This is a genomic window from Modicisalibacter ilicicola DSM 19980, assembly GCF_900128925.1.
In the GTDB taxonomy this organism is placed as follows: domain Bacteria; phylum Pseudomonadota; class Gammaproteobacteria; order Pseudomonadales; family Halomonadaceae; genus Modicisalibacter; species Modicisalibacter ilicicola.
Window position 1 is genome coordinate 1 of sequence record NZ_FQUJ01000004.1, and the last position, 56091, is coordinate 56091.

Sequence of the window (56091 nt, forward strand, 5' to 3'; positions counted from 1 at the left end):
CGCCCGATGTCCTCTCAAGCGCTGGAGGCGGAATTGCTGGGCCAGGCGCCACCCGCGGTGCGCGAGAAATTCCGCGCCCTCAATCCGCATCTCGCTCAAGGGGCCAGGCCGGGCCAGATGGCCTTGCTCAGCGACCCCGATAATCTGATGTGCACCGCCGAAGACGCGCTGCTGGCCGATGCGGCAGCCCGGGTCGATGCCGCCCTAACGGCACTGGATGACGATGAAGCCCGGTTCATGGTCGAGCATTACGACACCCTCGCCCCGTTTCTCGACTACTCCTCGGCAGGCGTAGGCGCCAGCACCGCGATGGTCGGGCAGCACCTGAGCAACGTCGAGCGCACGCTCATCGAGATCGAACGGCTTCATCAGCGCAGCTTTGCCCAACACGGCCATCTCAACAGCCCCGACTTCTTCGCCCGGCGCCGCCGGCTTTTCCGGCGTCTGGACGATTCGCTGGGGTCGCTGGTGAAGCGAGGCATCGGTTTTCCCGATCACCCCTCGCTGCGGCATGCCTTGAACATTTCCACCCGCAGCCTGACGCACCACTGGCGCCAGGCAGGGGTCGGGGTCATCCCCGGCTACGCCAGCCATATCGAAGGCGTCGCCCGAGCCTCCAGGTACATCAAGGCCGGCGGCTGGATCGGCATCGGTCTGGGCGGCGTTGGCTCCTACGCCAAGGTGCAGGAAGCCTGTGCGACGGGACACGAGGAAGAGTGCAGTCGGGTGAAATATCAGGAAAGCGGGAAGTTTCTTGGCAGCGTGGGTGGTGGATTTGCATTGGGTACTGCGGCGACAAGTGCCGCTGCCACAGTCTGCGGTGCTATCGGATTGTCCACCTTTGGTGCAGGTGGTATTGCATGTGGTCTGGTCGTGGTGGGAGCCGGGGGGATAATCGGAGGGAGTTTTGGCGAAATGGGAGGTGGGATTTTTGGCGACCTGATTTATAAGAGTATCGCTCAATGAGTTTAGATTTATATGCTTATATCTGGGGCGCTTTGTTCGTCTTGATTTTTTCGAATATTGCGGTCTGTCTTTATGTGGCTTTTTTCAAGCTTTCGCTAATCGAAAGCCATCTTGCCAATTGCAAACTTGTCGAAAACAATCGCGATATCTGGAGAGGGGGTCTCTTTGGAAGAATGTATCGATTAGGACAAATTAGTGGAATGATTTTTTTTCCAAGCCCGATTGTCAAAAATGGTGAAGCCGACTTGGAAGAGATCCAACGGCTGCCTGCTGAATTGAAGCGCTGGGTTAAAATTCCTTATGCAACAATGGCGTTGCTTTCCATCGCCATGCTCGTCCTATGGGCCTGGGGCAAACAGGCTGGCTGGCTTAAGTAGCTAATTATTCCGGTTTTTTATTGCTGGGGAATAGTACACCACTGGCGCCAGGCAGGGGTCGGTGATATCCCCGGCTACGCCCGCCATATCGAAGGTGTCGCCCGGGCCTCCAGGTACATCAAGGCCGGCGACTGGATCGGCATCGGCCTGGGCGGCGTCGGCTCCTGCGCCAAGGTACAGGAAGCCTGTGCTGTCGGGTGCAATATCACGAAAGGGGCAGGTTCATTGGCGGCACCGCCTGCGACTTGATACCCCCTCTTCCACGCCTCATTCATCCACGCCTGGCCCGATCCCGGGTCTGCCCGCCGACCGCCATGGACAGCACCGCCATGCGCACGGCGATGCCGTTGGTGACCTGGTCGAGGATCACCGCCCGCGGCCCGTCGGCGACCGCGGACTCGATCTCGACCCCGCGGTTGATCGGCCCCGGATGCATGACGATGGCCTCGGGATGGGCCCAGGCCAGGCTCTCCTGGGTCAGGCCGTAATGGCGGTAGAACTCGCTTTCCGAGGGTAGCAAGGCACCGTCCATGCGCTCCTTCTGCAGGCGCAGGGCGATCACCACGTCGACGTCCTGCAGGCCTTCCTCCAGGCGGGGGAAGACCCGGCAGCGCCAGTCCTCGACGTCCACCGGCATCAGGGTGCGCGGGGCGATGACGCGCACTTCCGCCGCGCCCAGGGTGTTGAGCGCCAGCACCTGGGAACGGGCGACCCGGGAGTGCAGGATGTCACCGATGATCGCCACCTTGAGGTTCTCGAAGGCGCCCTTGGAGCGGCGGATGGTCAGCATGTCGAGCATCGCCTGGGTGGGGTGCGCGTGGCGGCCGTCGCCGGCATTGATGATCGCCACGTTGGGGGTCACCTGGCTGGCGATGAAGTGGGCGGCGCCGGAGTCCGAATGGCGTACCACGAAGGCGTCGGCCTGCATGGCCTCGAGGTTCTGCAGGGTGTCGAGCAGGGTCTCGCCCTTGGCGGTGGAGGACGTCTGGATGTCCAGGTTGAGCACGTCCGCCGAGAGACGCTTGGCGGCCAGCTCGAAGGTCGCCCGGGTTCGCGTGGAGTTCTCGAAGAACAGGTTGGCCACGGTACGCCCGCGCAGCAGCGGCACCTTCTTGACCTGGGCGTCCTGGACGCCGCGGAAACTGTCGGCGGTATCGAGGATTTCGGTCAGCAGTGCCTTGGGCAAGCCATCGATGTCGAGGAAATGGCGCAGGCGGCCGTCGGCGGTGAGTTGCACGCGAGAGGCGGCATTGGGCGCTGAGGTGACGTTCATCGAGACTCCTGAGAACGCGAGACCAGGGAAAGGGCGAGCGGGTCGGGCCCCGAAAGCTTGACCCGGTCGCCGGCGGCCAGTTCGAGCCGGGCACCGCAGATGTCTGGCTGTATCGGCAGCTCGCGACCGGGCAGCGAGATCAGCGCCGCCAGCAGCACCCGGCGGGGCCGTCCATAATCGAACAATTCGTTGAGGGCGGCGCGGATGGTGCGTCCGGACATCACCACGTCGTCGACCAGCACCAGGTCACGTTCCTCCACATCGAAGGGCAGATGGCTGGTGCGGATGCCCTCCGGCAGCCCCTGGTGGCCGAAGTCGTCGCGCCAGAAGCCGATGTCCAGCGTGCCCTGGGGCGTGGGCAGGGCCAGGCGCCGGTGCAGGGCGTCGGCGATCCACACGCCCCCAGTGTGAATTCCTACCAGGGCCAGGCGCTGACGATCCAGGCCACGCTGGTCGATCGCCGCCTCGAGATCGGCGACCATGCCATCGAGCAGCGCTGGAATCTTGGGAAGTGTCATCGGTACCCGTTACCCTTCTTTCCAATAGGTTATCGATAGGACTCGCGGCCCGGCAGCCCTTCGCCTTGTGCGAACCAGCCTTCGAGAATCAGCTGCGCCGCCAGCCCGTCGACGCTCTCCTCACGGTAATTGCCGCGATGGCCGGCCGCCCGGGCGATCGCCTTGGCCTCGCGAGTGGACCCCCGCTCGTCGACCATCACGCAGGGCTTGCCGAAGCGACCGTAGAGGCGCTTGCCGAACTTGCGGGCCCGGATGCTCATCTCGGACTCGCTGCCATCCATGTTGAGGGGCAGCCCGACGACGAACAGGTCCGGCCCCCACTCCTCGACCAGCCGGACGACGACGCCCCAGTCGGGAATGCCGTCCCGGGCCGGCAACGGCGCCAGTGCCGTGGCTCTCGCGGCGAGTTCGTTGCCCACCGCCACGCCGATGCGCCGGGTACCGAAGTCGAAGGCCAGAATCTGGCGACTGCCTTCTGCAGCCATCAGCTATGTCCGGCCTGACTGGTCATCAGGTTGAGATCGACACCGAGAATCCCCGCAGCGGCACTCAATCGCTGCTCCGAGGGCAGATCGAAGAGCACCCCGGGCTGCGCCTCGACGGTCAGCCAGGTATTGTCCAGCAGTTCCTTCTCGAGCTGGCCCGCCTCCCAGCCGCAGCATCCCAGGCAGACCAGGAAATCGTTCGGCCCCTTGCCGGCGGCGATGGCCTGGAGCATGTCCATGGAGGTGGTCAGGGCGATGTCGTCGGCCACCTGCAGGCTGGAATCCCAAGGCTGGCTGCTGCCGCGATGCAGGATGAAACCGCGGTCCTTGTGAACGGGCCCACCGTAGTAAACCGGCATGTTTCTCGCCTGGCACTCCGTGGCATCCAGTTCGAGTTGCTCGAGGAGGGCGTCCAGGGTCAACTCCAGCGGGTGATTGACGATGACTCCCATGGTGCCATTGTCGTCATGGTCGCAGAGATAACTCAAGCTGCCGGCGAAATGCGGGTCCTCGAGGTGAGGCATCGCCAGTAGAAAGTGGTTGCGAAAGCTTTGCATGGGCCTCCCTGGCGTCAACGCACGCCAAAACTGTTGCCTTTCCCGAAGCGCCAGGTTCGCGTGATGGTCAGGCTGTCGCGTTCGCCCATGCCACTGTCGAAGGGGCGGTAGGGCGCTGCACCATGCACGGTCTTCAGTGCGGCCTGGTCGAGTTCGGGATGTCCCGAGGATTGTAACACCTCTGCCTGGCGTACCTGACCATCCCGGCCGATGACCACGCGGATGCGCAGCTGGCCGTCGAGCGCACCCGGTGCCGGATGGTGACGATTGCCGTAGGTTTCGACCCGCCGGGTCCAGGCGTCGATATAGCGCGTCTCGGCGGCCCGCCGAACGGCCTCACGGTCACGGTCGCCGCTCTCGTTGGCGGAAGCCGGAGCGGTGAACCCCTGCTGCCGCACGCTTTCACTGGCCTGGGCCAGTAGCGATCTGCCGCTGGGCGCCGTCTTTGCGCCGGATGGCGATGACGGTGTCCCGGGTGACGACGGTTCAGGCGCAGGCTCGGGTGTCGAAGGCGATTCAGGCGTTGGCGCTGCCTCCGCCGCGGGCTCGGGGCTTGGCTCCGGCTCCGGCGCCGGCTGGGCTTGCGGTTGGTTCGTCTCGGCTGCCGCAGGCACGGGAGGCGGCTCGACCTGCGGGGGTGGCTCGGCTGCTTCCTCCTGGCTCGCCGACCGATCGGCATCCACGACCTCCTGGGCGGCACCGGGTTTCACGGCGGCCTGGGTCACGATCGCCACGTCGAGGCCGACCGGCGTCTTCGGCGGCGGCGGAACCAGACGCCAGTGGGCCAGCCCGCCGATGATGGCCCCGTGCAGGAGTATCGCCAGCGCCCAGGCCGACAGCGTCCGATGACGCCGGCCGATCGGTGCCTTGAACGAGAAGTCGAGCGATGCTGCCATGGCCGCGTGCCGTGCCTTCCGGTATCAGCCCAGCCGGCGCAGGATGGCGTCCATCAGCAGGCCGGCGATATCGGTACCGCGCTGATCGTCGATCTCGCGAACGCAGGTCGGACTGGTGACGTTGATCTCGGTGATGTAGTCGCCGATCACGTCGAGACCGACGAATATCAGCCCCTTGTCGAGCAGCGTCGGGCGGACCTGCTCGATCAGCCAGTGATCGCGCTCGGTCAGCTCGCGACTGATGCCCTGGGCGCCGGCGGCCAGGTTGCCGCGGGTCTCCCCGGCCATGGGAACCCGGGCCAGGCCGTAGGGGACCGGTTCGCCATCGACCAGCAGGATGCGGGTATCGCCGTCCTTGATCTCGGGAATGTAGCGCTGGGCCATGATCTGGCGTCGGCCACGCTCGCTGAGCAACTCGAGGATGGCCCCGATGTTGCGCCCCTCCGGGCGCACATGGAAGACGCCGCTGCCGCCCATGCCATCCAGGGGCTTGAAGATCACATCGCCATGTTCGGCGTGGAAGCCGCGCAGCACCTCCTCGTTGCTGGAAACCACGCAGGGCACGCTGCACTGGGGAAACTGCTGGGCGAAGAGCTTCTCGTTGCATTCGAGCAAGGCCTGGGTGGGATTGACCACCAGCACCCCTTCCCGCTCGGCGAAGCCGAGCAGGTAGGTGGCATTGACGAAGTGGCTGTCCACCGGCGGGTCCTTGCGCATCAGGATCACATCGAGCTCGGCCAGCGGCGTCGTCTGGGGCTCACCGAGCCGATACCAGCGCTCGGCGTCGCGGAAGACCTCGAGATCGCGAAGGCGAGCCATGGCACGACCGTTCGCCAGGAAGAGATCGCTCTGCTCCATGTAGTGCAACGACCAGCCTCGATCCTGGGCGGCCCAGAGCATGGCCAGGGTCGTGTCTTTCTTGTAGGTGATGGCAGCGATGGGATCCATCACCACACCGATCTTGAGAGGGCGTTGACTCATGACTCACTCTTCCGACAGGGGAGATGGAGGCAGTATGACCCAGCCCCAGCGCTGGACCAAGACGTTGAGGAATCGCTGCCTAAATAGCCGAGCGGAATGAAGCGCAAGGCGCCCGGAACACAGAAGACGAGACATAACATGAGGTTAGGCGAGTCTTCGAGTACCGCGCAACGCAGCGATTCGTCCGAGCAGGCATTTATGTAGTGATTCCTTCAGAGGTCGCCAAAATAATGCTGCAACAGGCTCAGCGCGACGACGGGGGCGGTCTCGGTGCGCAGGATGCGCGGGCCGAGGGTCAGCGCCATGAACCCCGCCTCCCGGGCGCGCTCGACTTCTCCCTCGGCAAGCCCGCCCTCGGGACCGACCAGCAGGGCAGCCGTGGCGACCTCCAGCACATCGCGCCAGACCGACGACGTGCCTGGATGCAGCATCAGGCGCAGCGCTTCGTCCCGCTCGACCAGCCAGCCGTCCAGGGGCCGGGGCGCGTGTATCGTCGGCAGCGAGGCACGCCCGCACTGCTCGCAGGCGCTGATGGCCACCGCTCGCCAGTGGGCGTGCTTTCTCGTCTCGCGCTCGCCCTTCAGCCTCACGTCGCCATGTTCGGTATAGAGCGGCGTGATTGCCGTCACCCCCAGTTCGACGGCCTTCTGGATGGCGTAGTCCATGCGATCGCCCTTGGAGATCGCCTGGCCGAGATGCACCGCCAGTGACGACTCACCGCGACCCGGCGCAAGCGTATCGATGCGCGCCACCACCCGCTTGCGCGTGGCCGCGACGAGTTCGGCCTCGGCCTCGTTGCCGTGGCCGTCGAACAACGTCAGCGGCGCGCCTTCCTTCAGACGCAGCACCGTGACCACGTGCCGCGCCGCCCCCTCGGGCAACACCAGTTCGGCGCCAGGCTCGAGCAGCGCATCGACGTATATCCGCGGCCCGCTCATCCCGACGCCGACCTATTGCGTGGTCTCGCTGCCTTCCGCCTGACGCTGCTTCTTCTGGGCATACATCGCCTCGAAGTTCACCGGCGCCAGCATCAGCGGAGGGAAGCTGCCACGGCTGACCAGGTTGTCGATGCACTCCCGGGCATAGGGAAACAGCACATTGGGGCAGAAGGCCCCCAGGGTGTGATCCAGCTGATCGCCCTGCAGGCCGGTGATGCGAAACAGGCCGCCCTGCTCGATCTCGGCCAGGAAGCAGGTGTTGCCGGTCTCGCTGTGGTTGATCTGGGCGGTCACCTTGACCACGACCTCGTAGAGGTCCTCTCCCACCTGGGTGCTGTGGGTGCCCAGGTCGACGTTGACCTTGGGCTTGAAGGCTTCCTGGAAGACCTTGGGAGAATTGGGCGACTCGAAGGAGATGTCCTTGACGTAGATGCGCTGCAGCGCGAACTGCAACTGCTGCTGGTCCTGGCCCTGTGCAGCCTGATTGTTCTCTTCCGCCATGTTGATGCTTCCTTTAGAACACTGGAACGATTGTTTACTTTCTGACCACGGGCAGGTTGTCGGCCTGCCACTGCGCCATGCCCCCCTTGAGCTTGACCGCCCGGGTGAACCCGGCCTTGGCCAGCTTGGCCACGGCCATGCCCGACGCCTGGCCGTGCTTGCAGACGACGATGACCGGCTTTTCCTTGAACTTGTCGAGCTCGCTCATCCGATCGTCGAGCTTGCTCTGAGGAATGTTGCGGGCACCGGCGATGTGGCCGGCCTTGAAGTCGTTGGCATCGCGAATGTCGACGACGGCGGCGTCCTCGCGATTGATCAGCGCGGTGGCCTGGCCGGAATCGACCCCGTGATTACCGCGCTGGAACTCGTAGGCGAGCCAGGCGGCGAGTACGGCCACGAAGGCCCCCACCAGCAACGGATGATTCTGAATGAATTCGAACAACTGATCGATCATGGGTCCGGATAGCTCTTGTTGACGCTTGTTGAAGAGTGGCGCGTTGGAAATGGCGCGCCCCAGTATACACAAGCCATCGCCCTGCGTCCGTCACCAGGCAGTGCCCGAAAGGGGTCTGCGCGTGCCGACTTTTCAGGCAGTGCCTGGCGTGGCTGTGACGCTCGGCGCCCCCTGCGGTATGATGACGCCAGAAACCACGAGTCGCGAACGGATGCGCACCCCAGCCGTGCGGCGAGTCCCACCACGCCAAGCAGCGAGAGCCTCTCCATGTCAAACAGCCCTACATCTTCTCGTCCCCGTCCGGTGGCGCTGATCATTCTCGATGGCTATGGCCACAGCGACAATCCCGAGCACAACGCCATTGCCGCCGCCAGGACCCCGGTGATGGATGCTCTTACGCAGCGCTACCCCAGCGGCCTGGTGCACACCGATGGCAAATACGTCGGCTTGCCCCAGGGGCAGATGGGCAACTCCGAGGTCGGCCACATGAACCTGGGCGCCGGACGCATCGTCTACCAGGACTTCACCCGTATCACCAAGGCCATCGAAGACGACGGGCTGAACGACATCGCTGCCCTGACCGGCCCGGTCGACGCGGCGGTCGAGGCCGACCGCGCCGTGCATCTGCTGGGGCTGCTCTCCCCCGGCGGCGTGCACAGCCACGAGGAGCATATCCTGGCCATGGCCGAGATGGCCGCCCGTCGCGGGGCCAAGAGGATCTACGTGCACGCCTTCCTGGATGGCCGCGACACCCCGCCGCAAAGCGCCCGAGATTCTCTCGAGCGCACCAACGCCAAACTGGCCGAACTGGTGGGCCAGAACCAGGGGTTCGTTGCCTCGATCGTCGGGCGCTACTTCGCCATGGATCGCGACAACCGCTGGGAGCGGGTCGAGAAGGCCTATCGGGTGATCACCGAAGGAGAAGGCGAGTATGTCGCCGAATCCGCCGAGGCCGGCCTTGCCGCCGCCTACGAACGCGGCGAGACCGACGAGTTCGTCGCGGCCACCAGTATCCGGCCGCAGGACGACGCCGTCGTCATGGCGGACGGCGATGCCGCGATCTTCATGAACTTCCGCGCCGATCGCGCCCGGGAACTGACCCGCGCCTTCGTCGAGGACGATTTCACGGGCTTCAAGCGCCAAGCCCGGCCCAGGCTTGCCGGCCGGGGGCTGGTGATGCTGACCGAATACGCCGCGAACATCCCGGCCGATTGCGCGTTCCCTCCCTCCGATCTGCACAACACCCTGGGCGAAGTGATCGCCGATCGCGGCATGACCCAACTTCGCATCGCCGAGACCGAGAAATACGCCCACGTCACCTTCTTCTTCTCCGGCGGCCGCGAGGCCGAATTCCCGGGCGAGACGCGCGAGCTGATCCCCTCGCCCCAGGAAGTCAAGACCTATGACGAGAAGCCCGAGATGAGTGCGGTGGAGGTCACCGATCGGTTGGTCGCGGCGATCGATGCGGGAACCTTCGACCTGATCGTCTGCAACTACGCCAACGGCGACATGGTCGGTCACACCGGCAAGTTCGATGCCGCGGTCAAGGCAGTGGAAGTGCTGGACGAATGCGTCGACCGGGTGGTCGAGGCCATCGAGCGCGCCGGGGGCGAATGCCTGATCACCGCGGATCACGGCAATGCCGAACAGATGATCAACCCCGACACCGGCGCGCCCCAGACCGCGCATACCACCTTCGAGGTGCCGTTGATCTACGTCACGAAGCGCCAGGTCCGCCTGAAGGAAGGGGGGCGCCTGTGCGATATCGCCCCGACCCTGCTGACCATGATGGGCGAAGCGATTCCCGACGAGATGACCGGCGACGTGCTGGTCGAATACTCCTGATAGCGGCGATGCCCGGCAGAATTCGTCACGCTGTCGCCCTCGCCCTCCTGCCGCTGCTCGTCCAGGGCCCGCTGGCCCTGGCCCAGTCGAGCGAACGGGAAGCCGCGGCTCGGGTCGACGCCATCAGTGAGGACATCCAGGCGCTGACCGAACGCCTGAAAGGGACCCGCGAGGCACGCGGCGACGCCAGCCGGCAGCTCGAGGCGGTCGAGACGGCGCTTGGCGAAACGCATCGGCGACTCGACCGGCTTCAGGCCGAGCGCCGCCAGCTCGATGACGAGATACACGAGCTCGAGCAGCAGCGCGAGGCATTGCGCATCGAGCGGGGCGAACAGCGCCAGGCCCTGGCCGTCCAGATCCAGGCACTTTACCGGCTGGGACGCTCGCCGCAGCTCAAGCTGCTGCTCAATCAGGATGACCCGGCACGGCTCGATCGGCTGCAAACCTATCTCAACCGTCTCTCTCGGGCGCGCAACGAACGCATCGACACCCTCGCCCGCCTGGACGAGCAGTTGGCCGAGAACCGGGCCGCTCTCGCCCAGCGTCGTGAACGCCTCGATGACCTGATGGGAGAGCTGGAGACACAGCGGGCCACCCTGGTCCAGCGCACCCGCGAGCGCGAAGCCCTGCTCGCCAAGCTCGACGCCCGCTATGCCGACGAGAAATCCCGCCTGGCGCAGCTCGACAAGGAGCGCGCGGAAGCCGAGCAAATGCTCGAACGGATCCGCGACGAGCTCAAGCGCCTCGAGGAGCCACCCCCTTCCACGGCGATCGCCGATACCAAGGGCAAGTTGCCCTGGCCGGTCCAGGGCAAGGTGCTCTCGGCCTTCGGCAGCGGCGAAGGCATCAATCGCAACGGCCTGGTGATCGCCGCCGCCGAGGGCGCTGCCGTCAAGGCCATTCACCCCGGCCGGGTGGTCTTCGCCGACTGGATGCGCGGCTTCGGCAACCTGCTGATCCTCGACCACGGTGACGACATCATGTCGCTTTACGCCCATGTGCAGAGCTTCGATGTCGCGGTGGGCGAGCGCATCGAACGAAACGATGTCATCGCTGCCGTAGGTAACACCGGTGGTCGTCCGCGCCCGGCGCTCTATTTCGAGGTGCGCCGCGCCGGCAAGCCGATCGATCCGAACCAGTGGATCGGTCAGCGCTGACGCTCGGCCGGCGACGTGACAAGATGTAGCGCCGCCCCTCACCGTGGCGCTATGCTGATCCCCTGTTTCAACGATGTGAGAGAGAGAATGCGCCTTCCTCGCCTGACCTGGCTACTCCCCGCCCTCATGATCGGTCTGTCGCCGGTCGCCCTAGGTGCCCCCGAGCAGCAGGCCGATGACGACCTCCCGGTGGCCGACATCCAGACCTTCGCCGAGGTGTTCGAGCGCATCAAGCGAGCCTACGTCGACGAGGTGGACGATTCGACGCTGCTGCGCAATGCCATGCGCGGCATGCTCGGCGAACTCGACCCCCACTCGACCTACCTGTCCAGCAAGGATTTCGAGGCACTGCGCGAATCCACCGAAGGCGAGTTCGGCGGCATCGGCATCGAGGTGGGCATGCAGGATGGGCAGCTCACGGTCATCGCCCCCATCGACGACACCCCGGCGGCGGAAGCCGGCCTTCAGCCCCGGGACGCCATCCTGCGCATCGATGGCAAGGTCACCGACCGCCTCTCCCTCGAGGAGGCGGTGACACTGATGCGTGGTGAACCGGGCTCCGAGATCGAGCTCACCATCCTGCGCGAGGGCGAGAATTCGCCGCGCACCGTCACCCTGACCCGCGAGATCATCCGCAACGAAAGCGTGAAGAGCGAGATGCTCGAGCCGGGCTACGGCTACCTGCGCATCAGCCAGTTCCAGAACAGCACCGGCAAGCAGGTACGCGATGCGCTCGGGAACCTCTCCGAGAAGGCGCCCCTGGACGGCCTGATCCTCGACCTGCGCAACAACCCTGGTGGCGTGCTGAACAGCGCCATCGAGGTGGCCGATGCCTTCATCGACAGCGGTCTAGTGGTGTATACCGAAGGCCGGCTTCCCGACAGCGACATGCGTTTCAGCGCCACCCCCGACACCGCCGCCCCGGAGGTGCCGATGGTGGTGCTGATCAACGGCGGCAGCGCCTCGGCGGCGGAAATCGTCGCCGGCGCCCTGCAGGATCAGCGTCGCGCCGTGATCATGGGCACCACCAGTTTCGGCAAGGGCTCGGTGCAGCAGGTCATGCCGCTCGGCAACGGCGATGGCGTGAAACTGACCACCGCCCTCTACTTCACGCCGGACGGTCGCTCGATCCAGGCCAAGGGCATCGCCCCGGATGTGGAAGTGGTGCGCGGCCGCCTGGAAGTCGCCGAGGGCAACGACTTCGGCATCCGCGAGTCGGATCTCAGCGGACGCCTGGCCAACCCCAACGGCAACCAGGAGTCCCAGGCCTCCGGCAGCGCCCCGGTCAAGGACTACCAGCTCGGTGAGGCCCTCAACCTGCTCAAGGCGCTCAACGTGCTGGAACGACGGCCATCTCAATCCCGCCAGTGAGCCGAGACAGGCCTAGCGGCAGCTCGCCGGCAGACGCCCGCGCTCGCCGATGGCCTGGCGCATCAACAAGCGCTTGAGAGGCAGCAGGCGATCGACCCCGGACAGCCCGATGTTGCGGGCCAGGCGCAAGGCCGGGTTCTCGGCGCCGAACAGCAGGCGGAAACCGTCCATGAGCGCCAGCATTGCCGTGTTGTCGCCGCGCCGGCGTCGCGCATAGCGGGAAAGGATGCGCGGATCCCCCAGTTCGGCGCCGCGCCGGCGTGCCTCGACCAGCTCCTCGGCAAGCACGGCCGCATCCATGAAGCCCAGATTGACGCCCTGTCCCGCCAGGGGATGGATGCTGTGGGCGGCATCGCCCACCAAGGCCAGCCCCGGCTCGACATAATGGCTGGCATGGCGCTGGGTCAGGGGAATGGCAACGGCGGCGTCGATGACCTCGACCGCGCCCAGGCGATGCTCGAAGGCCGACGCCAGCGCGTTGCCCAGGACGTCTCGAGACAGGTCGACGAGTCGCCTGGCCTCGTCCGGGGTGGTTGACCAGACGATGGAGCAGTAGCGGGTGTCGCCGTCGACGCTCAGGGGCAGGAAGGCCAGCGGACCGGTGGGCAGGAAGATCTGCCGTGCCACGCCACCGTGCACGCGTTCGGTGCGTACCGTGGTGACCACGGCGGTCTGGCCGGTGTCCCGGGCGCTGACCTCGATACCCGCCAGTTCGCGCAGCCGGGAACGGGCGCCATCGGCCGCCACTACCAGGGGCGCCGCCAGGCGCCGTCCATCGGCGAGTATCAGTCGCCGCCCTATCGCGGTGGTCTGCAAGGCCTCGACCCGGGCGTCGAACAGCTGGTCGACGCAGGGTAGCGCCGCCAGGCGCGTTTCGAGGGCCGCCAGCATCACCTCGTTCTCGACGATATGCCCGAGCACCGGCGTACCCGCCTGCTCGGCATCGAAGGCGATTTCGCCGCTGCCTTCGGCCTCCCAGACCTGCATGCCGGTGTAGGGGGAAATCCGACGTAACCGCGACCAGATGCCGAGCCCCTCCATCAGGCGCTGGCTGACCGGGGTCACGGCGCTGACCCGCTGGGCAGGCTGTCCTCGACCGACAGCTTCCTCGTCGAGGGGCCCTGGCCGTGCGTCGAGCACGCTGACCGCGACACCCGCCTCGCCGAGCAGGGCGGCAAGCGCGGCGCCGACCAGGCCGCCGCCCACGACGATCACCTCTGCCTGAGAATCCGTTTCCTGCATCGCTCTTCACTCCTTAAGCATGAGTCACTTTCAACGATGTATTGCCGAGTTCGGTAGATCAGGAGCCGGTCCTCAGCGTTCGAGTCCCATGGCACGCCTGGCCAGCGTGCGACGCAGCGGGCCGGTCAGGTTGAGGCCGACCAGGCCCGCGGCCCGGGCGTGGGAAAGCAGCGGATGGGTGATGCCGAACAGGCGAATCAACCCGTCGCTGAAGCGAATCACGTTGCGACGATCATTGGCACGACGCCTCTCGAAGGCATTCATGATCGCCATGTCGCCCGGGGCTTGGCCTTCGACGACACCTTGTTCGAGCGCCGCCACCAGGTCCATCACGCCGCGCAGCGCCAGGTTGAAGCCCTGGCCCGCCACCGGGTGAAGGGCGTGGGCGGCATTGCCCAGGACCGCCAGACCGGGACGCACCACCTCATCCGCGGTGACCAGGGACAACGGGTAGGCGTGGCGGCGGCCGACGCGCCTGAAACGGCCGGCGCGTTCGCCGAACACCCGCTGCAGCCGGGTCAGGAAGTCGGCGTCACCGAGGGCCAGGGTCTCGCCTTCCGTGCCACTGGCATGGGTCCATACCAGCTCCATGCGATCACCGCCCAGGGGCAATAGTGCCAGCGGTCCTTCCCGGGTGAACCGCTCGAAGGCGACGCCATGGTGCGGCTCACTGACCTCGAGATTGGCGATCAGCGCCGTCTGTTCATAGGGGGTTTCGCGACTGGCGATGCCCAGCTGTTCCTTGAGTCCCGAGCGGCCGCCATCGGCCAGCACGGTCAGGCCCGCCTGCAGGCGGTCGCCATCCGAAAGATCCAGGCAATGGCCACCGGCCTGGGGCGTGATCTTCTCGACCTTGGCCGGGCAGTGCCAGTCGAGATCGAGTTCGGTGAGCCGAGCGTGCAGTACCCGACCCATCCAGGCATTGGGCAATACGTAGCCCAGGGCTTCGACGCCCAGTTCCTCGGCGGTGAGTCGCGTGGCCCCCAGCCGGCCCTGCTCGCTGACATGGATGAGCGAGATGGGCTGGGCCTCGCGGGCCATGTCCTGCCAGATGCCCAGGGTCTGGAAATGCTGACGCGAGCCCTGAGCGATGGCGCTGGCCCGGGCATCGAAGCTCGGCTGGTAACCCTCGAGATCGGCATTGGGCAGCGGCGCCGCCTCGATCACGGCCACCCGCAAGCCTCCCTGGCGAATCAACGGTGCCAGGGCGCACCCCAGGCTGGCGCCCACCAAGCCGCCGCCGACGATGGCAATATCTACATGGTGAGTGCGCGGCATGGGATACCTCGTGTAATAAATATTGCGTTTTACGTAATTTACGTATGAATGATGGCCGGCTACGGAAATTCCCTTAGCCCTGCGCCATCAGCGCCTCGATCTCGGCCACCTGCTTGGGCACACCGGCCGTCAACACCGCGTGGCCGGATTGCGTGACGGCCACGTCATCCTCGATGCGAATGCCGATGCCGCGCAGCTCTTCGGGAATGTCCTCCTCATCGGGCAGATACAACCCGGGCTCCACCGTCAGCACCATGCCCGCTCGCAAGGGGCGCGGCTCGCCGTCCTGGCGGTAGGCCCCGACATCATGCACGTCGAGGCCCAGCCAGTGTGAGGTCGAATGCGGATAGAAGCGCTTGTAGCTCTCGTCCTCGATCCGTGCCTCGAGCCCTCCCTCTAGCAGCCCCAGCTCGATCAACCCTCGGGTGAGGTCGCGCACGACCCCCTGATGGATCTCGCTCAGGGTGGCCCCCGGTCGGACCGCCTCGATGGCGTGCTGCTGAGCCGCCAGGACGATGCCATAGACCTGCCGCTGCACGGCGCTGAAACACCCGTTGACGGGGAAGGTACGGGTAATGTCGCCGGCATAGAGCGCGAACTCGGCGCCGGCGTCGATCAGCACCAGATCGCCATCCTCGAGCCTGGCGGCATTGTCGATATAGTGCAGCACGCAGGCATTGGCGCCACTCCCGACGATGGTGCCATAGGCGGGCGCGCTGGCGCCCTGCCAGCGGAACTCGTGCTCGAGCTCCGCCTGCAACTGATATTCGTGCAGTCCTGCGCGTGCGGTGCGCATGGCGCGCGCGTGACCCAGGGCGGAAATGGCGCCGGCGTGACGCATCAGCGCCAGCTCAGCCTCGCTCTTGATCAGGCGCTGCTCGTGAATCAGCCTGGTGACCTCCACGAAGCCGCTCGGCGGTCTTGCTCCCTGGCGCTGGCGATCGCGGAGTTCACCGCGCACCGCCTCGGCGCTCGCCAGGGCAGCGGCATCGTCCAGAGGCAGGTAGAGGAGCTCGCGTCCGTCGAGAAGAGTGGCGAGGTGGGCCTTGCGTTCGGCGTTTTCGAAGGCCTGATCCATGCCATGATGCTCGACCGCTCCCGCGGCACCGATGCGGCTGCCGGTCCAGGTCTCCAGCGCCGGGTCCTTGTCCTGGCAGAAGAGCACCACTTCGCCCGCTTCGCGATCCGGCAGCAACAGGAGCAGGGCGTCCGGCTCGGGGAAGCCGGTCAGGTAGTGGAAGTCGCTATCCTGACGAAAGGGGTATTCACTGTCGCGGTTGCGGATCGTCAGGGTGGCCGAGGGCAGCAGTACGGCGCTCCCGGGAGGCAGCGAGGCCATCAGCGTCTGGCGCCGTCGGCGGTACTCGTCGAGGCTGATCGCCTCCGGATGCGGCAAGGGCGGGTGTGACATCGTAGCGTCCTTATTGCACGGCGTCGTCGTCGGCTTGTTCCACCTGCGGGCTACCGGGATGCTGCTCGGTATAGAGCAGCATGGCGGCCATGCGCGCATGCTCGGCCAGGGCGAACAGGTCGTTCTCGTTGTCGGCGCTGTCCTCCAGGGCGAGCTCGTCGATGCTCGCCAGGGCTTCCAGGTCCTCCAGGGCTTCGCGCAGATTGGCGGACCAGGCGTCCCGGGTAGGGGCGCCGACTTCGCTGACCACCTCGAGAAAGCCCAGGGTCCACTCCTTGAGCCCCCGGGCGCGCTCGGCCAGGGAGAACAGATCATCCGGGAGCAGAGGCTCGTAGTTGAGCTCCGGGGCCGAGAGGGCATCCAGGGTCTGGCGGCGCCATCCCAGCAGCACCTCGGCGTCCTCGCGATCCCGGGGCTGCTCGACCCCCAGCGCGGCGCTCACCTCTTCCAGCCACTGCTGTGCCGGCAGGTCATGCAACGCCAGTTCGGCGCTCAGTCGTCCGTCGAGAAAGGCGGGCGATTGCAGGCTGCCGTGGGCGAGGAAGACATCGGCGACGGTGGAGAAATCGAGCTGATCGTTGATGATGGACATGCGTTCTCCAGTGGGGGTTGGCGAAAGGGAAACCGGCCAGGGAGCGTGATCCGGGCTGCGTTGACCGGTCGATGCCGCCTCTCTATAGTGGCTCCAGACTGGTTTCATCTTACCGTATCGTGGACTGAATTGGCCCACTCTCCCGGGAGCCTGACATGACGGACGCTACACGGCCAACCACCGAGATCACGCTGCTGGGACGCTCCTATGTCATCGCCTGCCCGCCGGAGGAGCAGGACGAGCTCAATCGCGCGGCACGCTATCTCGATCGTGCCATGCATGGCATCCATTCCCGAGGCAAGGTCCTGGGTGCCGAGAAGATCGCCATCATGGCCGCGCTGAACATCACCCACGAGCTGCTGCGCCATGTGGAAGAGCGGCGCGAGAACGAGGCCAGTCTGAGCCGGCTCAACGAACGTCTTGAGCAGGCGCTCAGCGCCGTCGATGCCGGCCGCTAGCGAGCCACGATCCAAAACAGCCCTTTGGCCCTGCCCTCGGCTCTGTTAGGATTGGGATGTTCCCTGGGATGTACGCCAGTCGTTTATAGTCCCTCGAGCCTATGCGCAGTACCCAGGGGGCCAATTGCTAGACAGACCCGTGTGCATGTCCGTGCGACGGAAAGCCTGACGGTCTGTCTGCGGCCACCCACCTTGAACCAGTGGGTTCAAGGGCCAGAACGGCAGCGGCATTCTGGGGAACTCCTTACTCTACGCTGCAGGAAGGATAGTCACCGTCTTGTCTGATCCCTCCGTGTCGCCTCAACAGCGCAAGACGTTACGCAAGGAACTACGCCGCCGACGTCGGTCCCTGACGGCGCGCGAGCAGCGACAGGCTGCCTTGGCGCTGTGCCGTCGCTTGCGCTGCCTGCCCGAGGTACAGCGTGCCCGCCGTGTGGCGCTCTACCTGCCCAACGATCACGAGATCGACCCGACGCCCCTGCTGGGGTGGCTGCATCGCCGAGGCGCGAAGGCCTATCTGCCGGTTCTGCATCCGCTTTCCCACAACCGTCTATGGTTCGTGCACTATCATGCCGGCACTCCCATGCTCACCAATCGCTTCGGCATCAGCGAGCCCCACACCCGCCATGGCGCGCACCGGGCGCGGCGGTTGCCGGCCTGGGCGCTGGACCTGGTGCTGCTGCCCCTGGTGGGCTTCGACGACGAGGGTAATCGGATGGGCATGGGGGGTGGTTTCTATGACCGCAGCTTCGCGTTCATCCGCCATCGCCATCCTCGGCCACGGCTGGTCGGAGTCGCTCATCACTGCCAGCAGGTCGAGCACTTGCCGGTCGCGCCCTGGGACGTGCCCCTGGACGCCATCGTCAGCGACCGGCATGTCATTCGTCCCCGAATGGGCCACAGAAACAGAAACCGGTAGATGGCGATGAGCCATCTACCGGTCGGAAGACAGACAAACTCCAGGCGCGGATGCGGTATCAACAGGTTACGAGAAGCGAGGCTCAGCCTCCGACCACCGCCTGAGCATACCCGGTCGCGACGACGCCGAGCACGAAGATAAGCATCAGCGCCATGATCAGATCAGGCTTGCGTTTCATGGCCTAACGACTCCGAAAGATTTCACATTGCTGCCTCTTGGCAGGCCCGACTATAGGGCTGCGAAAAAAGAATGACAATAGTCATCGGCATGCCTTTTCACGCACGGCCCCGCTGGAAAGCGCTCTGGCGTTAGTACTTCCTTCGCTCTCCCTCGCCTGAGATAGGGTGGGGCCCGCCAAGTGCCTTCCAACGTCATGATAGGACGAAAAATGTAAATCAAACGGGTGAAAAGAGGCTTAATATCGTTCAATTAGATAACGCAAGACGCGATGGCCCTGTTGTCGAGTGCACTCATGCCATGAACAGGCGGTAGGCCACGTTGTCGCTTTCCTTCCAGTAGCGATAGCCGATCTCGTCGAAATGCTCCTCGACATGCCCTCGGTCCCCGTCGGGAATCTGCATGCCGACCAGCACCCGACCATAGGCCGCGCCATGATTGCGGTAGTGGAACAGCGAGATGTTCCAGTCCGCGGGCAGATGGGTGAGGAAGTTCATCAGGGCGCCGGGGCGCTCGGGAAACTCGAAGCGATAGACCTGCTCGTCGAAGCGCTGCCTGGGGCGACCGCCGCCCAGGTGGCGAATATGCAGCTTGGCCAGCTCATTGTCGGTAAGATCCTCCACCGGATAGTCCGCCTCGCGCAGCTTGCGGATCACCTCCTCCCGATCCTCGCCCCCGGGCTTGACCTGCACGCCGACGAAGATGTGGGCCTGGTCGGGATCGGCGTAGCGGTAGTTGAACTCGGTGACCATGCGCCGGCCGATGATCTTGCAGAACCTCTTGAAGCTGCCCGGCCGCTCGGGAATGGTCACCGCCAGGATCGCCTCGCGCTGCTCGCCGAGCTCGGTGCGCTCGGCGATATGCTGCAGGCGATCGAAGTTGGTGTTGGCCCCGGAGTTGATGCACAGCAGCGTCTGGCCCTCGACGCCTCTCTGCTGCACGTACTTCTTGAGGCCGGCCAGGGAAAGGGCCCCCGAGGTTTCGGCCACCGCCCGGGTGTCCTCGAAGATATCCTTGACCGCGGCGCACATCTCGTCGGTGTTGACGGTGATCACTTCATCGACCAGATCCCGCATGATGGCGAAGGGTGCCTCGCCGATCTGCGCCACCGCCACCCCCTCGGCGAACACGCCCACCTCCTTGAGGGTCACGCGCTTGCCGGCCTCCAGGGCGGCCTTGAGACAGGCGCTGTCCTCGGCCTCGACACCGATGACCTTGATCTCGGGTCGCAGGTACTTGACGTAGGCCGCCACCCCGGCGATCAAGCCACCGCCGCCGACCGGCACGAAGATGGCATCGAGACGTCCGGCATGCTGGCGCAGGATCTCCATGCCGACCGTGCCTTGCCCGGCGATCACGTCGAGATCGTCGAAGGGCGGCACATAGGTGTAGCCATGCTCCTCGATCAATTCCCGGGCGTGGGCCAGCGCCTCGCTGAAGGCATCGCCGCGCAGCACGACCCGGGCGCCCCGGGCCCGCACGGCCTGCACCTTGATCTCCGGGGTGATGCGCGGCATCACGATGACCGCCTTCACCCCCATCAGTTTCGCCGCCAGCGCCAGTCCCTGGGCGTGGTTGCCCGCCGAGGCGGCAATCACGCCCTTGGCCTTCTGGGCATCGCTCAGCTGCGCCATGCGATTGTAGGCACCGCGGATCTTGAAGGAGAAGACCGGCTGAAGATCCTCGCGCTTGATCAGTACCTGATTGTTGAGGCGACGCGACAGGAAGGGAGCAGGGGTGATGGGTGTCTCGCGAGCCGCTTCGTAGACGCGGGCCTGGAGAATCTTCTTGACGGTGTCTTCGAGCATCCGGATGTCCTGAAAGCCGCGCAAGGCGGACGGCTGGCAAAGTTCCCATTGTTAACAGAGGCGGCTGACCACCGTCCAGCCTCGGCGGTTACCGCGACCATGGGATCGCCTATAATGGCATTTTTACCACTGGCCAACGAGTCCTCTCATGAATCAGAACGCCCTCAAGCGTGCGGTGGCCGTCGCCGCCATCGATGAAATCCGACCTCTGCTGGCCAAGGACAGCGTGATCGGCGTAGGTACCGGCTCCACGGCCGACCACTTCATCGACCTGCTCGCCGAGCTGCGTCACGATTTCCAGGGCGCGGTGGCCAGCTCCAGGGCAAGCGCGGAACGCCTGAAAGGCCACGGTATCGATGTCTTCGAGCTCAATCATGTCGGCACCGTCCCCGTCTATGTCGATGGCGCGGACGAGATCAATCCGCGCCTGGAGATGATCAAGGGCGGTGGCGCGGCACTGACCCGGGAGAAGATCGTCGCCGCCTGTGCCGAGCGCTTCATCTGCATCGCCGACGCCTCCAAGCGGGTCGAGGTGCTGGGGGGGTACCCCCTGCCCGTCGAGGTGATCCCCATGGCGCGCTCCTACGTCGCCCGGGAACTGGTCACGCGCAGCATCACGCCGGTCTATCGCGACGGCGTGATCACCGACAACGGCAACCAGATCCTCGACTGCTACGACTTCTTGATCGAAGAGCCCCGGGAGATCGAGTTTGCACTCAACAACATCGTCGGCGTGGTGACCAACGGCCTGTTTGCCCATCGCCCCGCGGACCTGCTGCTGCTGGGCACCGACCAGGGAGTGGAACGCCTGACGAAACATGAAGAGTGAGCGCTTACTTGCGAAGGAAGCTGTCCAGGCCTTCCAGGGTGCGCTGCAGCGCACCTTGATTCGCGGCAATGACCTCTCTCCCCGCCACCCCCTGGCGGTGGCGTGCCTCCGGATCGTCCATCAGCGCGATCAACGCCTCGCCGAGAGCGAAGGCGTCTGCCACCTCGATCAGTGCCCCGGCCTCGCGCAATACCTCGGCGACATCCTCGAAATTGGCCAGTTCCGGGCCACTGAGCACCGCCACGCCCAGGGAGGCCGGCTCGAGCAGGTTGTGACCGCCGATGGGCACCAGACTGCCACCGACAAAGGCGAGATCGGCGGTGCCGTAGAGCGCCATCAGTTCGCCCATGGTGTCCCCCAGATAGACCGTGGTGTCGGCCTGCACCGGCTCGTCCAGGGAGCGCCGGGCCACGCGCTCGCCCCGGCGCCGGCAGAGGGCGGCGACCTCCTCGAAGCGCTGCGGATGACGCGGCACCAGGATCAGCAGCGCGTCGGGATGGTGTTCGCGTAACCCGGCATGCGCCATCAGTACCTGCTCGTCCTCGCCGGCATGGGTCGAGGCCGCGATCCAAACCGGACGCGTCTCCCTCTCAATGCGTAAGCGCTCACTATCAATGCAAGTAGCGTCGTCAAGGGGTATATCGAACTTCAGCGAGCCGACGACCGATGTTCGCTCAACCGGCATGCCCAGGGTGCGAAAGCGCTCGGCGTCCTGTTCGGACTTGGCGGCCAGCCAGTCGACCTTGCCCAGCGCATCCGCCATCAGCGCACGAACACGCTGGTAACCCCGCAGACCCTTTGCCGACAGCCGACCGTTGACCACCGCCACCGGGATACCTCGCCGATGGCACGCGTGCAGCAGATTGGGCCACAGTTCGGTCTCGAAGAAGAGGGCCATCTCCGGTCGCAACCGGGCGATGAAGCGATCGGCCGCGCCCGGAAAGTCCAAAGGGACGAAGTAATGACTCACTTCGTCTTCAAAAAGCGATTTGACTCGCTCGGCGCCAGTCGCCGTCATGGTCGTGACGACCAGGCGATGGCGGGGATAGCGCTGCCTCAGGGACTCGATCAGAGGGCGCGCCGCCTGCACCTCGCCCACCGAGGCGGCATGCAGCCACAGTCTGGGGCATCCACTCTCTGAAACGATCGCCCCCAGCCGTTCGCGGCGCAGGTGAGTAGGCACCCACTCACGCCACACGCGTCGCCATACAAGAGGGGAGAGCAGATAGAGTGCCGCACTGTATAGCCAGCGTGCCCACGGGTATCGACGTGGCCCGGCCATCTAGCGCTCGCGATCGAGGATGGTCGCGATCATCGCCGTGGTAGAGACGCCATCCTCGAAGTCCAGCACCTTGACCTCGCCGCCGTTGGCGATGACCGCCTCGCCGCCGGCAATCTCGTCGGGCCGATAGTCGCCGCCCTTGACCAGGACGTCGGGCAGCAGCGTCTCGATCAGGCGTGCCGGCGTGTCCTCGCCGAAGGCGACCACCCAATCCACGGCCCCCAGGCCACTGAGCACCTGCATGCGCCGCGGCAAGGGATTGATCGGCCGGCGCGGCCCCTTGAGCCGGGCAATGGAGGCGTCGTCGTTGACCGCCACGACCAGGCGATCGCCGAGCCGTCGCGCCTGCTCGAGATAGGCGACATGACCGGCGTGCAGGATGTCGAAGCAGCCGTTGGTCATGACCACGCGTTCACCCCGCGCCTGGGCGGCCTGTACCGCCTCGATCAACGCCGGCTCCTCGATCACCCCGAACTCCGCCAGCTTGTCGCCATGCAGGGCGGTGTAGAGTTCGGCAACGGACAAGGTCGCGGTGCCCGGCTTGGCCACCACCAGGCCGGCCGCCAGGTTGGCCAGGGTCATCGCCTCGGGGTAGCCGTGCCCGGCCGCCAGCGCCAGCCCCAGTACACCGATCACCGTGTCGCCGGCCCCGGTGACATCGAAGACCTCCCGGGCTCGGGTCGGCAGATGCAGCGGAGCGTGCCCCGCCCGGATCAGGGTCATGCCCTTCTCGCTGCGGGTGATGAGCAGGGCCTCGAGATCGAGTTCGCCACGCAGATGCTCGCCCTTCTCGGCCAGCTCGGCATCGTCGCGACAGGGGCCGACCACGGCCTCGAACTCCCCGAGATTGGGGGTGATGACACTGGCGCCACGGTAGCGCCGGAAATCGCTGCCCTTGGGGTCGACCAGCACCCGCTTGCCGGCGGCACGCACCAGGGCGATCAGCTCCTCGACCCGGTTGAGGGTCCCCTTGCCGTAATCGGAGAGGATGACCAGGTCGGTGTCGGTCAGCGCCGCCTCGACCCGCGCGAGCATCTCCCGGGTGTCCACGCCGGACACGTTCTCCTCGAAGTCGAGGCGGATCAATTGCTGGTTGCGGCTCATGACCCGTAGCTTGGTGATCGTGGGTATCGCAGTGCTGTGCTGAAAGTGAACGCTCACTTCGGCGTCTTCCAGGCGTGCCGTGAGCAGATCGGCGTTACCATCCTCCCCCACCAGCCCGGCCAGGGCGGCATGCCCCCCCAGGGAAGCGATGTTGAGAGCCACGTTGGCGGCACCGCCGGGGCGGTCCTCGGCATCCCCCACCCGCACCACGGGCACCGGCGCCTCAGGGGAGATACGCGAGGTACCGCCATGCCAGTAGCGATCGAGCATGACATCGCCCACCACCAGCAGGCGGGCCTGTTCCAGGGCAGTCAGATCAAACTTCATGTGGGGGCTCCATGGTCGTGGCATCGGGGCGAGAGGCCAGCAGCACATCGAGGCGTTCGATGACGTCTTCTGCCTGGATCAGCGCCATCGCGTCCGGGTGGCGGACACGCTCTCCCCAGTCGATCTCGTCGGGCTCCTTGTGCAGGTAGGTGCGCACCGCCTCGGGATAGCGATCGACGACGAAGTCGCGCCAGCCATAGGGGGCCGCGCGATCCGGGTTGGTCGTGGCATAGAGGCCCACGGTAGGCGTGCCCAGGGCATTGGCCATATGTACAGGCCCCGAGTCCGGGGCGATCACCACGTCGGCGCGATCGATCAAGGCCAGCAAGCCCTTCAGCGAGCTCTTGCCGATGGCATCGATGACTGCCTCCGAAGCCGCCAGGGCACGAATGCGCTCGCCCATCTCCCGTTCCTGGGAACTGCTGCCGCCGCTGAGCAGGGTCTTCAGACCATACTGGGTCCACAGGTGCTCGATGACCGTGGCGTACCCTTCCGCCGACCAGTTGCGGAAATTGCGCAGGCGCGGATTGGCGCAAGGGCTGATCAGCGCATAGGCGGTCTCGCCGGTCAGGCGCGAAGCCTCGGCGTAGGCGGTCTCGGGAATCGGCAGATTCCATTCGGGGCATCCGGTGATGGCCGGATCGACCCCCAATGCCCGGGCGAAGTCCATGAACGACTCGAGCACGTGGGCGCGCGGGTGGGGCTCCAGCTGTCGATGCGTGAACCAGTGTTGCCAATCCTTGGAGCGGGCCTTGTCGTAGCCGATCCGCACCTCCGCCTTCACCCCCAGGGAGAGGGCGCTCGCCCGCAGGGCCTGCTGCATGTGCAGCAGCACGTCGAATCGCCTATCGCCAAGCTCGCGCCAGAGTGCACGCATGCCCGAAAATCCGCTGGCCTTGTCGTAGACGATGAACTCGACCCCGGAGAGGCCAGAAAGTAGACTGTGCTCCCCCTTACCGATGATCCAGGTAATACGCAGCTCGGGCCACTGACGCTGCAGCGCACGCACGGTAGGAACCAGATTGCAGACATCGCCCAGCGCGGAGAGCCGCAACACGCAGAGATGCGTGGGACGGGCGGGCAGAGGGTGCTTCATGCGGTTGGCGACGCTCCAGTCGGGAAAAGAATTTATCTTATACGATGCCGGCATTCTATGGGACGCCAACGGCACGCGACAAATCAAGCCCGATCCGGCCTGGTTCACCGCCGCATTCTGGCAGGCCCGCGGGGCGGTCATCGGCCAGGCGCCGGGGCGTGGCTCGAGTCTGTTCGTGGACGCCGCCGGCCTGGCCGCCGGTGATCGGCAGTGGGTACTGCGCGGCTATCGCCGGGGCGGCTTCGCCGCACGTCTTAGCGACTCGCGCTATCTCTGGCTAGGGCTAGAACGTACCCGGGCCTTCCGAGAGCTGCGCCTGACCGCCCTGCTGCATGAAGAGGGGCTTCCCGTGCCGCAACCGATCGCCGGGCTCGTGCGACGCCATGGGCCCAGCTACGAAGCGGCCCTGCTGACGGTGCGCCTGATCGGTGCCAGAACCCTGGCGGAACTGCTTCCCGAAGCCGATGCCGCGCTGCTGGAGCGTGTGGGCACGACCATTCGCCGATTTCACCGGGCCGGGCTGGATCATGTCGATCTCAACGCCCGCAACCTGCTCGTGACGGCGGATGGACGGGTCTGGCTGATCGACCTGGATCGTTGCCGTCTGCGCCGCCCCGGACGCTGGCAGCAAGCCAACCTGGCACGCCTCGAGCGCTCGCTGGCACGTTTCTCGCCCGATGACGCCAGGACCGGCTGGCGGCCGTTGTGGCAGGGCTACCATCAATCGTAACGAGTTCACACCGATCCATGTCCGATACCCTCCTCTCCCCCCGCAGGCAGCGTCTGCGGGCCAGTCTCGCCTTCGCACTGGTCAACCTGCTGCCGGTCTGGCTCATCGCCCTGCGCTACGTCCCCTATCTGGAAGTGCCCGGGGATGTGCTCGGCGTGAGCTACCTGATCCTGACCTGGACAGGGCATTTCGCGCTGCTCGTGTTGCTGGCCTGGATACCGTTGGGCCTGCTTGCGCTGGTCGTGCCCCGCCGCGTGCTGTGGCTCCCCGCCGCGCTGCTGGCCACCGCCGGGCTGTGGCTGTTGCTGCTTGACACCGGGGTCTACGCGCAATATCGCTTCCATATAAACCATTTCATGGTATCGCTGTTTCTCAATGACAAGAACGGCGATATCTTCAGCTTCACGCTCTCCACCTGGCTCACCGTGGGTGGTATCGCCCTGGGCTTGCTGATCGCCGAGGCCTGGCTGGCCGCACGGCTGTTTGCCTCCCCGCGTACCTGGCGCCTGCCGCTCTGGCGGGGCGTGACGCTGCTGATGGTGGCGATGATCGCCAGTCATGCGGTCCACGTCGTGGCCGACGCCCGCTATCGCAAGAGCGTCACCCAGCAGGTCGGCATCTATCCATTGCTGTTTCCGGCGACCGCCAAGGATTTCATGAAGGAGCATGGCTGGCTCGACCCTCGGGCGGCCCGGGCGGATCAGGTCAATCTCAACCGGCAGACGGCAGACACGCTTCGCTGGCCGAAGGCTCCTCTCGAATGCACTCCGGGAGACGACCCGCCGAACGTGCTGTTCATCCTCATCGACTCCTGGCGACATGACGAGTACGGCCCCGGGAACACCCCGGCGATGCATGCTGCCCTGGCAGACGAGGGCCGCCGTTACACGAACCACTACAGCGGCGGCAACGCCACCCGCACCGGCGTGATGAGCCTGTTCTACGGCCTGACCGGCAACTATTATCGGCTGCTGCAGGACACCCAGACACCGTCGCTGCTGGTCTCGCGACTGCAGGAGCAGGGCTACGACCTGGGCATCTTCAGCTCGGCCAGCCTGGACAGCGTCGGCTTCGATCGTTCCATCTTCGCCTCGGTAGCCGAACTCCCCTCGGCGGCGCCGGGCGATACGCCGGTGGCCCGGGACCGCAACATGACCAAGGCCTGGCTCGACTGGCAGGCCAAACGCCGCCGCGAGAACACCCCCGCGCCCTGGCTCAGCCTGCTGTTCTACGACGCCCCCCACGGCTACAGCGTACCGGAACGCATGGAATTGCCCTTCCAGCCCGCCGCGGCAACCATGGACTACCTGAAACTGGGGCCGGATACGGACCCGGCACCGTATCGCAACCTGCATCGCAATGCCGTCTATTTCGATGACCAGTTGATCGCTCGGGTCATCGAAGACCTCAAGACCAGCGGGGAGTGGGACGACACCGTGCTGGTGGTCACCGGCGATCATGGCCAATCGTTCAACGATTTCGGCCACAACTACTGGGGGCACAACAGTCATTTCGCCGCGCCCCAGATCCGGGTACCGATGATCCTGCACGGCCCGGGTATTGCCAGCGGTGAACACGACGGGACCACGAGCCACCTGGATGCGGTGCCGACCCTGATGCGCCACGTGCTGGGTTGTTCGAACCCCAGCAGCGATTACAGCCATGGGCGCGACATGCTGCAGGCCGATCTCGATCACGACTGGGTCGTCGCCAGCAGCTATCTCGACTATGCGGTCATCGAGAAGGAGCGCATCACGGTGATCGATGGCACCGGCGGCTGGAGGGTGGTCGATCGACGACTCGATCCGCTGGAGGAGACGATTTCCCCGGCGGTGTTCGAGGCCATGCAGGCGCTCAAGCGTTTCTATGCGCAATAAGAGGGCCGCGATCCCGGGCGCCTCTTGCTAAGATGCCTGGGCCACCGAGTGTCACCACCGCGACGAGGAGACCTATGGCCAACATCACCGGCGTGGTCATCACCCTGAACGAGGCCGCGAACATCGAGGCCTGCCTGGCATCCCTGGCGCGGGTCTGCGACGAGCTGATCGTCGTCGATTCCGGCTCCACGGATGAGACCTGTCGGCTCGCCGAACGGGCCGGGGCTCGCCTGATCAAGCAACCCTACCTGGGTGATGGCCCCCAGAAGAACGTGGGGCCTGCCCAGGCCAGCCACCGCTGGGTGCTGTCCCTCGATGCCGATGAGCGGCTGACCGACGAGGTCGTGGCAGCCATCGAGCGTCTCGATCTGGAAGACAGCAAATGCGAAGCGTTCTCATTCAGGCGGCGCAACCATCTCGGCTCGCGCTGGATCAGAACCTGTGGCTGGTATCCCGACCATTGCGTACGGCTGTTCGACAGGAAGCGTACGGCGTTCTCCAACAGCCGCCAGCACGCCTCGATCACGGCCAGCCAAGTCACCCGGCTGGATGCCGATATCGAACACTACTCCTTTGCCAACCTCGCGGAGCTGTTCACCAAGGCCAGTGGGCGGTTCTCCACCCGCGCGGCCAAGATCATGTACCTCAAGGGCAAGCGGGCGAATTCCCTGTCGCCCTTCCTGCATGGCGCCAACGCCTTCCTGCGCAAGTACGTGTTCCAGCGCGGCTTCACCTCGGGCCTCGATGGTGCCTCCATCGCCCTCTCTTCCGCGGTGAACGCCTACCTGAAGTATGCCAAGCTGCTGGAGCTGCAGCGCGATCGCCAGGTGCGCGACGCCGAGGACTTCGATCGGATATGGTAATGGCCACAGCGGCGGAACTGCACATACGCCACGTCAACCTGGCCCGAGGTTTCCGGGGGGGTGAGCGCCAGACCCTGCTGCTGATTCGTGCGCTGGCCGAGCGAGGCGTTCGGCAGAGCCTGGTATGTCGGCACGACTCTCGACTACGTGTCGAGCTGGCGGATCTCGACGTCGCCATCATCCCTGCCGATCATCTGCTCGCCGGCCACTTCGCTGCCCCGCCGGCCGATCTCGTGCATGCCCACGAGGCCAAGGCCGTACACTGGGCCTATCTGCAGCACCGCCTGCGCGTCACCCCTTACCTGCTGACACGACGGGTGCCTCAAGCCGTCAAGGACAAGCGCTTCAATCGCCTGACCTATCGCTCCGCCTCCCGGGCGGTGGCCATCTCCTCGGTGATCGAAGGGCACTTGCGCGAGCGTGCCTGGTGTCCGGTGGCCCGCATCCCTAGTGCCCTGGCTCACCTGCCGAGCGATCCACGAAGGGTCGCCGCGCTGCGCCAGCGCTTCCAGGGCCGGCGGATCGTGGGCCATATCGGTGCCTTGGTCGATCGTCACAAGGGCCAACGCCTGCTGATCGAGGCCGCCCGGCAGTTGCGGAAAAGCCATCCCGAGGTGCTCTTCCTGTGCCTGGGCCGCGGCGAGGACGAAATCGCCCTCAAGCGCGAGAGCGCCGACCTCGACAACCTCGTCTGGGAAGGCTTCCACGATAACGTCGGCGACTATCTCCAGGTGATGGATCTGTTCGCCTTTCCTTCCCGGAACGAAGGGCTGGGATCGATCCTTCTCGATGTGATGGATCACGGGGTACCGATCGTCGCCGCGGCCGTGGACGGCATCCCCGACCTCGTGCTCCACGACCAGAGCGGCTGGCTGGTGCCCGCAGAGGACGCGCCGGCGCTGGCCACGGCGATCGCCGCTCTGCTCGACGACCCCGCCCGGGGCGAACGACTGGCCCAGGGTGCAAGACAGCGGCTGAACCTCTTCACCCCTGCAGCCATGGCCGAGGCCTACCTGGCGCTGTACCGGCAAATTTGTCTCGGGTAGCGCCTGCCCTGCAACGCGATGACAAGGTTATGACAACCTCTGGCCGGGCTTGTTAAGCTGCGGTCATCTCTGGAAGGACTCGACGGCAATGCCGATCAGTACATCTCGCGTCCGCTGGCTGATGCTCGGCCATCTCGGACTCTGCCTAGGCTATGCCACCACCACCATGCTGGCCTTGCCCCATTTCCTGGCGCTGGCGATTCTCGTCGCCTGGCTGGTGCTTGCCTGGGGGTTTCGCTGGGGCGCGCCGATGTACCCCCGGGCACCGCTGCGGATCTGGCCCTGGAGCCTGATTCCCCTCGCCCTCTGGTGGCTGAGCGTCTATATCACCGACAGCTACGGCAGGGTGGACATCGGGGCCATCCTTTTTCATTTCCAGGCCGGGATCGCCGAGCATGGTGGCACGGGGCGCATCCTGATCGCCATCCTGTACGCCCTGGCCGGGGTCATGATGCTGGTCGCCTTCACCTGGCTGGTGCGCATCGATCATCGCTGGCGCCTTCTGGAGCGCATCCTGATGCTGTTTCTGCTGGCGCTCAACCCCCTTCTCTTCGGTTTCTCCCTCCAGGGCGCCGCCATCGTCGCCGAGGACGGGGCCTGGCTCGACAGGCGCTATGTGCCGCCGACCATCGAAAAGGCGCCGGAGGAGCTGCCCAATCTGATCCTCCTCTATCTGGAGAGCATCGAGGGCACCTATGCCGACACGAATCGCTTCGGCAATGCCTACCGGGATCTAGCCGCCCTGGGCAAACGGGGACTGGTGTTTCGAGGCATCCGGCAGAGCGAGAACACCGGCTGGACCATGGCCGGCATGATCGCCAGCCAATGCGGCACACCGCTGATGCCGGCCGGGCTGATTCACGACAACCAGTTCGAGCCGCTGGAGCACGTGCTGCCGGGGGTCAACTGCCTGGGCGATCTGCTCTCGGCCCAGGGTTATCACCAGTTGTTCATGGGCGGGGCCAGCCTGGAGTTCGCCGGCAAGGGGCTCTTCTACGAGGATCACGGCTTCGACAGGACCCTGGGGCGTCATGAACTCGAGCGACGCCTGGAGGACCCCTCCTACGTCAATAGCTGGGGCCTCAACGATGACTCTCTGCTCGACATGGCCGTGGAAGAGGTCGAGGCACTGGCGCGCCGGCCCGGGCCCTTCACCTTCGTCGGCCTGACCTTGTCGGGTCACCCTCCCTATGGCTACCCGGCCAGGGCCTGTCTCGAACGCCAGGGCGAGTTCGACGGCGTGGACATCCTCTACTCCGTGGAATGCAGCGCCTGGCTGACCCGCCGCTTCATCGAGCGTATCGAGAACCGGGGGCTACTCGAGAACACCCTGGTGGTGGTGGCGAGCGATCACCTGTCGATGAAGAACTCCGCCTGGCAGCAGTTGATCGCCGGGCCCCGGGAAAACACCCTGATCATGTTCGGTAATGGCCTGCCGAGGCAGATCGTCTACCGGGAGGCCACGACGATGGATATCCTGCCGACCCTGCTCGAGGCGATGGGTTTCACCCTTCCCTCTCATCGGGCCGGCCTGGGCGCCTCCCTGCTCTCTCCCGCCCAGACCCTGGTCGAGCGCCATGGTCTGGAGGCGATCGACGAGCGCATGCTGGAAGAACGCGCCCTGCAGGTCCGGCTGTGGAAAGAGACCCAGGACAAGCCGCCGCCGACCAGCGGGTGACTGTCAGGGGGTCGCCAGGCGAATCGCCTGATCCAGGCGCTCGGGCTTCAACTGTTGCAGGCAGTGGGTGTGACCCAGGGGGCAGTGACGCTTGAAACAGGGCGAACAGGTCAGCGCCAGGGTATGGATGCTGGCATTCTCGGTCAGCGGCGGCGTGTACAGCGGCGAGGAGGAGCCGTAGATCGCCTGGACGTGGGTGCCCACGGCTGCCGCCACGTGCATGAGCCCCGAATCGTTGGTCACGACCTGGCGGCAGTCTGACAGCAGGTCCACCGCGTCGGCCAGACGCGTCTTGCCGCACAGGTTATGGGCATGATCCAGGTCATCGCTGATCGCATCGCCCGCCGCCACGTCCTTGGGCCCGCCCAGCACCCGGATTTCGTAGCCCTCGCTCACCAGCCCCTCGGCCAGGCGACGGAAGTACTCGAGCGGCCACTGCTTGGCCGGCCCGTATTCCGCCCCGGGCATCATGCCGATCGCCGGTCGCTCGCCTAGCGCATGGGTGGCCTTGAGTGTCGCCAGGTTATGGCGGTCGACCTCCAGGCGCGGGGTCGGGACGGGAAAATCACCGCGTCGTGCCTCCGACGCCGGCAAGCCCAGGGAGACGAAACGCTTGACCGTCTGATCGAGCCGCGTCCTGTCCAGCTCGCGACGCTCGGTAAGCAGCAGCAAGCGCTGTTCCCCGGTAAAGCCGACCCGTCGAGGGATGCGCGCCAGAAAGGGTACCAGTGCCGATTTCCAGGAGCGCGGCAACACGATGGCATGCTCGAAGCGTCCCGCCAGCGAGCGCGCCACTCGACGGCGCGTTCCCCAGCCGAACTGGCCATGCCCGACGTCCAGGGCGATCGCTTCGTCGACCTCCTTCATGCGAGCCAGGATCGGCTGGGACCAGGCCGGCGCCAGGACACCAATCCGGCAACCCGGATGGCGAACCTTGAGGGTCTTGAACAGGCCCTGGGCCATGACCATGTCTCCCACCCAGGAGGGCCCGACGACCAGGATGGTTTCACCGGAAGTGCCTGTCACGTCATCCATTCAGCCATTCCAGATAGGCACGTACCCCCTCGGCCACGGTCTTGAATTCGGCATCGTAGCCGGCGTCGCGCAGGCGAGAAATGTCGGCGCGAGTATAGCTCTGATAGCGCCCCTTGAGCTCATCGGGAAAGTCGATGTACTCGATACGGCTCTGCACGCCCCGGGTCTCGGCATGATAGCCGATGACGGTCTCGGCGATGGTCTTGAACGGCTCGGCGCGGCCGGTCCCCAGGTTGAAGATACCCGAGCGCTCCGGGTGATCGAGAAACCAGAGGTTCACGGCCACCGCATCCCCCACGTAGACGAAATCACGGCTCTGCATGCCAGCGTCGTAACCGTCCCAGGCACCGAACAGACGCGGATTCTGCCCCTGGCTCACCTGGGTGTGGTGGTGGTAGGCCACGCTGGCCATCTTGCCCTTGTGCTGTTCCCGAGGGCCATAGACGTTGAAGTAGCGAAACCCCACTACCTGGCTGGTCAGGTTGTGCCAGTGCTGACGCACGTACTGGTCGAAGAGCAGCTTGGAGTAACCGTAGACGTTGAGGGGCTTCTCGTGCTCCGGCGCCTCGACGAAGACGTCGCTGCCCCCATAGGTGGCCGCCGAGGAAGCATACAGGAACGGAATGCCGCGTCGCTGGCAGAAGTGGAACAGCACCTTGGAATACTCGAAGTTGTTCTCGAGCATGAACTTGCCGTCCCATTCGGTGGTGTCCGAGCAGGCGCCCTCGTGAAAGATCGCCTCGATGGGTGGCAGCAACCTGCTGGCATCGCCACGCAGCTCGGCCTGAACGCGTCTCAGGAACTCGTGCTTGTCCAGATAGTCGCCCAGGCTGCAGTCGGCCAGGTTCACGAACTTCGTTCCGTCGGTCAGGTCGTCGACCACCAGCACATCCTGATGGCCTCGTGCATTGAGCGCCTTGACCAGGTTGGCACCGATGAACCCCGCACCGCCTGTCACTACAATCATGGTTCGAATCCTCTGTTCCGTTCGGTCGCTGGCAAGCCTGCCGCGACGACTGGCGAAGCGGCTCTCCCGACGGCCGCCGAGCCTTTTCGACGCCGCGCCTATAACCGCCTAGCCGCTAATTGTATACTTGGCGGTTCGTGAATTCATGGGCCAACGGTACTTCACCAATGACACAGTCGACGCCAGACGTGAAAACCTTCCAGGGTCTGATCCTCGCCCTGCAACAGTACTGGGCCGAACAGGGTTGCGTCATTCTCCAGCCGCTGGACATGGAGGTCGGTGCCGGCACCTTCCATCCGGCGACCTTCCTGCGCTCCATCGGCCCCGAGAACTGGAATGCCGCCTACGTCCAGCCCTCGCGGCGTCCCACCGACGGCCGATATGGCGAAAACCCCAATCGCCTCCAGCACTACTATCAGTTCCAGGTCGTCATGAAACCCTCGCCTGCCGATTTCCAGGCACTCTACCTGGGCTCCCTAGAGCATCTCGGACTCGATCCCCTGATCCACGACATCCGCTTTGTCGAGGACAACTGGGAGTCGCCGACCCTGGGCGCCTGGGGGCTAGGCTGGGAGGTCTGGCTCAACGGCATGGAAGTCACCCAGTTCACCTACTTCCAGCAGGCCGGCGGCATCGAATGCTACCCCGTCACCGGCGAGCTGACCTATGGCCTGGAGCGCATCGCCATGTATCTGCAGGGCGTCGACAGCGTCTACGACCTGGTATGGGCCATCGCCCCGGATGGCACCCGGGTCAGCTACGGCGACGTCTACCTGCAGAACGAGCGCGAGCAGTCTGCCTACAATTTCGAGCATGCCGATGTGCCCGCCCTGTTTGCCAGCTTCGATCATCTCGAGCGTGAGTGCATCAAGCTGCTCGAGGTCCGGCTTCCCCTGCCTGCCTACGAGATGGTGCTCAAGGCCTCGCACACCTTCAACCTGCTCGACGCACGGCACGCCATCTCGGTGACCGAGCGCCAGCGTTATATCCTGCGCGTGCGCACCCTGGCCCGGGAGGTCGCCCACGCCTACTTCGAATCACGCAAGGTGGCCGGCTTCCCCCTGGCCAGCGAGGCCCTGCGTCACGAACTGCTAGCCGAACAGGGAGATGCTTGAGCATGGCTTCCAACACCCTACTTGTCGAACTCGGTGTCGAGGAACTGCCCCCAGGGGCCATCGATGCCCTTGCGGACGGCTTTGCCCAGGGCATCGCAGAAGGCTTGCGCGACGCCGAGGTGACGTTCGGCGAGGCGCGCGCCTACGCGACCCCCCGCCGGCTGGCCGTGCAGATAACCCAGCTCGCCGACAAGCAACCGGACCGCGAGATCGAGCGTCGGGGCCCAGCGCTCGCCGCCGCCTTCAAGAATGGCGAGCCCACCAAGGCGGCAATCGGATTCGCCCGCTCCTGCGGTGTCGAGATCGACCAGCTGGTGCATCTGGAAACCGACAAGGGCACCTGGCTCGGCTATCGCTTCGAGCAGGCCGGCGAGACGGTGACCGCACTGCTGCCAGAGATCATCTCCAGGGCAGCCGAAGGTTTGCCGGTCCCCAAGAACATGCGCTGGGGAGCCTCGCGCATCGAATTCTCGCGCCCCACGCACTGGCTGGTCGTGCTCTACGGTACCGAAGTGGTCGAGACCTCCTTGCTGGGCCTCGAGTCAGGCCGTGACACTCGCGGCCACCGGTTCCACGCCCCGGCATCCATCGCCCTGGCCCACGCCGACGATTATCTGGAAGCCTTGGAAGGCGCCCATGTCATCGCCGACCGCCAGCGGCGTCGCGAGAGAATCCGCGAGCAGGTGCTGGCCGAGGCCGAAGCCCAGGACGCCACGGCGGTCATCGACGAGGCCCTGCTCGACGAGGTCAGCGGCCTGGTCGAATGGCCCGTGGCGTTGTCCGGCAGCTTCGACGAACGCTTCCTCGAGGTGCCCTCCGAATGCCTTATCTCGTCGATGAAGGCCAACCAGAAATACTTCCACCTGCTCGATGCCGAGGGAAGGCTCAAGCCAGCCTTCATCACCATCGCCAACATCGACAGCCGCGATCCGCGTCAGGTGATCGAGGGGAACGAACGGGTCATTCGTCCACGCCTGGCCGATGCCGCCTTCTTCTATGAGACCGATCGCAAGCATAGCCTCGCCTCGCGTCGCGACAACCTGACCGGCGTGGTCTTCCAGCAACAGCTGGGCACCCTCGCCGACAAGGCCCGGCGCTGCGAGGCTCTGGCACGCCATGTCGCGGAGCGTATCGGCGGCGACGGCGATCACGCCGGCCGTGCCGCCCGACTGGCCAAGTGCGACCTGGTCACCGAAATGGTACTCGAGTTCCCGGAACTGCAGGGCATCATGGGCTGCTACTATGCCCGCCACGACGGGGAACCCGAGGAGGTTGCCCAAGCGCTGTACGAGCAGTACCTGCCACGCTTTGCCGGCGACGCCATTCCCCGCAGCCGCACCGGCCAGGCGCTGGCCCTGGCCGACCGCCTGGACACCCTGGTCGGCATCTTCGGCATCGGCCAGCGCCCCTCGGGCACCAAGGACCCCTTCGCCCTGCGTCGGGCCGCCATCGGTGTGCTCAACATCCTGATCAAGGCCGAACTCGATCTCGATCTGCGAGCGTTGCTCGAACAAGCCGTCGCCCAGCACGTGGAGTTGCCGAGGACCGATGGGCTGGTCGGCGAAGTGCTCGACTACATGCTCGATCGCTTCCGGGCCTGGACCCAGGAGGAGGACATCGCGGTCGAAGTCTACCTGGCCGTGCGCTCCCGTCCCGTGACGCGCCCCCTGGACTTTGCTCGGCGTGTCCGTGCCGTGCATGCCTTCAGTGGGCGCGAGGAGGCCTCGGCCCTGTCCGCCGCCAACAAGCGGGTTTCCAATATCCTGACCAAGCAAGCTGCCGATGTAACAAGCGCGGTGCGCCAGGAACTGCTCCGGGAACCGGCAGAAAAGGCCTTGCACGAGGCGCTCAAGGCGCGGCGCGAGATTGCCACGCCCTTGTTCGCTCAGGCACGCTATGCCGAGGCTCTGGACGCTCTGACCACGTTACGCGCTCCCGTCGACACCTTCTTCGATCAGGTCATGGTCATGGCGGACGACGACGCGGTGCGTCACAACCGCCTGGCCTTGCTGGCGGACCTGCATGGCCTCTTTCTCGAAGTGGCAGACATCGCCGAACTGCAACAATAGCGCCATCTGCTAGTCGAGGCGAAGGGCCGGCTCACATGCCGGCCCTTCTCTTTGGTGTTTCACGTGAAACATCGAGCTTTACTCTCTACTCTCTCTACTCTCTACTCTCTACTCCCTACTCCCTACTCCCTCTATCGTCCCGGCTTGTTTCACGTGAAACATCTGCCTAGACTCGTACCTCACGATTGACGGACACCTCGACCATGGCGATCTGTGCCGAAAAACTGATCATTCTCGACCGGGATGGCGTCATTAACGAAGACTCCGACGACTACATCAAGTCGCTGGAGGAGTGGCGCCCCTACCCCCAGGCAATCGACGCGATCGCGCGCCTGGCACAAGCCGGCTGGAACATCGCGGTAGCGACCAACCAATCGGGCATCGCTCGCGGCTATTACGACGAGGCCACCCTGGCGCGCATTCATGCGGCGATGCTCGAGCGCATCGAGGCCGCTGGCGGCCGCGTCGCACACATCGCCTACTGTCCTCATGGGCCGGACGAGGGTTGCGACTGTCGAAAGCCTGCCGCGGGTCTGCTCGAGCAGATTCGCCAGGCACTCGATATGCCGACGCTCGAGGGAGCCTGGCTGGTCGGTGACACTCTTCGCGACCTTCAGGCGGGGCTCAAGATGGGTTGTCGCCCTGTTCTCGTGCGCACAGGCAAGGGATGCCGAATCGAAGCACAGCGCATGCCGGAGGGAACCCAGGTCTACGACGACCTGGCAGGGTTTGTCGATCACCTGCTGGGCGTTTGATTTTTCTTCGAAAAACTAGCTTCTTAGGTCCAGACACAAGCGACCCCTACACCAGCATGGCGTCGGGGTCGCTTCCTCCTGCATGCCGTCAGATGGCATGTTTCACGTGAAACATCAGATATCGAGATTGGCCACCAGAGCGTTCTGCTCGATGAAATAACGCCTAGGCTCGACCTCGTCGCCCATGAGCGTATTGAACATCATGTCGGCGGCTACCGCGTCCTCGATCGAAACCCGCAGCATGCGGCGTGTCTCGGGATCCATGGTGGTTTCCCAGAGCTGCTCCGGATTCATCTCGCCCAGCCCCTTGTAGCGCTGGATGGAGAAACCCCGCTGGGCTTCCAGCATCAGCCACTCGAGGGCCTCGTAGAAGGTCTTCACGGGCTTGGTGCGCTCGCCACGTGCGACGTATGCGCCCTCCTCGAGCAGATCGTCCAGCGCCTCGCCCAAGGACGACATGGCCCGGTAATCCGCACTCTGAAAGAAATCCAGCCCCCAGACATAGTCCGTCGTGACCCCATGGGCCGTCAGTGAAACACCCGGCAGGAAAATGCCCCGCTCGCTATCCTCATGGAGCTGGAACACATGCCGGGGACCGCCTTCGTGAGCGACCAGGGAATCCATCTCGGCCTGCAGGAACTCGATCCAGTTCTGCATGGTGACCCGGTCTTCAAGGCTCTTCTCGCCTTCGAGGGTGGCGGCATGAACGACCCTGCGCAACACCTCCCGGGGATAGACGCGTGACAGACGGTCGATACGCTTCATGACGTCACGGTACTGATCGACCAGGGTTTCGAGTTGTCCACCGGCGATGCCCGGAGCATCCGGGTTCACGTAGAGTCGCGCTCCATCCAGCGCGGTGGCGGTCAGATAATCGATCAAGGCCTGCTCATCCTTGAGATACATCTCTTGCTTGCCCCGCTTGATCTTGTACAGCGGCGGCTGCGCGATGAACACATGCCCTCGCTCGATCAGTTCGGGCATCTGTCGGAAGAAGAAAGTCAGCAACAAGGTACGGATGTGCGACCCGTCGACATCGGCATCGGTCATGATGATGATCGAATGGTAGCGAAGCTTGTCGGGGTTGAACTCTTCCCGGCCGATGCCGCAACCCAAGGCGGTGATAAGCGTGCCGACCTCGGCAGAGGAGAGCATCTTATCGAAACGCGCCTTCTCCACGTTGAGGATCTTGCCCTTCAAGGGGAGGATCGCCTGGGTGCGACGGTCGCGACCCTGCTTGGCACTGCCACCTGCCGAATCGCCCTCGACCAGATACAGTTCCGAGAGGCTGGGGTCCTTCTCCTGGCAGTCCGCGAGCTTGCCCGGCAATCCGGCAATATCCAGCGCTCCCTTGCGACGTGTCATCTCGCGTGCCTTGCGTGCGGCTTCCCGGGCGCGCGCCGCATCGATCATCTTGTTGACGATTGCCTTGGCCTCGTTGGGACGCTCGATGAGATAGTCGGAGAACTGTCGGCCCAGTTCCTGCTCCACGGCGGTCTTCACTTCGGAAGACACCAGCTTCTCCTTGGTCTGGGAGGAAAACTTCGGGTCCGGCACCTTGACCGAGATGATTGCGGTCAGCCCTTCCCGGGCATCGTCGCCGGACGTATTGACCTTGGCCTTCTTGAGGAGCCCCTCTGCCTCGATGTAGTTATTCAGCGAGCGGGTCAGGGCCGCCCGAAAGCCGGCGAGGTGAGTGCCACCGTCACGCTGCGGTATGTTGTTGGTATAACAGAAGATATTCTCGGCGAAGGTGTCGTTCCACTGCATGGCCACTTCAACACCGATGCCGTCGTCACGCTGAACGTCGAAATGAAATACCGGGTTGAGGATGGTCTTGTTCGTGTTCAGATGATCGACGAACGCCCGCAGCCCGCCTTCATAATGAAACAGCTCTTCCCGCCCGCTGCGCTCGTCGATGAGGCGAATCGCCACACCGGAATTGAGGAAGGAGAGCTCACGCAGTCGCTTGGCCAATATATCGTAATGGAATTCGATGTTGGCGAAGGTCTGCGAGGAAGGCCGGAAGTGCACCCGCGTGCCGCTCTTCTCGGTCTGTCCGACCACGCCCAGTGGCGCTTCCGGCACGCCGTGGCGGTAGATCTGCTCATACACTTCGCCGGCGCGCCAGATGGTCAACTTGAGCTCTTCGGACAGCGCGTTGACGACGGAAACGCCGACTCCGTGCAGGCCCCCCGAGACCTTGTAGGAATTGTCGTCGAACTTGCCGCCAGCGTGCAGCACGGTCATGATGACCTCGGCTGCGGACACCCCTTCTTCCGAATGAATGTCGGTGGGGATGCCTCGCCCGTTGTCGCTGACCGTGACGGATTCGTCCGGGTGAATGACCACGCGAATTTCACTGCAATGGCCGGCCAGGGCCTCATCGATGGAGTTGTCGACCAGCTCGAACACCATATGGTGCAGGCCGGTGCCATCATCCGTGTCACCTATGTACATGCCGGGGCGCTTGCGCACGGCATCCAGGCCCTTGAGTACCTTGATGCTCGTTGAGTCGTAAGCCTGTTCGCTCATTGGCTACTCCGTCGTAAAAACTGTCTATCCCATGGTCTCAAGCCGACCATGTTTCACGTGAAACATGGCAAGGGGTGTTGCCGGCTGCCATAAACCCAGCAACGACTCACGCTCGACACTTGTTATAAATACTTGACACTTCATCCACTCCAGCCACTCGCAGAAGATCTGGCGATGGCGGACATCCAGCTCCGCGGGCAAGTCATCGATGAGGTAAATGCATGTCCGACCCGTCGAGGACTCGAGCAATCGCCCCTGGGCCAGCTTCATGGCGCTGACCACCAGCTTCTGCTGCCCACGAGAGAGCACTTCCTTGGCAGGTCGGCGCTCCACACGTATGCGCAGGTCCGCGCGCTGCGGCCCTTGCTGGGTGAAGCCCATCAGGTGATCACTATCGCGGCTCTCGCGGAGCACATCTTCATAGCGTCGCTTGTGATCCCAGCCCCGGAAATAGCGCAGCGACAGCCCGGGCAACGGCAGCAACTCATGCAGGGTTTCCTCGAAGACAGGCATGAAGCTTGCCATATAGGCTTCCCGCAAGGCATCGAGCCGATCGCCCCACAGTGCCAGCTCTCGCTCCCAGGCACCGAGCATCTGGGCATCCATTCTACCATGCCTGAGTAGGGCATTCCGATGTTTCAGCGCTTTACGGGCAAGGCGCCACGTATCGAAGAACTCGTGTTTCACGTGAAACACACCCCAGTCGAGAAACTCGCGTCGCGCGGATGGTGCCCCCTCGAGCAGGCTGAAGGCATCGGGATTGATCAATTGCAGAGGAAGTGATTCGGCAAGCTGAGCGACCCGACTCACCTGCTCGCCGGACCTGCGCATGAGGAGTTCGGACGTCGATCGCTGGCGTCTCACCCCCAACGCCAGAGGGGGATCGCCGGCCACGCGTCCATGTAGGGTCAATGCATCGGCCTCGTGCTGAATGGCATTCTTGAGCTGTTGAGTGCGGAAGGAGCGTCCCATCCCCAGGATATGAATGCCTTCCAGAAGGCTTGTCTTGCCGCTGCCGTTGTCACCGATGACCAGGTTGACGCCTGGGCCGGGGTGTACGTTCAGCTGCTGCAGGTTGCGCAAGCCAAGAAAGGTTAGACGGTCGAGAGGCATCGATGAGCATCCAACGGCGGCGGTATCGAGTCGATGACGCCACCGTGGCCAGGGTGAGTGCTACAAGCGCATGGGCATGACGACATAGAGGGCGTCCCCGCCACCCGGCTCCTCCATGATGGCGCTACTGTTCGGGTCGGAAAGCGTCATCTGCACGCGGTCTTCATTGAGCGCGTTGAGCACATCGATGAGATAGCCGACGTTGAAACCTATCTCCATGGCGCTTCCGCCATAATCGATCGCGACATTCTCCTCGGCCTCTTCCTGTTCTGGATTGTTGGCCATCACTCTCAGGTTGCCTTCCTCGAGATTGAGCCGCACGCCGCGGTACTTTTCGTTGGAGAGGATCGAGGTGCGCGACAATACCTGGCGCAGTGCGGCGCGTTCGGCGATGAAGACCTTGTCGCCCCCCTTGGGTATCACGCGATCGTAATCCGGAAACTTGCCGTCGACCAGCTTCGACGTGAAGGTGAATTCTCCCGTGTGGGCTCGAAGGTGGTTGGCGCCCAGGGTCAACTGAACCGGCTCATCACTGCCATCGAGCAGACGTGCCAGCTCAAGAATCCCCTTCCGCGGCACGATAAGCTTTTGCTCGGGCTCGATATCGATGTCCGCGGAGCGCGCGCAAACGGCCAGACGATGGCCATCGGTAGCCACGCTGCGCACGATATGATGCCCGAGTTCCAGCAGCATGCCGTTGAGGTAATAGCGGACATCCTGCTGTGCCATGGCAAAGGCCGTGGCATCGATCAAGTGCTTGAGCGTGCCTCGAGGCAGAGAGAGTTCCTGGCTGCCCTGGCTATCTTCGATACTGGGAAATTCGGCCACCGGCAATGTCGAAAGGGTGAAGCGCGAACGGCCGGCACGCAGCACGGCACGGCCCTCCTCGAGAGTGAAGGCGATTTCCGATTGCTCGGGCAGGGATTTACAGATATCCATCAACTTGCGTGCCGGCACCGTTGCCGAGCCGGGCTCGTCGACACCGATCGGCTCCGCACGGCCGACCAGCTCGACTTCGAGGTCGGTGCCGGTCAGCGCCAACTGGGTGTCCTGAACCTGTATTAGGACATTCGATAATACAGGTAATGTCTGACGGCGCTCGACCACACCAGCGACCAGTGTCAATGGGCGTAGCAGGGCTTCACGGGAGATGGAAAATTTCATGATGGCTCCACTCTTCTCCTGGTTTTATGAGGCAACACTGTAATGGCATGGCCACCTGAATGCGGCGTCAGCTGGTCAACGAGCGCAGCAGATTCTTGTAATCCTCGCGGATGTCCGCGCTCTCTTCCTGCAGCGCCTTGACCTTGCGGCAGGCGTGCAGGACGGTGGTGTGGTCCCGCCCCCCGAAGGCATCGCCGATCTCCGGCAAGCTGTGATTGGTCAGCTCCTTGGCCAGTGCCATGGCCACCTGGCGCGGACGCGCCACCGAGCGTGAACGCCGCTTGGAAAGCAGGTCCGCCACCTTGATCTTGTAATACTCGGCCACGGTGCGTTGAATATTATCAACGCCGACCTGCTTGTCCTGTAGCGCCAGCAGGTCCTTGAGCGACTCTCGAATGAAATCCTGGGTGATCGGCTTGCCCATGAAATGAGAATCGGCGATGACCTTCTTGAGCGCCCCTTCCAGCTCCCGAACATTGGAGCGAATCTTCTGGGCGATGAAGAAGGCGGCATCATGGGGCAGATCGACCTTGGCCTGATCGGCCTTCTTCATCAGGATGGCCACCCGTGTCTCGAGTTCCGGGGGCTCGATCGCCACCGTCAGCCCCCAACCGAAACGCGACTTGAGACGTTCTTCCACGCCACTGATTTCCTTGGGGTAGCGATCCGAGGTCAGGATCATCTGCTGACCACCCTCGAGCAAGGCATTGAAGGTGTGAAAGAACTCTTCCTGGGAACGCTCCTTGCCGGCGAAGAACTGGATGTCGTCGATCAACAGGGCGTCGACACTGCGATAGAAGCGCTTGAAGTCATTGATCGCGTTGAGCTGCAGAGCCTTGACCATGTCCGCCACGAAACGCTCCGAGTGCAGGTAGATGACCTTGGCATTCTCGCGCTGACCGGCCAGTTGGTTGCCTACCGCGTGCATCAGGTGCGTCTTGCCCAGACCGACACCACCGTACAGGAACAACGGATTGTAGGCGCCACCGGGGTTTTCGGACACCTGACGGGAGGCTGCGCGCGCCAGCTGGTTGGACTTGCCCTCGACGAAGGTGTCGAAGGTGAAATTGGGATTGAGGCCGCTCTGGTGCTTGAGGCTACCCTCGACCTGCACCTGACGTCCCTCGGATCGCGACGTCGAGTCGTTCCTGGGCTTTTCGATTTCCTGCTCGTCCGCGTAATCGCTGCGCGGCGGGCTATGCACCGCAGGCGCCGCGGGCCTGGGGAAACGGCTAGCGGACACGGGGTTTCCCAGTTCGCGTGGCTGAGGGCTGGGGGCCGACCGCCGACTCCCCACGGTCAACGACACCTTGGGTGGCTTGGCAGGCGACAGCTCACGCATCAACTCATTGATTCGCTTGAGATATTTATCGCTGACCCAGTCCCGGACAAAACGGTTGGGCGCCAGCAGATTCAGCTCGTTGGGCTCGCCATCCTCGGCCTGCAAGGGGCGAATCCAGGTGTTGAACTGCTGAGAGTTCAGTTCGTCCTGAAGGTAATTCAGACACTGTTGCCAAAGCGCGACTGACACACGACCTCACCGTCCAACATGCAAATGGCCGATCATTGTAGCGTTCGAACCTCTAGTTATCCACACGAGGAAGGCTCGACTTCGCTGTGGACAATCCTGCGAGGAAAAGCGTGAAAAAGAGTGTACGGGGCTGTGCACAGGCACCATCTGTGGACAGATGGCGATCTGTCCACACTCTTTTCCCCCGGATGCAAAGCGGTTTCACGCATCCATTCCACAGTTTTCTTAATGCTATAGATTACTGATATAAGTATGCTATCGCAGGTTATCCACAAACATTACCCACAGTATTAATAACAGCAGTATTTAAAAGACCAAAAAATTATTGTAGTAAGAGGCTTCGCAGGCATCTTGGCGGCACAGGGGATCGTCATCGTCATCGTCCCCGTCCCCCGGAAGGCGTGGAGGAGGGGCTCGATCACACCGGGTGTGGATAACACGCAAAAATTGCACACCGGCAACGAATTCACTAGAATTCCCGCTCTTGAGATGGATCCGTTCGAGCCCCTTTCCGGGAGCTCGCGCTTTTCCATGATCGATCGTTCACTCAATCACGTGGGAAGAAGTTGATATGAAACGCACTTTTCAACCGAGCGTTCTGAAGCGTAAGCGTGTGCACGGCTTTCGCGCGCGCATGGCAACCAAGAATGGTCGGCAGGTTCTCGCGCGTCGTCGTGCCAAAGGTCGCAAGCGCCTGAGCGCCTGAGCGCCTGAGCGCCGGCCTCGGCAGGTGTCTAGTCAGACCTTTCCCCGGACGCTGCGCCTTCTGACCGCCGGGGAGTACCGACACGTCTTCGAACAGGCCGATTACAGGGTTCACGGTAAGGGTCTTCTGGCATTGGCCAGAGACAATTCACTGGGCCATGTCCGGGTAGGCCTGGTCTTCAGCAAGAAGAACGTTCGTCGGGCCGTCGACCGCAACCGCTTGAAGCGCTTGGTGCGGGAATCCATTCGCCTCCGACAACAGCGCCTGCCTGCCGTGGATATCGTCGTGCTGGCGCGCCGGGGGGTCAACGACCTGGACAATGCCACTCTGCATCGTCAGCTGCACGGCATGTGGCGCCGTCTGGAGAAGGACGTGCACCGATCGCCGGCAGCCTCCTCGCACTCTTGATTGGACTATGCCCGTGGTTCGCCTGGATCCGTTTTCTTCCCGGCGAATTCCGACGCGGCAGACGAGTCTCGAACGTTCCATCACCCTACTGGGCAGATCCTCATGGATGTAAAACGACTTCTCCTCCTGATTCCGCTCGCGGTGCTTGCCTACCTGCTGGTCGTCCAGTGGAACCAGGATTATGGTCAGCTCGACGCGCAGCCCAGCTCGCCAGCCATCAGCGAGACCCAGCGTGGTGAATCCGCCACTGCAGACGACGAACAGGGGCTGGCGGCGCCCACGGGCGATGCCGATGCGCCGGCCAGCAATGCCATGCCGGAGGAGACCGGAGCAGGCAATCGACGCAGCCTGGTCAGTGTCGTCACCGATGTCCTCGACCTGAGGATCGACCCCCAGGGCGGTGACATCGTCTATGCCGCCTTGCCGGAACACAAGTACAGCCTGGAATCGGAACACGCCTTCGTGCTGCTGTCGGACAACGACAACCGCAGCTACGTGGCCAAATCCGGCTTGCAACTGGAAGGCCATCAGGGACGCATCGCCTTCACGCCGGAGAAGACTTCCTACCGCCTCGATGACGGCGACGACACGCTGGTCGTCGATCTGAGCGCCGACGTCAACGGTGCCGAGGTCATCAAGCGCTTCGCCTTCCAGCGCGACAGCTACGCGGTCGATGTCTCCTATCACCTGGCCAACGCCAGCGAGACCCCGCTCACCGCCCGGTTCATCGGTCAACTGGCCCGGGATGACAGTGCGGACCCCTCCTCGGGCACTGGCGTGGGCATGAGCTCCTTCCTGGGCGCGGCCTATTCGTCGCCGGACAACCACTACGAGAAGATCGATTTCGACGAGATCCAGGAAGGCGCCTTCAACAATCGGGATGTCCAGGGCGGCTGGGTGGCCATGATCCAGCACTATTTCACCTCGGCCTGGGCGCCGTCGCAGGAACAGCAGAACCTCTACTATGCCACCACCGATTCGCGTGGGCGCAACGTGGCCGCCTTTGCCGGACCGACGCAGAGCATTGCACCCGGTAGCGAAACCGAGCTCGGGGCGACGCTCTACATGGGGCCCAAGATCCAGGAACGCCTGGAGGAGGTGGCGCCCTATCTCGAGCTGACCGTGGATTTCGGCTGGCTCTGGTTCATCGCCAACCCGCTTTTCTGGTTGCTCGACAAGATCCACGACGTGCTGGGTAACTGGGGCTGGTCGATCGTGATATTGACGGTGATCGTCAAGATCGTGCTGTTCCCGCTCTCTGCTGCCGCCTACAAGTCGATGGCCAAGATGCGCAAGCTCGGCCCCGAGATGCAGCGCATCAAGGAGCAGTACGGCGACGACCGCCAGAAGATGTCCCAGGAGATGATGAAGTTCTACCAGAAGGAGAAGATCAATCCTCTGGGGGGCTGTCTCCCCATCCTGATCCAGATGCCGATCTTCATCGCGCTGTACTGGATGCTGATGGAATCCGTGGAACTGCGCCATGCACCGTTCATGCTGTGGATCGACGACCTTTCGGCCAAGGACCCCTATTTCGTTCTGCCTATCCTGATGGGCATCTCGATGTTCGTGCAGCAACTGCTCAATCCGACGCCGCCGGACCCCATGCAGGCCAAGATCATGAAGATGCTACCGATCATCTTCACCTTCTTCTTCCTGTGGTTCCCGGCCGGCCTGGTCATCTACTGGATCGTCAACAACACGATCTCGATCATCCAGCAGTGGATCATCACTCGCAAGATAGAGAGCGACCCGGCCACCGGCAAGAGCAGCCGCGCGAAGTAACCGCTCACTATAAAGCTAAGGAATTGCTGAATAAATCGCCGAGCGAAATGAAGTGCAAGACGCATGGAGCGCAGAAAACGAGACATAACATGGGGTTAGGCGAGCTTTCTGCGCTCCGCGCAACGCAGCAATTCGTTCGTGTAGGCATTTATGCAGTGATTCCCTAACGGACCCCCGCCCTCGCGGGGGTCCGCCATTGCAGACGCCCCTGACCCCACTGACTCAGCCGATTCCGCAAGGTCCGCCTGATGAGCGATAGCCTTCTCTACACACAAGACACCATCGCGGCACTGGCCACGCCACCGGGGCGAGGCGGGGTCGGTATCATCCGTGTCTCCGGCCCCGCCTGCGGCGCTATCGCTCGGGCCGTGCTGGGCCACTGCCCTGCGCCGCGTCATGCCCACTACGGCCCGTTCCATGCCAGCGAGTCGGGCATCATCGACGAAGGCATTGCCCTCTTCTTCCCCGGGCCGAACTCCTTCACCGGCGAGGATGTGCTCGAACTGCAGGGCCACGGGGGGCCGGTGATCATGGACCTGCTGCTAGCTCGCTGTGTCTCACTCGGCGCGCGGCTCGCCCGACCGGGTGAATTTTCCGAACGCGCCTTCCTCAACGACAAGCTGGACCTGGCCCAGGCCGAGGCGATCGCCGACCTGATCGATGCCAGTTCCCAGGCCGCCGCGGAGAATGCCCTGCGCTCGCTGCAGGGCGAGTTCTCGCGACGTGTCGATGCCGTGGTCCAGCAGCTCATCGAACTGCGCCTCTACGTGGAGGCGGCCATCGATTTCCCGGAAGAGGAGGTCGATTTCTTGGCCGACGGCAGGGTCGCCACGAAACTCGCGGAGGTCCAGCAGGCATTGGCCACGGTCATCGCCGCCGCCAACCAGGGCGCGCTGATGCGCGAAGGCATGAGCGTGGTGATCGCCGGACGCCCCAACGCCGGCAAGTCGAGCCTGCTCAACACCCTGACCGAGCAGGAGACCGCCATCGTCACCGATGTGGAAGGCACCACCCGGGACGTGCTGCGCGAGCATATCCACCTCGACGGCATGCCGCTGCACGTCATCGATACCGCCGGGTTGCGCGATACTCCGGACGCGGTCGAGCAGATCGGCGTGGCCCGGGCCTGGGCCGAGATCGAGAAGGCCGACCGGGTGCTGCTGCTGGTCGACGCCACCGCCACCGAGGCACTCGACCCCATGGCGATCTGGCCGGAATTCGTCGCCCGCCTGCCGGACCCAGGCCGGCTGACCCTGGTTCGCAACAAGATCGACACCAGTCACGAGCCCCCGGGGCTCGATGCCTCCACCACCCCGCCGACACTGCGTCTCTCGGCCAGGACCGGGGCGGGTGTGGATAGCTTGAAGGAGCACCTCAAGGAGATCATGGGCTACAGCGCCACCACCGAGGGGCGCTTCTCGGCGCGCCGCCGCCACCTCGATGCACTGCATCGTGCGGAGTCAGCGCTTACCAACGGCATGGAACAACTCCAAGGCCACGGTGCCGGGGAACTGCTGGCCGAGGATCTTCGTGAAGCGCAGCAGGCCCTGGGCGAGATCACCGGCGAATTCACCGCCGACGACCTGCTGGGCGAGATCTTCGGAAGCTTCTGCATAGGAAAGTAGCCCGACCGGCTTGAAAGCGGAACGCTACTCCCCTACCCACCACTGGCCCTGATGGCTGGTCTCGGCGCCCAGGCAGGTCGTGACCCGGCCCATGGCGTCCTCGATCTGCCGGTCCAGCCCCCAGGGCGGGTTGAACAGCAGCATGCCGCTGCCGTACATGCCATGCTCGCCATCCGGCGCGTGCATTCTCAGCTCGCTGCGCCAGAGCTTGCGCAGCCCGGCCTGCCTGACGGCATCGAGCAGGTTCTGGTGACGCCCGGCGGGCAATAGCGGGTACCACACCAAAACCACCGCGTGGCGTGCCTTGCGTGCCACAAATTCCAGGGTCTCTGCGACCTCGGCGTATTCCTCCTTGCGCTCGTAACTGGGATCGATCAACACGCAAAGCCTCGGAGTGGCAACCGGCAACAGGCGACGCAGCCCCTTCAACCCATCTTCATGAAGGCGACGCGCGCGGCTCGGCAGCGTCTGGGCATCGAGATGCCGATGCTCGCCGGGATGCAGCTCGAACAGGGTCAAGCGGTCCTGGGGGCGAAGCATGCTCGCCAGCCACCAAGGCGAACCGGGGTAATGGGTCAGCCGGGAGCCGTCCCCGCCTTGGGCCCTGCGCAGCTCGCCGACCCATTCGTCCACCAACGTTCCGCCTTGCTGGAAAGTCGAAGGAGGAAAGGCCTGCCACAGCGGCAGAACTCCGGTCTGGTACTCCTTGAGCTTCTGGGTTTCGATACCTTGCAGAGGATAATATCCCCGGCCCGCATGAGTATCGATATACGTAATCTGTGATTCTTTACGTAACAGATTGCGCTGCACGGCAAACAGCACCAGATGCTTGTGGACATCGGCAAAGTTGCCGGCGTGGTAAGCGTGCTGGTAGGCAAGCATGCGACGTTCCCCCTCAAGTAAAAGGGCCCGTCGACACGATATCGGCGGGCCCTGCCTGGCATGTCCGCTGGCCGGCGACCAGCGGATTGAGCGAGTTATTGCTGTCGGGTCGGGGTGAGGGTGATCTCGACGCGGCGATTCTGTGCCCGCCCCTGCTCGTTGGCATTGCTGGCCACCGGCTGATTCTCGCCGTAACCGACGATGTCGAGGCGCTGTCGGGCGACCCCGCCCTGCATCAGGTAGTTGCCCACCGCCTCGGCGCGCCGCTCGGACAGACGCTGATTGTACTGCTCGGAACCGCTGCTGTCGGTGTGGCCTGCCACGGTGATGCGGGTCTCGGGATACTCGCGCATGACCGCCGAGGCGTCGTTGAGCGCCTGGCGTGCCGCCGGCGTGAGCTCACTGGAGTCGAAGCCGAAGGTCACACTGCTGGGCATGTTGAGAACGATGTTGTCCCCCTGCCGCTCGACCCCGATACCGGTGCCCTGGAGACGTTCGCGCAACTGCGCTTCCTGGCGATCCATGTAGTAGCCGATGCCGCCCCCGGCAGCCGCCCCGACGGCGGCACCGATCGCTGCGCGATCCCGGCGGCTGGAGCTGCCATCGCCGCTCAATGCCCCCGCCACGGCTCCTACCGCGGCACCGATGCCGGCAGCGGTGACCGTCTTGGAGCGCTGCGTTTCTCCCGTCTGGGGATCGGTCGTGGCGCAGCCGGTCGCGGCGATGGCCGCCGCCAGGGGTACCGCCAGCCAGAATTGCTTAGCCATTCTTGTGAAACTCCTTTCCATGTCTCGACGGCGAATTGTCTTCACGCCGGCCGTCAGTCGTCGCTTATCGAGGCGAGAAGTTCGTTCAAGAATAACAGACCATGGGGTGAGGCCTGTAGACGCTCGGGGGCTTCCATCAACAATCCTTTTTCACGAGCCTCACCTAATCTTTCTTCGAGTTCGGAGAGGGGCCGACCGCTGGCCCTTCGCCACCGGTCGACGCCAACGCCCTCCACCAGGCGCAAGGCGTTCATGGCGAACTCGAGGGGCAGCTCCTGACGCTCGATTCGCCGCCGACCGGCAAGAAAGCCGCGGGGATCGTCGCGCCGACGCAGGTAGGCCTCCGGCTGGCGACTCTTCCAGCGCCGTTCGATCAATAACTCCCCGGCTTCGGACCACCGGCTGAGCTTGCCGTGCGCCCCGGCGCCGATGCCCAGGTAATCGCCAAACCGCCAGTAATTGAGGTTGTGCCGCGAACGTTGCCCCTGTCGCGCGTAGGCGGAGATCTCGTAGCGCGCCAGGCCGGCCCTCTCGAGCCGCTCGTGCCCGGCATCCTGAATGTCCCAGAGCGTTTCGTCTTCGGGCAGGACGGGGGGGCGGGAATGAAATTCGGTATTGGGCTCCAGGGTCAGCTGGTACCAGGAAAGGTGTTCGGGAGCCAGCGACAGGGCCTGCTCGAGATCGTCCAGCGCCAGCCCCAGGCTCTGCCCGGGCAGGCCGTGCATCAGGTCCAGATTGATGTTGTCGAACCCCGCCGCGCGCGCGCTGGCCACGGCCTGGTGCGCCTCTTCTCCGCCATGGATGCGCCCCAGGGCCTCGAGCTGTTCTGCCTGGAAGCTCTGCACCCCGATCGACAGGCGATTGATGCCGGCCTCGCGATAACCGGAGAAGCGCCCCTGCTCCAGGGTGCCGGGGTTTGCCTCCAGGGTGATCTCGCACTCCGCCGCCAGGGGCAGGCGCCGGGCCAACCCCGCCAGAAGACGGTGATAGAAGTCCGGCGACATCAGGCTTGGAGTGCCGCCACCGATGAACACGCTCACCAGTTCCCGCTCGCGGGCCAGGAGCGATTCCTGATCGAGATCCGCCAGCAGGGCATCGAGATAGGCCTTCTCGGGCAATTCGCCATGCCGACCGATGCCATGGGAATTGAAATCGCAATAGGGGCATTTTTTCACGCACCAGGGCACGTGCACGTAGAGTGCGAGTTCGGGCAAGTCATGCATCAGCGCAGCTGCTCTACCAGGGCGTGCAGCGCTCGCCCTCGGTGACTCAGACGATTCTTTTCCTGGGCACTGAGCTCGGCAGCGCTCATGCCCTTTTCGGGAACCCAGAAGAGCGGATCGTAGCCGAAGCCGCCCTCGCCCCGCGGGCGAGCGAGAATCTCACCCTCCCAGCTGGCTTGAACGATGCGCGGCACCGGATCCGCGGCGTGGCGCAGCAGTACCAGCACACACCAGTAGCGCGCCGTGCGCTGCCCCTCGGGAACCTGATCCAGCGCCTCGATCAGCTTCTGGTTGTTGGCCGCATCGTCGCCCGGCATGCCGGCGTAACGTGCCGAGAAGATGCCGGGCGCTCCCCGCAGGGCATCGACCTCCAACCCCGAGTCATCGGCCAGTGCCGCCAGGCCACTGGCACGACAGGCTTCCCGCGCCTTGAGCAGGGCATTCTCGACGAACGTCGAGCCGGTTTCCTCCACTTCGTGCACCGCGTATTCGGCCTGGGACTGCAGCGCGAAGCCCAGGGGGTCGAGGAGTGCACTGAATTCTCTCAGCTTCCCGGGGTTGTGACTGGCCAGTACCAAAGGGTGAGTAATGCTCACTACGGCAACTCCTAGATATTCTGATTCATTTTGAGCGCTCAATCTCATCGTCGGGAAGGCCTCTGCCTGTCGTCGAAGCGCCCTCGCCGGGACAGCGGCCCTCCCAAAAAACTAGAAAACTAATCTAAAAACAGTTAAATCTTCCTAGATAAAAAAGACTACGAGCCTGTTTTTATTGGACAGTCGTTGTGCACCGGCCGGAAGAAAATCAATGGTAAAAAACCAAGCCATTGATTTTAATGATTAATCTTATGGCTGGACTAAAAAGCCTCGCCAGCCTGCGAGAAAAGTTATATATACATTTTTGTAACGCAACTTTACAATACTAGGAAAAAAGGCAACCCTGTCTCAAACCTCTTGATGGGGCGCAGAGGCAACATAACGCCCTAAGCGCAGGGCCATACTTCTGGAGCAGCACCATGAACCATGGGAACTCGTTGATTCTTCTCGTTACTGACTGTAATCCCCAGTCTCAGCTCTTCATGGATTACATCGCTGAGCAGCTGGACTGTCAGATTACCGCCGTCGGCCCTCACGATGCCACGGACAACCTCGAAAGCGAAAAGACCCTCGTCCTGCTCGACGCGGACCATGTCGACGAAAGCAGCATGCAGCAATGGCATGGCCGCGCATCGGAGCGCCCGGCGATGATTCTGGCGGCCTTCAATCTGCGCGACGAGGATCACGCCGCCGATGTGCTTGCCTCCCTGCACCTGCAGGGCGTGTTCTATCGTCGGGACAGCCTGCAGCTGATCTGCAAGGGGATCGGTGCGCTCCTGGAGGGCGATCTGTGGATGTCTCGTTCACTGATGACGCGCCTGATCGAATTCTATCGCCGCCAGCAGCTCAATGCCTACCGTCCGGTGTGCGGCCTGACCCATCGCGAGCTGGAAATCATCGGCCTGCTCGGTTCGGGCGCGTCCAATACCGAGATCGCCGACAAGCTGTTCGTCAGCGAGCACACGGTGAAGTCGCACCTCTACAACATCTTCCGCAAGATCAAGGTGCACAACCGCATCCAGGCCATGAACTGGGCGCGCCAGAATCTGGGGGCGCCACCGCCCAGCCACCAGAAGGCCCAGCGACGTTGAGGTACCTGACGTGCTAGCGAAGCCGATTGCATGGGTTGTCTTGCTGTTTGCGCTGCCCCTGGCCCAGACCCAGGCCGAGGCGCCTTCCGGCGAGGCCTCGCCGCCGGCCGAGGCCGGGGTGCCGGCGACCGCCGACGATCGGCCCGAAGGGGAAGACGGGCCTTCCAGCGAGGCCCTGGCCCCGGCACCGGAACCGGCCCTGACCGGCCTGCTGGTGGATCGCACCATCACCATGATCGGCAAGACATTCTTCCAGAAGTTCAGCCAATTGCGGCTGGACAGCGCGATTCTCAGCAACGCCAGCCTGGCGATACACGAACGCCCATCGGCGCGCTGGGGAAGCATCGTGTGGGTATCCGAGGGCACGCGCATCCTCTACGAAGCCACGCTGCCGCCCCGCTTGAGCGAGGTGGACCAATATGCCGAGGCCGCCGTGGGCCAGGTGGAACAGCTGATACTGCGACGCAAGGTGACAGAAGCCCTGCAGGATAACCACGACCTGGCCGACGACGAATTCTGACGCGTCACCAGCACCGCTTGACACAGGAGATACGCATGACACTCCGATATCTACTTCTCCCCCTGGCACTTATCGCCGCTGGCGCCCAGGCCGGCGAGCTGATCTATCAGCCGATCAACCCCTCCTTCGGCGGCGACCCGCTGGTGGGCAACTACCTGCTCAACAAGGCCCAGGCCCAGGACGACAACGAGGACCCCGACGCCCGGGACTTCGGGGATTTTTCCCCCAACCAGTTCCGCATAGAAGACCAGGTCTATGAAAGTCTCGACGACGCCATCGAAGCCGCCAAGAACGGCGAGACAGGCAGCTTCAGCACCATCGACAGCCCCGACCTGCGCTTCCAGGTCGAGAGCCTGGGCAGCGGGGGGTACCGGCTGATCATCACGGACCGGGTCACCGGCGAAGTGACCAGCATCAATGTCGGTGCTGCCAGCAACAATTTCTGACCAGGGGAAGCCACAATGAAATTCTTGAAAATCGCACTGGCGCTCTCCCTGCTGGCGTTGGGCGGCTGCACCAGCATGGTCAATCACGCCGAAGGGCTCGAGAGCGCCCCGGCCACGCTGATGCCGCGCTCGGGCACCTACAGCGACCTGATCAGCCTGCCGCGGCCGAGTGCCAAGATCTATGCCGCCGTCTACGACTTCCGCGACCAGACCGGCCAGTACAAGCCGCAGCCGGCGAGCACCTTCTCCACCGCCGTCACCCAGGGGGGCGCCGCCATGCTCAGCGCCGCCCTGGCGGATTCGGGCTGGTTCATCCCCCTGGAACGGGTCGGGCTGCAGAACCTGCTGACCGAACGCAAGATCATTCGCGCCAACCTGGAACGCCTGGGTCGGCCCGAGGCCCTGGAAACCCTCAATGCGGCTCGGGTCCTGCTCGAGGGTGGCATCATCGCCTACGAGTCGAACATTCGCACCGGCGGGGCGGGGGCGGAGTACTTCGGCATCGGCGCCTCGGGCAAGTATCAGGTCGATCAGGTCACCGTGAATCTGCGGGCGGTGGATATCGCCACCGGCGAGGTGCTGAGCAATGTCACCACCAGCAAGACCGTGTTCTCCCACGAGCTGCGGGCCGGGGTCTACCGGTTCATCGACTTCAAGCGGTTGCTGGAGGGCGAGATCGGCTACACGAACAACGAGCCCGTCCAGCTGGCGGTGATGTCCGCCATCGAGTCCTCGGTCATCCATCTGATCGCCCGGGGGGTCCGCGACCAGCTGTGGTCCCTCGAGGATCCCTCCCAGGTGCAGAACCCGATACTCAGTGCCTATCTCGAGGCGCCCACCCCGATGCTCTAGGCGCTCATCGACACCGCGTCGACGCCACTCTTGCCTGTTCAGGCGCCTCCCGGGGCGCCTTTTTCTTGTCTGGCAGGTAGCCGCCGCGGTTTCAGCGAAGCCTGAAACAGCCCTCGCTGATGAAACAAGGCATCCATGATCCGATTGTTTTTTTAATACCTTGAGCGATATGAATAAGCATTCTAGTGGTAAATGTAAACAACTTTAACTTCCTATTGCCGGGTTTTCTTTTTGTGTAAAAACTGTAACCAATAAAAACATCCAGTTTCATGAAAAATGATTCATGCCGTCTTCAGGGTGACCGGAATTCGGTCATGAACAGGCAGGGAAGCCACTACTGGAGGAGAGAGGGATCACGAGAAGAAGGATCGTTCGGTTATTACATGACCAATCTTTTTCATTGTCCGATCAATGACAGACAAGCGGTACTTTAACGTCAAACGTAATCATTCAGACGTGATTGAAGGATCACACGCTTATTTCGCATGAGCGAGCCCATCACGCTCGAATGCCGAGCAAACTCCAAAAGGACGGGAACCATGAAATTCAAGTTAGCCATACTGGCAGCCTCCGTAGCACTCTCCGCCAACGCCATTGCCGCGGACAACGAAGCCACCGTCGATCAGGGCGGTACCAATAACGTGCTCAATGCCCATCAGCTCGGGCTGGGCAACACCGCCAACCTGCAGCAGTCCGGCTGGAACAGCACCACGGAACTCCTGCAGAAGGGGCAGTACAACGATGCCGACGTCGACCAGAGCGGCATGGACGAATCGGCGGATATCTACCAGACCGGCTACAAGAACGAATCCAGCACCACTCAGGAGGGTTACGGCAACGACCTCGTGAGCGTGCAGAAGGGCCAGCGCAACGAGTCCGACGTCACCCAGAGCGGCATGAACGGCAAGGTGGACATCTATCAGGGCGGCTACAGGAACGAATCCGAGGTCGAGCAGGGCGGGCGCGACAACAGCGTCGTCTCGGTGCAGAAGGGCCAGTACAACGACTCCGAGGTCTCGCAGAGCGGTCACCGCAACCTGGCCGACATCTACCAGGCCGGTTACGACAACGAATCTCGCGTGATGCAGGGCGATGGCTATGGCAACAACGCCACCGTCGTGCAGAAGGGCCAGTACAACAGCTCCGAGATCAACCAGGAAGGCATCAAGGCCTCCGCCGATGTCTACCAGGCCGGCTACGCCAACGAGTCCAGCATCACCCAGGGCAGCTACAAGAACGTGGCAGACATCGTGCAGAAGGGTGAGTTCAACACTTCCGAGGTCGTCCAGACCGCCAAGGAGAACATGGCCGACGTCTACCAGGCCGGCTACGACAACTATTCATCCATCGAGCAGACCCGCTGGAGAAATTCCGCCAAGGTGGTGCAGAAGGGCACCGAAAACAGCGCCGAGATCCTGCAGGAGGGCATCAACGATGTCGCCAGCATCTACCAGCAGGGCTACGACAACTATGCCGCCATCAACCAGGATACCGTCGGCCTCGGCACACTGGCGCGCAACTACGCGGAAATCGTTCAGAGCGGCTACGGCAACAGTGCCACCATCAACCAGTCCGGTGGCTACAACAACGCCTATGTCTATCAGAACTGAGAAGGCAGAGGCGCTCTCGGCCTGAGGTAGCGACACGATCTGGCCCCACCCCTCGGTGGGGCCTTTTCGTCGAGGCAGACAACGCCCCTGCGCCACATCGGATCAGAAAAATAGTTAAAAGTATTAAATTTTATTTAGCACATGGATTTGTAACAAGACCAGTTTAACCAACCTTTAATTCATCCTAACTTCCGATGGCTGCCGCAGCTTTATGTATCAGACTGTAACCATTGGATACCGAAGAGTGTACACCATGAAAC

At 63.8% G+C, this 56091-nt stretch carries 53 protein-coding genes and 1 other RNA gene (1 of these 54 only partly in view); 27 read left to right on the forward strand and 27 right to left on the reverse strand.

Going from position 1 to position 56091, the window contains the following annotated elements; genetic code table 11:
- Positions 1-966, forward strand: a 966-nt coding sequence (locus BUA41_RS19175; RefSeq protein WP_217652771.1) for a hypothetical protein, incomplete at its 5' end; no start/stop codon positions are given.
- Complete coding sequence (locus BUA41_RS04575; protein WP_072820189.1) at positions 963-1343, forward strand: hypothetical protein; 381 nt, start codon at positions 963-965, stop codon at positions 1341-1343. The genes BUA41_RS19175 and BUA41_RS04575, both read left to right, overlap by 4 nt.
- Before the next feature lie 271 nt (positions 1344-1614).
- On the opposite strand, the gene BUA41_RS04580 is transcribed toward BUA41_RS04575, so the two are convergent.
- The 9 genes from BUA41_RS04580 to BUA41_RS04620 form a co-directional block, all read right to left on the reverse strand.
- Positions 1615-2616: an aspartate carbamoyltransferase catalytic subunit gene (locus tag BUA41_RS04580; protein WP_072820191.1), complete on the reverse strand. Its 1002-nt coding sequence runs from the start codon at positions 2614-2616 to the stop codon at positions 1615-1617.
- Positions 2613-3134, reverse strand: a complete 522-nt coding sequence (pyrR, locus tag BUA41_RS04585) for a bifunctional pyr operon transcriptional regulator/uracil phosphoribosyltransferase PyrR (RefSeq protein WP_072820193.1) — start codon at positions 3132-3134, stop codon at positions 2613-2615. The genes BUA41_RS04580 and pyrR overlap by 4 nt, the downstream gene beginning before the upstream one ends.
- A gap of 29 nt (positions 3135-3163) precedes the next feature.
- Positions 3164-3619, reverse strand: a complete 456-nt coding sequence (gene ruvX / locus BUA41_RS04590; protein ID WP_072820195.1) for a Holliday junction resolvase RuvX — start codon at positions 3617-3619, stop codon at positions 3164-3166.
- The gene (locus tag BUA41_RS04595) at positions 3619-4176 is read right to left on the reverse strand and encodes a YqgE/AlgH family protein (protein ID WP_072820197.1); all 558 of its coding nucleotides are present in this window, start codon (positions 4174-4176) and stop codon (positions 3619-3621) included. The genes ruvX and BUA41_RS04595 overlap by 1 nt, the downstream gene beginning before the upstream one ends.
- A 14-nt stretch (positions 4177-4190) precedes the next feature.
- Positions 4191-5072 (reverse strand): energy transducer TonB, encoded by an 882-nt coding sequence (locus BUA41_RS04600; RefSeq protein ID WP_072820199.1) that lies wholly within the window; start codon positions 5070-5072, stop codon positions 4191-4193.
- Between the two features lie 24 nt (positions 5073-5096).
- Complete coding sequence (gene gshB / locus BUA41_RS04605) at positions 5097-6053, reverse strand: glutathione synthase (protein WP_072820201.1); 957 nt, start codon at positions 6051-6053, stop codon at positions 5097-5099.
- 212 nt (positions 6054-6265) lie between these two features.
- Positions 6266-6991, reverse strand: a complete 726-nt coding sequence (locus BUA41_RS04610) for a 16S rRNA (uracil(1498)-N(3))-methyltransferase (RefSeq protein WP_072820203.1) — start codon at positions 6989-6991, stop codon at positions 6266-6268.
- A 12-nt stretch (positions 6992-7003) separates the two neighbouring features.
- Complete coding sequence (gene secB / locus BUA41_RS04615) at positions 7004-7492, reverse strand: protein-export chaperone SecB (protein WP_072820205.1); 489 nt, start codon at positions 7490-7492, stop codon at positions 7004-7006.
- 34 nt (positions 7493-7526) lie between these two features.
- Positions 7527-7946, reverse strand: a complete 420-nt coding sequence (locus tag BUA41_RS04620) for a rhodanese-like domain-containing protein (RefSeq protein WP_072820207.1) — start codon at positions 7944-7946, stop codon at positions 7527-7529.
- Between the two features lie 267 nt (positions 7947-8213).
- On the opposite strand from BUA41_RS04620, the gene gpmI reads away from it, so the two are divergent.
- The 3 genes from gpmI to BUA41_RS04635 all read left to right on the forward strand — a co-directional run bounded on the left by gpmI (position 8214) and on the right by BUA41_RS04635 (position 12319).
- Entirely contained in the window at positions 8214-9791 is a 1578-nt protein-coding gene (gene gpmI, locus BUA41_RS04625; RefSeq protein WP_072820209.1) for a 2,3-bisphosphoglycerate-independent phosphoglycerate mutase, read from the forward strand.
- Between the two features lie 8 nt (positions 9792-9799).
- Entirely contained in the window at positions 9800-10948 is a 1149-nt protein-coding gene (locus BUA41_RS04630) for a murein hydrolase activator EnvC family protein (RefSeq protein ID WP_072820212.1), read from the forward strand.
- An 87-nt stretch (positions 10949-11035) separates the two neighbouring features.
- Positions 11036-12319 (forward strand): S41 family peptidase, encoded by a 1284-nt coding sequence (locus tag BUA41_RS04635; protein ID WP_072820214.1) that lies wholly within the window; start codon positions 11036-11038, stop codon positions 12317-12319.
- Between the two features lie 12 nt (positions 12320-12331).
- On the opposite strand, the gene BUA41_RS04640 is transcribed toward BUA41_RS04635, so the two are convergent.
- The 4 genes from BUA41_RS04640 to BUA41_RS04655 all read right to left on the reverse strand — a co-directional run bounded on the left by BUA41_RS04640 (position 12332) and on the right by BUA41_RS04655 (position 16842).
- Positions 12332-13561: a UbiH/UbiF/VisC/COQ6 family ubiquinone biosynthesis hydroxylase gene (locus tag BUA41_RS04640; RefSeq protein WP_072820216.1), complete on the reverse strand. Its 1230-nt coding sequence runs from the start codon at positions 13559-13561 to the stop codon at positions 12332-12334.
- A 72-nt stretch (positions 13562-13633) separates the two neighbouring features.
- Positions 13634-14839, reverse strand: a complete 1206-nt coding sequence (gene ubiH, locus BUA41_RS04645) for a 2-octaprenyl-6-methoxyphenyl hydroxylase (RefSeq protein WP_072820218.1) — start codon at positions 14837-14839, stop codon at positions 13634-13636.
- A gap of 73 nt (positions 14840-14912) precedes the next feature.
- Positions 14913-16250 carry a Xaa-Pro aminopeptidase gene (gene pepP, locus BUA41_RS04650; RefSeq protein ID WP_072820220.1) on the reverse strand — a complete coding sequence of 446 codons (1338 nt, stop codon included), beginning with the start codon at positions 16248-16250 and terminating at the stop codon, positions 14913-14915.
- Between the two features lie 10 nt (positions 16251-16260).
- Positions 16261-16842: a UPF0149 family protein gene (locus BUA41_RS04655; protein WP_072820223.1), complete on the reverse strand. Its 582-nt coding sequence runs from the start codon at positions 16840-16842 to the stop codon at positions 16261-16263.
- Positions 16843-16997: 155 nt separating this feature from the next.
- Between BUA41_RS04655 and BUA41_RS04660 the strand changes: the two genes are divergently transcribed.
- From BUA41_RS04660 to BUA41_RS04670, 3 genes are all read left to right on the forward strand, one after another.
- Complete coding sequence (locus tag BUA41_RS04660; RefSeq protein WP_072820225.1) at positions 16998-17300, forward strand: cell division protein ZapA; 303 nt, start codon at positions 16998-17000, stop codon at positions 17298-17300.
- A 57-nt stretch (positions 17301-17357) separates the two neighbouring features.
- Positions 17358-17543, forward strand: a non-coding RNA gene (ssrS, locus tag BUA41_RS04665) — 6S RNA.
- 34 nt (positions 17544-17577) lie between these two features.
- Positions 17578-18219 carry a 5-formyltetrahydrofolate cyclo-ligase gene (locus BUA41_RS04670; protein ID WP_072820227.1) on the forward strand — a complete coding sequence of 214 codons (642 nt, stop codon included), beginning with the start codon at positions 17578-17580 and terminating at the stop codon, positions 18217-18219.
- A 470-nt stretch (positions 18220-18689) separates the two neighbouring features.
- Here the strand turns inward: BUA41_RS04670 and ilvA are convergent, their stop codons facing one another.
- Positions 18690-20204, reverse strand: coding sequence for a threonine ammonia-lyase, biosynthetic (gene ilvA / locus BUA41_RS04675; RefSeq protein WP_072820229.1), 1515 nt, complete (start codon positions 20202-20204; stop codon positions 18690-18692).
- Positions 20205-20352: 148 nt separating this feature from the next.
- Here ilvA and rpiA point away from each other — a divergent pair, with 148 nt between their 5' ends.
- Positions 20353-21033, forward strand: a complete 681-nt coding sequence (gene rpiA / locus BUA41_RS04680; protein WP_072820231.1) for a ribose-5-phosphate isomerase RpiA — start codon at positions 20353-20355, stop codon at positions 21031-21033.
- A 4-nt stretch (positions 21034-21037) separates the two neighbouring features.
- Here rpiA and waaA read toward each other — a convergent pair whose 3' ends face one another.
- Genes waaA through BUA41_RS04695 form a run of 3 tightly spaced genes read right to left on the reverse strand, consistent with a single transcriptional unit; the run spans position 21038 to position 24842 of the window.
- The gene (gene waaA / locus BUA41_RS04685; protein WP_072820233.1) at positions 21038-22315 is read right to left on the reverse strand and encodes a lipid IV(A) 3-deoxy-D-manno-octulosonic acid transferase; all 1278 of its coding nucleotides are present in this window, start codon (positions 22313-22315) and stop codon (positions 21038-21040) included.
- Entirely contained in the window at positions 22316-23746 is a 1431-nt protein-coding gene (gene hldE / locus BUA41_RS04690; RefSeq protein ID WP_072820235.1) for a bifunctional D-glycero-beta-D-manno-heptose-7-phosphate kinase/D-glycero-beta-D-manno-heptose 1-phosphate adenylyltransferase HldE, read from the reverse strand.
- Positions 23736-24842: a glycosyltransferase family 9 protein gene (locus BUA41_RS04695; RefSeq protein WP_072820237.1), complete on the reverse strand. Its 1107-nt coding sequence runs from the start codon at positions 24840-24842 to the stop codon at positions 23736-23738. Before BUA41_RS04695 ends, hldE begins: the two co-directional genes overlap by 11 nt.
- On the opposite strand from BUA41_RS04695, the gene BUA41_RS04700 reads away from it, so the two are divergent.
- The 5 genes from BUA41_RS04700 to BUA41_RS04720 all read left to right on the forward strand — a co-directional run bounded on the left by BUA41_RS04700 (position 24841) and on the right by BUA41_RS04720 (position 31036).
- Positions 24841-25572, forward strand: a complete 732-nt coding sequence (locus BUA41_RS04700) for a 3-deoxy-D-manno-octulosonic acid kinase (protein WP_072820239.1) — start codon at positions 24841-24843, stop codon at positions 25570-25572. The genes BUA41_RS04695 and BUA41_RS04700 overlap by 2 nt on opposite strands.
- A gap of 17 nt (positions 25573-25589) precedes the next feature.
- Complete coding sequence (locus BUA41_RS04705) at positions 25590-27449, forward strand: DUF3413 domain-containing protein (RefSeq protein ID WP_072820241.1); 1860 nt, start codon at positions 25590-25592, stop codon at positions 27447-27449.
- Positions 27450-27523: 74 nt separating this feature from the next.
- A complete protein-coding gene (locus BUA41_RS04710) occupies positions 27524-28312 on the forward strand; it encodes a glycosyltransferase family 2 protein (protein ID WP_072820243.1) in 789 nt (262 codons plus the stop codon).
- Positions 28306-29358 (forward strand): glycosyltransferase family 4 protein, encoded by a 1053-nt coding sequence (locus BUA41_RS04715; protein WP_072820245.1) that lies wholly within the window; start codon positions 28306-28308, stop codon positions 29356-29358. The genes BUA41_RS04710 and BUA41_RS04715 overlap by 7 nt, the downstream gene beginning before the upstream one ends.
- A gap of 88 nt (positions 29359-29446) precedes the next feature.
- Positions 29447-31036: a sulfatase-like hydrolase/transferase gene (locus BUA41_RS04720; protein ID WP_072820247.1), complete on the forward strand. Its 1590-nt coding sequence runs from the start codon at positions 29447-29449 to the stop codon at positions 31034-31036.
- Positions 31037-31039: 3 nt separating this feature from the next.
- Here the strand turns inward: BUA41_RS04720 and waaF are convergent, their stop codons facing one another.
- Positions 31040-32071, reverse strand: coding sequence for a lipopolysaccharide heptosyltransferase II (waaF, locus tag BUA41_RS04725; protein WP_072820249.1), 1032 nt, complete (start codon positions 32069-32071; stop codon positions 31040-31042).
- The gene (rfaD, locus tag BUA41_RS04730) at positions 32064-33038 is read right to left on the reverse strand and encodes an ADP-glyceromanno-heptose 6-epimerase (RefSeq protein ID WP_072820251.1); all 975 of its coding nucleotides are present in this window, start codon (positions 33036-33038) and stop codon (positions 32064-32066) included. The genes waaF and rfaD overlap by 8 nt, the downstream gene beginning before the upstream one ends.
- Before the next feature lie 167 nt (positions 33039-33205).
- Here rfaD and glyQ point away from each other — a divergent pair, with 167 nt between their 5' ends.
- The 3 genes from glyQ (at position 33206) to gmhB (ending at position 36977) form a co-directional block, all read left to right on the forward strand.
- Positions 33206-34153 (forward strand): glycine--tRNA ligase subunit alpha, encoded by a 948-nt coding sequence (gene glyQ / locus BUA41_RS04735; RefSeq protein ID WP_072820253.1) that lies wholly within the window; start codon positions 33206-33208, stop codon positions 34151-34153.
- Positions 34154-34155: 2 nt separating this feature from the next.
- The gene (gene glyS / locus BUA41_RS04740) at positions 34156-36222 is read left to right on the forward strand and encodes a glycine--tRNA ligase subunit beta (RefSeq protein WP_072820255.1); all 2067 of its coding nucleotides are present in this window, start codon (positions 34156-34158) and stop codon (positions 36220-36222) included.
- A gap of 203 nt (positions 36223-36425) precedes the next feature.
- Positions 36426-36977 carry a D-glycero-beta-D-manno-heptose 1,7-bisphosphate 7-phosphatase gene (gene gmhB, locus BUA41_RS04745; RefSeq protein ID WP_072820257.1) on the forward strand — a complete coding sequence of 184 codons (552 nt, stop codon included), beginning with the start codon at positions 36426-36428 and terminating at the stop codon, positions 36975-36977.
- Between the two features lie 114 nt (positions 36978-37091).
- Here the strand turns inward: gmhB and gyrB are convergent, their stop codons facing one another.
- The 4 genes from gyrB to dnaA form a co-directional block, all read right to left on the reverse strand.
- A complete protein-coding gene (gene gyrB / locus BUA41_RS04750; protein WP_072820259.1) occupies positions 37092-39512 on the reverse strand; it encodes a DNA topoisomerase (ATP-hydrolyzing) subunit B in 2421 nt (806 codons plus the stop codon).
- A gap of 24 nt (positions 39513-39536) precedes the next feature.
- Complete coding sequence (gene recF / locus BUA41_RS04755; protein WP_072820261.1) at positions 39537-40625, reverse strand: DNA replication/repair protein RecF; 1089 nt, start codon at positions 40623-40625, stop codon at positions 39537-39539.
- Between the two features lie 60 nt (positions 40626-40685).
- Positions 40686-41789: a DNA polymerase III subunit beta gene (gene dnaN / locus BUA41_RS04760; protein WP_072820263.1), complete on the reverse strand. Its 1104-nt coding sequence runs from the start codon at positions 41787-41789 to the stop codon at positions 40686-40688.
- A 67-nt stretch (positions 41790-41856) separates the two neighbouring features.
- Positions 41857-43320, reverse strand: coding sequence for a chromosomal replication initiator protein DnaA (dnaA, locus tag BUA41_RS04765; protein ID WP_072820265.1), 1464 nt, complete (start codon positions 43318-43320; stop codon positions 41857-41859).
- Positions 43321-43891: 571 nt separating this feature from the next.
- On the opposite strand from dnaA, the gene rpmH reads away from it, so the two are divergent.
- From rpmH to mnmE, 4 genes are all read left to right on the forward strand, one after another.
- A complete protein-coding gene (gene rpmH, locus BUA41_RS04770; RefSeq protein ID WP_011508608.1) occupies positions 43892-44026 on the forward strand; it encodes a 50S ribosomal protein L34 in 135 nt (44 codons plus the stop codon).
- Positions 44027-44050: 24 nt separating this feature from the next.
- Positions 44051-44434: a ribonuclease P protein component gene (gene rnpA / locus BUA41_RS04775; protein ID WP_072820267.1), complete on the forward strand. Its 384-nt coding sequence runs from the start codon at positions 44051-44053 to the stop codon at positions 44432-44434.
- A gap of 102 nt (positions 44435-44536) precedes the next feature.
- Positions 44537-46219: a membrane protein insertase YidC gene (gene yidC / locus BUA41_RS04780; protein WP_072820270.1), complete on the forward strand. Its 1683-nt coding sequence runs from the start codon at positions 44537-44539 to the stop codon at positions 46217-46219.
- 248 nt (positions 46220-46467) lie between these two features.
- Positions 46468-47844, forward strand: a complete 1377-nt coding sequence (gene mnmE, locus BUA41_RS04785; RefSeq protein WP_072820272.1) for a tRNA uridine-5-carboxymethylaminomethyl(34) synthesis GTPase MnmE — start codon at positions 46468-46470, stop codon at positions 47842-47844.
- Positions 47845-47868: 24 nt separating this feature from the next.
- Here the strand turns inward: mnmE and BUA41_RS04790 are convergent, their stop codons facing one another.
- The 4 genes from BUA41_RS04790 to rdgB form a co-directional block, all read right to left on the reverse strand.
- A complete protein-coding gene (locus tag BUA41_RS04790; RefSeq protein WP_072820274.1) occupies positions 47869-48726 on the reverse strand; it encodes a 23S rRNA (adenine(2030)-N(6))-methyltransferase RlmJ in 858 nt (285 codons plus the stop codon).
- Positions 48727-48821: 95 nt separating this feature from the next.
- Entirely contained in the window at positions 48822-49493 is a 672-nt protein-coding gene (locus tag BUA41_RS04795) for a YiaD family glycine zipper/OmpA-like lipoprotein (protein ID WP_072820276.1), read from the reverse strand.
- Between the two features lie 53 nt (positions 49494-49546).
- Positions 49547-50719 carry a radical SAM family heme chaperone HemW gene (hemW, locus tag BUA41_RS04800; RefSeq protein WP_217652779.1) on the reverse strand — a complete coding sequence of 391 codons (1173 nt, stop codon included), beginning with the start codon at positions 50717-50719 and terminating at the stop codon, positions 49547-49549.
- Positions 50716-51312, reverse strand: coding sequence for an RdgB/HAM1 family non-canonical purine NTP pyrophosphatase (gene rdgB / locus BUA41_RS04805; protein ID WP_072820280.1), 597 nt, complete (start codon positions 51310-51312; stop codon positions 50716-50718). The genes hemW and rdgB overlap by 4 nt, the downstream gene beginning before the upstream one ends.
- 419 nt (positions 51313-51731) lie before the next feature.
- Here rdgB and BUA41_RS04810 point away from each other — a divergent pair, with 419 nt between their 5' ends.
- The 6 genes from BUA41_RS04810 to BUA41_RS04835 form a co-directional block, all read left to right on the forward strand.
- Positions 51732-52403: a LuxR C-terminal-related transcriptional regulator gene (locus BUA41_RS04810; RefSeq protein ID WP_072820282.1), complete on the forward strand. Its 672-nt coding sequence runs from the start codon at positions 51732-51734 to the stop codon at positions 52401-52403.
- 40 nt (positions 52404-52443) lie between these two features.
- Entirely contained in the window at positions 52444-52923 is a 480-nt protein-coding gene (locus tag BUA41_RS04815; RefSeq protein ID WP_084671155.1) for a CsgE family curli-type amyloid fiber assembly protein, read from the forward strand.
- Positions 52924-52958: 35 nt separating this feature from the next.
- Positions 52959-53369, forward strand: a complete 411-nt coding sequence (locus BUA41_RS04820) for a curli assembly protein CsgF (protein WP_072820286.1) — start codon at positions 52959-52961, stop codon at positions 53367-53369.
- A gap of 15 nt (positions 53370-53384) precedes the next feature.
- The gene (locus tag BUA41_RS04825) at positions 53385-54221 is read left to right on the forward strand and encodes a CsgG/HfaB family protein (protein WP_072820288.1); all 837 of its coding nucleotides are present in this window, start codon (positions 53385-53387) and stop codon (positions 54219-54221) included.
- A gap of 539 nt (positions 54222-54760) precedes the next feature.
- Positions 54761-55831: a hypothetical protein gene (locus tag BUA41_RS04830; protein ID WP_072820290.1), complete on the forward strand. Its 1071-nt coding sequence runs from the start codon at positions 54761-54763 to the stop codon at positions 55829-55831.
- 253 nt (positions 55832-56084) lie between these two features.
- Positions 56085-56091, forward strand: the 5' end (the start) of a protein-coding gene (locus tag BUA41_RS04835; protein ID WP_072820292.1) for a hypothetical protein. Its footprint extends 446 nt past the window's final position; 7 of the gene's 453 nt are visible here — the first part of the coding sequence; the start codon lies at positions 56085-56087; its stop codon lies off the right edge, out of view.

What these genes read in the sequence shown, in the direction of transcription:
- BUA41_RS04610 (WP_072820203.1), bottom strand. Translation starts at nt 6,991, where the DNA reads ATGAGCGGGCCGCGGATATACGTCGATGCGCTGCTCGAGCCTGGCGCC.
- gyrB (WP_072820259.1), bottom strand. Translation starts at nt 39,512, where the DNA reads ATGAGCGAACAGGCTTACGACTCAACGAGCATCAAGGTACTCAAGGGC.
- BUA41_RS04790 (WP_072820274.1), bottom strand. Translation starts at nt 48,726, where the DNA reads ATGCTTGCCTACCAGCACGCTTACCACGCCGGCAACTTTGCCGATGTC.
- yidC (WP_072820270.1), top strand. Translation starts at nt 44,537, where the DNA reads ATGGATGTAAAACGACTTCTCCTCCTGATTCCGCTCGCGGTGCTTGCC.
- pyrR (WP_072820193.1), bottom strand. Translation starts at nt 3,134, where the DNA reads ATGACACTTCCCAAGATTCCAGCGCTGCTCGATGGCATGGTCGCCGAT.
- rfaD (WP_072820251.1), bottom strand. Translation starts at nt 33,038, where the DNA reads ATGATTGTAGTGACAGGCGGTGCGGGGTTCATCGGTGCCAACCTGGTC.
- BUA41_RS04580 (WP_072820191.1), bottom strand. Translation starts at nt 2,616, where the DNA reads ATGAACGTCACCTCAGCGCCCAATGCCGCCTCTCGCGTGCAACTCACC.
- ubiH (WP_072820218.1), bottom strand. Translation starts at nt 14,839, where the DNA reads ATGCCGCGCACTCACCATGTAGATATTGCCATCGTCGGCGGCGGCTTG.
- BUA41_RS04720 (WP_072820247.1), top strand. Translation starts at nt 29,447, where the DNA reads ATGCCGATCAGTACATCTCGCGTCCGCTGGCTGATGCTCGGCCATCTC.
- waaF (WP_072820249.1), bottom strand. Translation starts at nt 32,071, where the DNA reads ATGGATGACGTGACAGGCACTTCCGGTGAAACCATCCTGGTCGTCGGG.
- BUA41_RS04810 (WP_072820282.1), top strand. Translation starts at nt 51,732, where the DNA reads ATGAACCATGGGAACTCGTTGATTCTTCTCGTTACTGACTGTAATCCC.
- BUA41_RS04620 (WP_072820207.1), bottom strand. Translation starts at nt 7,946, where the DNA reads ATGATCGATCAGTTGTTCGAATTCATTCAGAATCATCCGTTGCTGGTG.
- pepP (WP_072820220.1), bottom strand. Translation starts at nt 16,250, where the DNA reads ATGTCACACCCGCCCTTGCCGCATCCGGAGGCGATCAGCCTCGACGAG.
- rpmH (WP_011508608.1), top strand. Translation starts at nt 43,892, where the DNA reads ATGAAACGCACTTTTCAACCGAGCGTTCTGAAGCGTAAGCGTGTGCAC.
- BUA41_RS04795 (WP_072820276.1), bottom strand. Translation starts at nt 49,493, where the DNA reads ATGGCTAAGCAATTCTGGCTGGCGGTACCCCTGGCGGCGGCCATCGCC.
- ilvA (WP_072820229.1), bottom strand. Translation starts at nt 20,204, where the DNA reads ATGCTCGAAGACACCGTCAAGAAGATTCTCCAGGCCCGCGTCTACGAA.
- BUA41_RS04695 (WP_072820237.1), bottom strand. Translation starts at nt 24,842, where the DNA reads ATGAAGCACCCTCTGCCCGCCCGTCCCACGCATCTCTGCGTGTTGCGG.
- hldE (WP_072820235.1), bottom strand. Translation starts at nt 23,746, where the DNA reads ATGAAGTTTGATCTGACTGCCCTGGAACAGGCCCGCCTGCTGGTGGTG.
- BUA41_RS04630 (WP_072820212.1), top strand. Translation starts at nt 9,800, where the DNA reads ATGCCCGGCAGAATTCGTCACGCTGTCGCCCTCGCCCTCCTGCCGCTG.
- rpiA (WP_072820231.1), top strand. Translation starts at nt 20,353, where the DNA reads ATGAATCAGAACGCCCTCAAGCGTGCGGTGGCCGTCGCCGCCATCGAT.
- BUA41_RS04640 (WP_072820216.1), bottom strand. Translation starts at nt 13,561, where the DNA reads ATGCAGGAAACGGATTCTCAGGCAGAGGTGATCGTCGTGGGCGGCGGC.
- glyS (WP_072820255.1), top strand. Translation starts at nt 34,156, where the DNA reads ATGGCTTCCAACACCCTACTTGTCGAACTCGGTGTCGAGGAACTGCCC.
- BUA41_RS04710 (WP_072820243.1), top strand. Translation starts at nt 27,524, where the DNA reads ATGGCCAACATCACCGGCGTGGTCATCACCCTGAACGAGGCCGCGAAC.
- BUA41_RS04830 (WP_072820290.1), top strand. Translation starts at nt 54,761, where the DNA reads ATGAAATTCAAGTTAGCCATACTGGCAGCCTCCGTAGCACTCTCCGCC.
- BUA41_RS04660 (WP_072820225.1), top strand. Translation starts at nt 16,998, where the DNA reads ATGACGGACGCTACACGGCCAACCACCGAGATCACGCTGCTGGGACGC.
- BUA41_RS04820 (WP_072820286.1), top strand. Translation starts at nt 52,959, where the DNA reads ATGACACTCCGATATCTACTTCTCCCCCTGGCACTTATCGCCGCTGGC.
- dnaN (WP_072820263.1), bottom strand. Translation starts at nt 41,789, where the DNA reads ATGAAATTTTCCATCTCCCGTGAAGCCCTGCTACGCCCATTGACACTG.
- gshB (WP_072820201.1), bottom strand. Translation starts at nt 6,053, where the DNA reads ATGAGTCAACGCCCTCTCAAGATCGGTGTGGTGATGGATCCCATCGCT.
- glyQ (WP_072820253.1), top strand. Translation starts at nt 33,206, where the DNA reads ATGACACAGTCGACGCCAGACGTGAAAACCTTCCAGGGTCTGATCCTC.
- BUA41_RS04595 (WP_072820197.1), bottom strand. Translation starts at nt 4,176, where the DNA reads ATGCAAAGCTTTCGCAACCACTTTCTACTGGCGATGCCTCACCTCGAG.
- waaA (WP_072820233.1), bottom strand. Translation starts at nt 22,315, where the DNA reads ATGGCCGGGCCACGTCGATACCCGTGGGCACGCTGGCTATACAGTGCG.
- BUA41_RS04600 (WP_072820199.1), bottom strand. Translation starts at nt 5,072, where the DNA reads ATGGCAGCATCGCTCGACTTCTCGTTCAAGGCACCGATCGGCCGGCGT.
- gmhB (WP_072820257.1), top strand. Translation starts at nt 36,426, where the DNA reads ATGGCGATCTGTGCCGAAAAACTGATCATTCTCGACCGGGATGGCGTC.
- BUA41_RS04655 (WP_072820223.1), bottom strand. Translation starts at nt 16,842, where the DNA reads ATGTCCATCATCAACGATCAGCTCGATTTCTCCACCGTCGCCGATGTC.
- BUA41_RS04705 (WP_072820241.1), top strand. Translation starts at nt 25,590, where the DNA reads ATGTCCGATACCCTCCTCTCCCCCCGCAGGCAGCGTCTGCGGGCCAGT.
- BUA41_RS04575 (WP_072820189.1), top strand. Translation starts at nt 963, where the DNA reads ATGAGTTTAGATTTATATGCTTATATCTGGGGCGCTTTGTTCGTCTTG.
- BUA41_RS04700 (WP_072820239.1), top strand. Translation starts at nt 24,841, where the DNA reads ATGCGGTTGGCGACGCTCCAGTCGGGAAAAGAATTTATCTTATACGAT.
- ruvX (WP_072820195.1), bottom strand. Translation starts at nt 3,619, where the DNA reads ATGGCTGCAGAAGGCAGTCGCCAGATTCTGGCCTTCGACTTCGGTACC.
- recF (WP_072820261.1), bottom strand. Translation starts at nt 40,625, where the DNA reads ATGCCTCTCGACCGTCTAACCTTTCTTGGCTTGCGCAACCTGCAGCAG.
- mnmE (WP_072820272.1), top strand. Translation starts at nt 46,468, where the DNA reads ATGAGCGATAGCCTTCTCTACACACAAGACACCATCGCGGCACTGGCC.
- gpmI (WP_072820209.1), top strand. Translation starts at nt 8,214, where the DNA reads ATGTCAAACAGCCCTACATCTTCTCGTCCCCGTCCGGTGGCGCTGATC.
- secB (WP_072820205.1), bottom strand. Translation starts at nt 7,492, where the DNA reads ATGGCGGAAGAGAACAATCAGGCTGCACAGGGCCAGGACCAGCAGCAG.
- BUA41_RS04825 (WP_072820288.1), top strand. Translation starts at nt 53,385, where the DNA reads ATGAAATTCTTGAAAATCGCACTGGCGCTCTCCCTGCTGGCGTTGGGC.
- BUA41_RS04635 (WP_072820214.1), top strand. Translation starts at nt 11,036, where the DNA reads ATGCGCCTTCCTCGCCTGACCTGGCTACTCCCCGCCCTCATGATCGGT.
- BUA41_RS04715 (WP_072820245.1), top strand. Translation starts at nt 28,306, where the DNA reads ATGGTAATGGCCACAGCGGCGGAACTGCACATACGCCACGTCAACCTG.